The sequence below is a fragment of the Ruminococcus flavefaciens ND2009 genome (assembly GCF_000621785.1).
Lineage (GTDB): Bacteria > Bacillota > Clostridia > Oscillospirales > Ruminococcaceae > Ruminococcus > Ruminococcus flavefaciens_C.
In genome coordinates, this window is sequence record NZ_KK211346.1 from 115,344 (window position 1) to 173,014 (window position 57,671).

General features: G+C 49.3%; 52 protein-coding genes, 2 tRNA genes and 1 riboswitch (2 of these 55 cut by a window edge). Of the genes, 25 read left to right on the top strand and 29 right to left on the bottom strand.

Annotated elements, in window-relative coordinates; translation table 11 throughout:
- Positions 1 to 1,030: the 3' portion of a recombinase family protein gene (locus T488_RS0107355; RefSeq protein WP_037297567.1), read on the top strand. It extends 524 nt beyond the left edge of the window; only the last 1,030 of its 1,554 coding nucleotides appear in the window; its start codon lies beyond the left edge, outside the window; it ends in the stop codon at positions 1,028 to 1,030.
- 175 nt (positions 1,031 to 1,205) lie between these two features.
- Here T488_RS0107355 and T488_RS0107360 read toward each other — a convergent pair whose 3' ends face one another.
- From T488_RS0107360 to T488_RS0107400, 9 genes are all read right to left on the bottom strand, one after another.
- A complete protein-coding gene (locus tag T488_RS0107360) occupies positions 1,206 to 1,793 on the bottom strand; it encodes a GNAT family N-acetyltransferase (protein WP_196243286.1) in 588 nt (195 codons plus the stop codon).
- Positions 1,794 to 2,044: 251 nt separating this feature from the next.
- Entirely contained in the window at positions 2,045 to 2,506 is a 462-nt protein-coding gene (locus T488_RS0107365) for a hypothetical protein (protein ID WP_028520203.1), read from the bottom strand.
- A 245-nt stretch (positions 2,507 to 2,751) separates the two neighbouring features.
- Positions 2,752 to 4,110, bottom strand: a complete 1,359-nt coding sequence (gene rlmD / locus T488_RS0107370) for a 23S rRNA (uracil(1939)-C(5))-methyltransferase RlmD (protein ID WP_028520204.1) — start codon at positions 4,108 to 4,110, stop codon at positions 2,752 to 2,754.
- On the bottom strand, positions 4,074 to 5,540 hold the full coding sequence (gene hemZ / locus T488_RS0107375; protein WP_037297772.1) for a coproporphyrinogen dehydrogenase HemZ: 1,467 nt from the start codon (positions 5,538 to 5,540) through the stop codon (positions 4,074 to 4,076). The genes rlmD and hemZ overlap by 37 nt, the downstream gene beginning before the upstream one ends.
- Positions 5,541 to 5,556: 16 nt before the next feature.
- Complete coding sequence (locus T488_RS0107380; protein WP_028520206.1) at positions 5,557 to 6,195, bottom strand: MBL fold metallo-hydrolase; 639 nt, start codon at positions 6,193 to 6,195, stop codon at positions 5,557 to 5,559.
- A 10-nt stretch (positions 6,196 to 6,205) separates the two neighbouring features.
- Entirely contained in the window at positions 6,206 to 8,503 is a 2,298-nt protein-coding gene (locus tag T488_RS0107385; protein WP_196243287.1) for a RelA/SpoT family protein, read from the bottom strand.
- Positions 8,500 to 10,551, bottom strand: a complete 2,052-nt coding sequence (gene recJ, locus T488_RS0107390) for a single-stranded-DNA-specific exonuclease RecJ (protein WP_028520208.1) — start codon at positions 10,549 to 10,551, stop codon at positions 8,500 to 8,502. Before recJ ends, T488_RS0107385 begins: the two co-directional genes overlap by 4 nt.
- Positions 10,552 to 10,673: 122 nt before the next feature.
- Positions 10,674 to 11,372 (bottom strand): RNA polymerase sporulation sigma factor SigE, encoded by a 699-nt coding sequence (gene sigE, locus T488_RS0107395; protein WP_028520209.1) that lies wholly within the window; start codon positions 11,370 to 11,372, stop codon positions 10,674 to 10,676.
- Between the two features lie 17 nt (positions 11,373 to 11,389).
- Positions 11,390 to 12,202, bottom strand: a complete 813-nt coding sequence (locus tag T488_RS0107400) for a sigma-E processing peptidase SpoIIGA (RefSeq protein ID WP_028520210.1) — start codon at positions 12,200 to 12,202, stop codon at positions 11,390 to 11,392.
- Between the two features lie 141 nt (positions 12,203 to 12,343).
- Here T488_RS0107400 and T488_RS0107405 point away from each other — a divergent pair, with 141 nt between their 5' ends.
- Both T488_RS0107405 and T488_RS18735 read left to right on the top strand, forming a co-directional pair.
- Positions 12,344 to 13,516: an MFS transporter gene (locus tag T488_RS0107405; RefSeq protein ID WP_028520211.1), complete on the top strand. Its 1,173-nt coding sequence runs from the start codon at positions 12,344 to 12,346 to the stop codon at positions 13,514 to 13,516.
- A gap of 128 nt (positions 13,517 to 13,644) precedes the next feature.
- A complete protein-coding gene (locus T488_RS18735) occupies positions 13,645 to 14,253 on the top strand; it encodes a metallophosphoesterase family protein (protein ID WP_028520212.1) in 609 nt (202 codons plus the stop codon).
- Positions 14,254 to 14,322: 69 nt separating this feature from the next.
- Here the strand turns inward: T488_RS18735 and T488_RS19590 are convergent, their stop codons facing one another.
- The gene (locus T488_RS19590; protein WP_155267183.1) at positions 14,323 to 14,478 is read right to left on the bottom strand and encodes a hypothetical protein; all 156 of its coding nucleotides are present in this window, start codon (positions 14,476 to 14,478) and stop codon (positions 14,323 to 14,325) included.
- Between the two features lie 10 nt (positions 14,479 to 14,488).
- Positions 14,489 to 16,213 carry a DEAD/DEAH box helicase gene (locus tag T488_RS0107420; RefSeq protein ID WP_028520213.1) on the bottom strand — a complete coding sequence of 575 codons (1,725 nt, stop codon included), beginning with the start codon at positions 16,211 to 16,213 and terminating at the stop codon, positions 14,489 to 14,491.
- Positions 16,214 to 16,401: 188 nt separating this feature from the next.
- On the opposite strand from T488_RS0107420, the gene nudC reads away from it, so the two are divergent.
- Together nudC and T488_RS0107430 are read left to right on the top strand one after the other, a co-directional pair.
- The gene (nudC, locus tag T488_RS0107425) at positions 16,402 to 17,220 is read left to right on the top strand and encodes an NAD(+) diphosphatase (protein WP_028520214.1); all 819 of its coding nucleotides are present in this window, start codon (positions 16,402 to 16,404) and stop codon (positions 17,218 to 17,220) included.
- 238 nt (positions 17,221 to 17,458) lie between these two features.
- Complete coding sequence (locus tag T488_RS0107430; protein ID WP_028520215.1) at positions 17,459 to 18,742, top strand: O-acetylhomoserine aminocarboxypropyltransferase/cysteine synthase family protein; 1,284 nt, start codon at positions 17,459 to 17,461, stop codon at positions 18,740 to 18,742.
- A gap of 38 nt (positions 18,743 to 18,780) precedes the next feature.
- Here T488_RS0107430 and T488_RS0107435 read toward each other — a convergent pair whose 3' ends face one another.
- The 7 genes from T488_RS0107435 to T488_RS0107470 form a co-directional block, all read right to left on the bottom strand.
- Positions 18,781 to 19,530, bottom strand: a complete 750-nt coding sequence (locus T488_RS0107435; protein WP_028520216.1) for a tRNA threonylcarbamoyladenosine dehydratase — start codon at positions 19,528 to 19,530, stop codon at positions 18,781 to 18,783.
- Between the two features lie 3 nt (positions 19,531 to 19,533).
- Positions 19,534 to 20,118, bottom strand: coding sequence for a DUF6434 domain-containing protein (locus T488_RS0107440; RefSeq protein WP_028520217.1), 585 nt, complete (start codon positions 20,116 to 20,118; stop codon positions 19,534 to 19,536).
- A gap of 11 nt (positions 20,119 to 20,129) precedes the next feature.
- Positions 20,130 to 21,080 carry a GNAT family N-acetyltransferase gene (locus T488_RS20110; RefSeq protein ID WP_242838315.1) on the bottom strand — a complete coding sequence of 317 codons (951 nt, stop codon included), beginning with the start codon at positions 21,078 to 21,080 and terminating at the stop codon, positions 20,130 to 20,132.
- A gap of 12 nt (positions 21,081 to 21,092) precedes the next feature.
- Positions 21,093 to 21,812 (bottom strand): CPBP family glutamic-type intramembrane protease, encoded by a 720-nt coding sequence (locus tag T488_RS0107455; RefSeq protein ID WP_028520218.1) that lies wholly within the window; start codon positions 21,810 to 21,812, stop codon positions 21,093 to 21,095.
- 13 nt (positions 21,813 to 21,825) lie between these two features.
- Entirely contained in the window at positions 21,826 to 22,065 is a 240-nt protein-coding gene (locus T488_RS0107460) for a DUF3781 domain-containing protein (protein ID WP_028520219.1), read from the bottom strand.
- Positions 22,065 to 23,333 carry a DUF1015 domain-containing protein gene (locus T488_RS0107465; RefSeq protein WP_028520220.1) on the bottom strand — a complete coding sequence of 423 codons (1,269 nt, stop codon included), beginning with the start codon at positions 23,331 to 23,333 and terminating at the stop codon, positions 22,065 to 22,067. Before T488_RS0107465 ends, T488_RS0107460 begins: the two co-directional genes overlap by 1 nt.
- A 142-nt stretch (positions 23,334 to 23,475) precedes the next feature.
- The gene (locus T488_RS0107470) at positions 23,476 to 24,033 is read right to left on the bottom strand and encodes a Maf family protein (protein ID WP_028520221.1); all 558 of its coding nucleotides are present in this window, start codon (positions 24,031 to 24,033) and stop codon (positions 23,476 to 23,478) included.
- A gap of 343 nt (positions 24,034 to 24,376) precedes the next feature.
- Between T488_RS0107470 and T488_RS0107475 the strand changes: the two genes are divergently transcribed.
- The 5 genes from T488_RS0107475 to T488_RS0107495 all read left to right on the top strand — a co-directional run bounded on the left by T488_RS0107475 (position 24,377) and on the right by T488_RS0107495 (position 29,156).
- Positions 24,377 to 25,879 (top strand): MATE family efflux transporter, encoded by a 1,503-nt coding sequence (locus T488_RS0107475; protein WP_082320468.1) that lies wholly within the window; start codon positions 24,377 to 24,379, stop codon positions 25,877 to 25,879.
- Between the two features lie 87 nt (positions 25,880 to 25,966).
- Positions 25,967 to 26,038 (top strand) — tRNA-Gln (locus tag T488_RS0107480).
- Between the two features lie 531 nt (positions 26,039 to 26,569).
- Positions 26,570 to 27,688, top strand: a complete 1,119-nt coding sequence (locus T488_RS0107485; protein WP_082320469.1) for a substrate-binding domain-containing protein — start codon at positions 26,570 to 26,572, stop codon at positions 27,686 to 27,688.
- Between the two features lie 104 nt (positions 27,689 to 27,792).
- Positions 27,793 to 28,275 carry a deoxycytidylate deaminase gene (locus T488_RS0107490; RefSeq protein WP_028520224.1) on the top strand — a complete coding sequence of 161 codons (483 nt, stop codon included), beginning with the start codon at positions 27,793 to 27,795 and terminating at the stop codon, positions 28,273 to 28,275.
- A 131-nt stretch (positions 28,276 to 28,406) separates the two neighbouring features.
- Positions 28,407 to 29,156, top strand: a complete 750-nt coding sequence (locus tag T488_RS0107495) for a radical SAM protein (protein WP_028520225.1) — start codon at positions 28,407 to 28,409, stop codon at positions 29,154 to 29,156.
- Positions 29,157 to 29,196: 40 nt separating this feature from the next.
- On the opposite strand, the gene T488_RS0107500 is transcribed toward T488_RS0107495, so the two are convergent.
- Positions 29,197 to 31,131, bottom strand: a complete 1,935-nt coding sequence (locus T488_RS0107500; protein ID WP_028520226.1) for a substrate-binding and GGDEF domain-containing protein — start codon at positions 31,129 to 31,131, stop codon at positions 29,197 to 29,199.
- Positions 31,132 to 31,502: 371 nt separating this feature from the next.
- On the opposite strand from T488_RS0107500, the gene T488_RS0107505 reads away from it, so the two are divergent.
- The 3 genes from T488_RS0107505 (at position 31,503) to T488_RS0107515 (ending at position 36,467) form a co-directional block, all read left to right on the top strand.
- Positions 31,503 to 32,033, top strand: a complete 531-nt coding sequence (locus T488_RS0107505) for an inorganic diphosphatase (protein ID WP_028520227.1) — start codon at positions 31,503 to 31,505, stop codon at positions 32,031 to 32,033.
- 71 nt (positions 32,034 to 32,104) lie between these two features.
- Positions 32,105 to 33,250 (top strand): ribose-phosphate pyrophosphokinase, encoded by a 1,146-nt coding sequence (locus T488_RS0107510; RefSeq protein WP_028520228.1) that lies wholly within the window; start codon positions 32,105 to 32,107, stop codon positions 33,248 to 33,250.
- Positions 33,251 to 33,428: 178 nt separating this feature from the next.
- Positions 33,429 to 36,467 (top strand): ABC transporter ATP-binding protein/permease, encoded by a 3,039-nt coding sequence (locus T488_RS0107515; RefSeq protein ID WP_028520229.1) that lies wholly within the window; start codon positions 33,429 to 33,431, stop codon positions 36,465 to 36,467.
- A 41-nt stretch (positions 36,468 to 36,508) separates the two neighbouring features.
- On the opposite strand, the gene T488_RS0107520 is transcribed toward T488_RS0107515, so the two are convergent.
- Genes T488_RS0107520 through T488_RS0107565 form a run of 10 tightly spaced genes read right to left on the bottom strand, consistent with a single transcriptional unit; the run spans position 36,509 to position 44,528 of the window.
- Positions 36,509 to 38,152, bottom strand: a complete 1,644-nt coding sequence (locus T488_RS0107520; protein ID WP_028520230.1) for a hypothetical protein — start codon at positions 38,150 to 38,152, stop codon at positions 36,509 to 36,511.
- A gap of 16 nt (positions 38,153 to 38,168) precedes the next feature.
- Positions 38,169 to 38,825 (bottom strand): HAD family hydrolase, encoded by a 657-nt coding sequence (locus T488_RS0107525; RefSeq protein WP_051536393.1) that lies wholly within the window; start codon positions 38,823 to 38,825, stop codon positions 38,169 to 38,171.
- The gene (ribH, locus tag T488_RS0107530; protein ID WP_028520232.1) at positions 38,825 to 39,292 is read right to left on the bottom strand and encodes a 6,7-dimethyl-8-ribityllumazine synthase; all 468 of its coding nucleotides are present in this window, start codon (positions 39,290 to 39,292) and stop codon (positions 38,825 to 38,827) included. The genes T488_RS0107525 and ribH overlap by 1 nt, the downstream gene beginning before the upstream one ends.
- A 15-nt stretch (positions 39,293 to 39,307) precedes the next feature.
- Complete coding sequence (locus T488_RS0107535) at positions 39,308 to 39,826, bottom strand: hypothetical protein (RefSeq protein ID WP_028520233.1); 519 nt, start codon at positions 39,824 to 39,826, stop codon at positions 39,308 to 39,310.
- A gap of 12 nt (positions 39,827 to 39,838) precedes the next feature.
- The gene (locus T488_RS0107540; RefSeq protein WP_155267184.1) at positions 39,839 to 40,327 is read right to left on the bottom strand and encodes a hypothetical protein; all 489 of its coding nucleotides are present in this window, start codon (positions 40,325 to 40,327) and stop codon (positions 39,839 to 39,841) included.
- Between the two features lie 11 nt (positions 40,328 to 40,338).
- The gene (locus tag T488_RS0107545) at positions 40,339 to 41,538 is read right to left on the bottom strand and encodes a bifunctional 3,4-dihydroxy-2-butanone-4-phosphate synthase/GTP cyclohydrolase II (protein WP_028520235.1); all 1,200 of its coding nucleotides are present in this window, start codon (positions 41,536 to 41,538) and stop codon (positions 40,339 to 40,341) included.
- Positions 41,539 to 41,542: 4 nt separating this feature from the next.
- Complete coding sequence (locus T488_RS0107550; RefSeq protein WP_028520236.1) at positions 41,543 to 42,388, bottom strand: hypothetical protein; 846 nt, start codon at positions 42,386 to 42,388, stop codon at positions 41,543 to 41,545.
- A 12-nt stretch (positions 42,389 to 42,400) separates the two neighbouring features.
- On the bottom strand, positions 42,401 to 43,048 hold the full coding sequence (locus tag T488_RS0107555; RefSeq protein WP_028520237.1) for a riboflavin synthase: 648 nt from the start codon (positions 43,046 to 43,048) through the stop codon (positions 42,401 to 42,403).
- A complete protein-coding gene (gene ribD, locus T488_RS0107560; RefSeq protein WP_028520238.1) occupies positions 43,029 to 44,138 on the bottom strand; it encodes a bifunctional diaminohydroxyphosphoribosylaminopyrimidine deaminase/5-amino-6-(5-phosphoribosylamino)uracil reductase RibD in 1,110 nt (369 codons plus the stop codon). Before ribD ends, T488_RS0107555 begins: the two co-directional genes overlap by 20 nt.
- A gap of 12 nt (positions 44,139 to 44,150) precedes the next feature.
- Positions 44,151 to 44,528 carry a hypothetical protein gene (locus T488_RS0107565; protein WP_028520239.1) on the bottom strand — a complete coding sequence of 126 codons (378 nt, stop codon included), beginning with the start codon at positions 44,526 to 44,528 and terminating at the stop codon, positions 44,151 to 44,153.
- 74 nt (positions 44,529 to 44,602) lie between these two features.
- Positions 44,603 to 44,716: riboswitch (FMN riboswitch) on the bottom strand.
- Positions 44,717 to 45,015: 299 nt separating this feature from the next.
- Here T488_RS0107565 and T488_RS0107570 point away from each other — a divergent pair.
- The 12 genes from T488_RS0107570 to T488_RS0107625 all read left to right on the top strand — a co-directional run.
- Positions 45,016 to 45,840, top strand: coding sequence for an Mrp/NBP35 family ATP-binding protein (locus T488_RS0107570; RefSeq protein ID WP_028520240.1), 825 nt, complete (start codon positions 45,016 to 45,018; stop codon positions 45,838 to 45,840).
- A 125-nt stretch (positions 45,841 to 45,965) separates the two neighbouring features.
- Positions 45,966 to 46,040, top strand: a tRNA-Gly gene (locus tag T488_RS0107575).
- A gap of 376 nt (positions 46,041 to 46,416) precedes the next feature.
- Positions 46,417 to 47,916, top strand: coding sequence for a serpin family protein (locus tag T488_RS17405; RefSeq protein ID WP_051536394.1), 1,500 nt, complete (start codon positions 46,417 to 46,419; stop codon positions 47,914 to 47,916).
- Between the two features lie 285 nt (positions 47,917 to 48,201).
- Entirely contained in the window at positions 48,202 to 48,663 is a 462-nt protein-coding gene (locus T488_RS0107585) for an RNA polymerase sigma factor (RefSeq protein WP_028520241.1), read from the top strand.
- Positions 48,660 to 49,823, top strand: coding sequence for a hypothetical protein (locus T488_RS0107590; protein WP_028520242.1), 1,164 nt, complete (start codon positions 48,660 to 48,662; stop codon positions 49,821 to 49,823). Before T488_RS0107585 ends, T488_RS0107590 begins: the two co-directional genes overlap by 4 nt.
- 179 nt (positions 49,824 to 50,002) lie before the next feature.
- On the top strand, positions 50,003 to 51,439 hold the full coding sequence (locus T488_RS18740) for a dockerin type I domain-containing protein (protein WP_051536395.1): 1,437 nt from the start codon (positions 50,003 to 50,005) through the stop codon (positions 51,437 to 51,439).
- A gap of 18 nt (positions 51,440 to 51,457) precedes the next feature.
- Positions 51,458 to 52,273, top strand: a complete 816-nt coding sequence (locus T488_RS0107600) for a hypothetical protein (RefSeq protein ID WP_028520243.1) — start codon at positions 51,458 to 51,460, stop codon at positions 52,271 to 52,273.
- Positions 52,267 to 53,316: an acyltransferase gene (locus tag T488_RS0107605; RefSeq protein ID WP_028520244.1), complete on the top strand. Its 1,050-nt coding sequence runs from the start codon at positions 52,267 to 52,269 to the stop codon at positions 53,314 to 53,316. The genes T488_RS0107600 and T488_RS0107605 overlap by 7 nt, the downstream gene beginning before the upstream one ends.
- Before the next feature lie 56 nt (positions 53,317 to 53,372).
- Entirely contained in the window at positions 53,373 to 54,107 is a 735-nt protein-coding gene (locus T488_RS0107610) for a GNAT family N-acetyltransferase (RefSeq protein WP_028520245.1), read from the top strand.
- 47 nt (positions 54,108 to 54,154) lie between these two features.
- Positions 54,155 to 54,502: a hypothetical protein gene (locus tag T488_RS0107615; RefSeq protein WP_028520246.1), complete on the top strand. Its 348-nt coding sequence runs from the start codon at positions 54,155 to 54,157 to the stop codon at positions 54,500 to 54,502.
- 118 nt (positions 54,503 to 54,620) lie between these two features.
- Positions 54,621 to 56,858: an SF1B family DNA helicase RecD2 gene (gene recD2, locus T488_RS0107620; protein WP_028520247.1), complete on the top strand. Its 2,238-nt coding sequence runs from the start codon at positions 54,621 to 54,623 to the stop codon at positions 56,856 to 56,858.
- Between the two features lie 15 nt (positions 56,859 to 56,873).
- A protein-coding gene (locus tag T488_RS0107625) for a rod shape-determining protein (RefSeq protein ID WP_028520248.1) crosses the window boundary here: on the top strand, positions 56,874 to 57,671 show its 5' portion. 222 nt of this gene lie beyond the right edge of the window; the window shows 798 of its 1,020 coding nt (coding positions 1–798); its start codon is at positions 56,874 to 56,876; its stop codon lies off the right edge, out of view.

Consider the following 57,671-nt stretch of genomic DNA (forward strand, 5'->3'; position numbering starts at 1 on the left):
GATGGTCAATGCTCGCCGCTTTCTCGGATATGACAAGGACGATGAAGGACACCTGATCATCAATCCGGAACAGGCGGAAATCGTCAAGCGTATCTTCCGGGAGTACCTTGAGGGCGCAAGCTGCAAAAAGATCGCTCAGGGACTGCAGCGTGATGGTATTCCGAATGCTCGCGGTAGCACAAAATGGCATGATAACAGCATACGCCTGATTCTCGGAAATGAGAAGTACATGGGTGATGCGCTCCTGCAAAAGACCTACACCGTGGACTGCCTCAGTAAAAAGCGGATAAAGAACTCCGGCATCGTACCGCAATACTATGTCGAGGACGACCACGAGGCTATTATATCGAAAGAGATATTCCTGATGGTGCAGGAAGAAATGGCACGAAGAGCGAGAACGCAGCTCCCGTTCGGCGGAAAGAAGGGCTATAGCGCCAACCACGCATTTTCGCAGATAATCTTCTGCGCTGGCTGCGGAGAGCAGTTCCGCAGAATACACTGGAACAACCGTGGCAAGAAGTCGGTCGTCTGGCGCTGCGTCACACGATTGAAGGAGAAGGAAAAGTGCCGTGCAAGAACCGTCAGCGAGGAAACCTTAAAGGCGGCATTCCTTGAAGCCCTCAACGAAATGGTTGATGACAGCGAAACCTATCTGAACAGGCTCCGGGAGAACCTTGAAGCTGCGATCAATTCAGCTAATCCTATGTCGGCGGAAGCCCTCTCAGCAAAAATGGCTGAACTGCAGCGGGAGCTGATCAACCGGACGGAGCGCCGGGAGAACTACGATGACATCACAGAGGAAATCCTGCGCCTGCGTGAGCTGCAGGAGCAGAAAGGCATGGACGACGCTACGCAGAAGGAACACACGAAGCGCATAAAGGAGCTTCAGAAATTCATACAGTCTCAGCCGAGTGAGATCACAGAGTTTGATGAGTCTCTGGTGAAGAAGCTGCTGGAAAAAGTGACCGTCCACGACGACTACTTGGAGTTCCGGTTCAAGTCGGGCGTGACGATCAGCATTGAAATGTGAATAGATAGAGCGAACCCCGCATCACTGGTTTCAGTGGTGCGGGGATTTTGTTATTCGTCCTTTTCTGCCTGATAATAAACGACGGTATGAAGTCGATCCATTCATCAAAGCCTTTGTTGAAGTTCACGATAACGGATGTCTTTTCACTTCCCGTCCTGTGTATTTGTTTCGCTGTTTATTTCAGTTCCTTTGCAAAGCAAACCGCACCTTCCAGCTTGTCATACGGCGGATAATTCCCGATCTGCTGATAACCGAGACCGGTATACAGCTGTACCGCATCGGTCATGACCGCTCTGGTTTGCAAAATTGCCCGCTGACAGCCCTGCTGCAATGCCTGTTCTTCGAGCATCCGCATCATATTCACAGCAATATGTCTGCGGCGGTATGCAGGCTCTACCCAGACACGCTTGATCTCGGCATCTGCCTGCGAATAGCGTTTTAATCCCGCACACGCGACCGGTTTACCCTGATCTGATACGATCAGCACGGTTTCAACGGTTTCCGAAAGATTATACAGAATAAAGCCCTTCCGGTTCTGTTCTCCGCCGACCAGCGCACTGTAATAATCCTCCGTGATGCGGTAGAAATGCACAAAGGCGGGATCGTTTCCGTCTGTCCATGTATACTGCAATTCCATAAAGATCATCTCCTGAAAACAAAAAACGGCACTGATGTAACTCAGCGCCGTTGCTATGCTTAGATTATACCACAGGAAACGCTGTTTGTCAATCCCTGCGGCTGCTGAAAAGATTTGGCTTGACAATTCTGCGGTTTTGATCGGCGGGACACAGTGTGTGCTGCAATTCAGCGGTAAAGGCATTGAATGCGCACCCGGCGACCTGATTGTCAGAAGATGAGTGGTGGATTTCTTCCCTCCAACTACATAAAGCGTCAAGGTCTGCGAGTTCTTTCTGGAATTCCGGTTCAAGTCAGGCGTGACGATCAGTATTGAAATGTGAATAGATATGAGCAACCCCGCATCACCGGTGATTCAGTGGTGCGAGGGTTATTATTTTAATCCATAATTGTGAATCCGTATTTATCTTTGTAAAGAGCGCTGATTTTTGCGAGCCGTTCCATGCAGTTTTCTTCACTGCCGATCAGGAAAGCCTTTCTGTGCATTAGTTCCGCTGCGTTCCGACGAATTCCTTCTTTCAGAAGCGGGATCAGTCTTTCCCTGTCTATAGAAAAACTCGCTGTTTTGTTTTCTTCACAGATAATACAATCCTCAAAATACGCCGCACCAAGAAAAACATCATCAGCATTTCCCGAAAACAATGTCCGCAAAGCCTCCTGAAAAAAGAGTTTACAGCCTGCATTCCGATAAATATGGTCTCTCAAAACGGCATATGTTTCAGTTGGTACATTTAATTGCTGCGGTTCAAACTGCGATCTGTATTCTCTGGGAAGAGGATAAGTCCCTCTCATCAGCTTCAGAATCTCATTGATATCGAACAGGTTGATGCTTTCTGGCATAACAGTTACTCCTTTCCGCCTGCATTACTACGGATTTATTCCCACTTTGTACATTTTGACGAATGACAACCAATCTACGAAGTATCGAACCCTCTGTTATCCAATTTACGCATTAACCTCACTGAGCAGATTGGTTGTCAGGCGTTTTCAGTTCGTAGATGTTTTTCCAAATACAGTAAAAAGCCGGTTAGGGTTGACTTCGCAGATTGACTGTATAGCCGAAAACCGCCGTAAAATCGGCACTTTTACGCCTTATCCCTTGACATCAATACTACGCACTCAACGTGTCCCGTCCTTGGGAAAAGGTCAACTCCGCAGACCTTATCCACGCTGTAGCCTTTTTCTGAGAGCAGCTTTGCATCTCGGGCGGCAGTTGCAGGATTGCAGGAGATCATAACTATTCGTTTTGGAGACGCCTCTGCGATGAGGTCAACTGTCTCCTGAGAGCATCCCTTTCGCGGCGGGTCGACCACGATCATATCGGGAGCGCAGCCCTGTTTGCGAAGCTTTCCGAAGACCTCACCTGCGTCACCGCAGTGGAACTCCGCATTGGTTATATTATTGCTCTGAGCGTTGCGTTTGGCGTTTTCAACAGCCTGTGGGATTATCTCAACGCCCACTATCTTTGCAGCCTTTTCCGCCATAGAGAGACCGATGGTACCTGCGCCGCAGTAGAGGTCCGCAATGACCTCGCTGCCATCGGGAGCTGCATATTCCAGCGCTTTGGCATAGAGCCTTTCCGCCTGTAAGGTGTTCACCTGATAGAAGGAAAGGGGAGAGATCTCAACGGTATTGCCGCACATAGTATCGCTGATAGTATCGCTGCCCCAGAGGGTCACGCAGCTGTCGCCCAGGATAACATTGGTCTTTCTGGGGTTTATGTTCATGACAATGCTCTTTATATCCGCGAAGGACTCCGTGAGCAGTCTGCAAAGGGCGGAGAGCTGCCGTGAAACGTCCTTTCTCACTACAAGACAGACCATTATCTCACCTGAGTGAGCACCTCTGCGGAGGTAGATATGGCGCATTATGCCGCTGCCTGTAGTCTCGTCATAGACCGAAAGCTTCTTCTCGTTGATATAGCCGAGGACAGTGCGGAGTATCTCTCCGAAGACCTCAGGCTGGAGAGCGCAGTCGGTGACGGGCACAAGGCGGTGGCTCCTGGGAGCATAAAAACCGCAGACTGCCTTACCGTCTCGGATTGCAAGAGGATACTGCGCCTTGTTGCGGTAGTGCTCTGTTGCTTCAGCGCCGAGGAAGCTGTCGAATTCGGGAGTAAGTCCGCCGATACGGGTGAAAGCATCGCGGACTATGCTGTCCTTGGTGCGGCACTCAGCCTCATAGGAGATATGCCTCAGCAGACAGCCGCCGCACTGTTTATACACGGAGCAGGTGTTCTCCACGCGGTCGGGAGAGGGTGTGACTATGCGCTCTACAATACCGAAGGCATAGCTTTTCAGCACCTTTACTATCTTTATCTCTGCCATGTCTCCCACAGCAGTTCCGGGAACGAAAACTGCCATGCCGTCAACGCGGCAGACACCGCTTCCCTCAGCGGTCAGACCTGTTATCTCGGCTGTGCAGACCTGATTTTTTTCAGGCATTCCGTTACCTCCTCTTTTTTCTCCATGAGCTTGTCGAAGCTCCTGATGTATTCGTATGGGAATTTATAGTTATGTATTCGGCTTATCTTACCGTCGGGGTATACCAGCTTTGTGGACGCAGCGCAGCCTGCGCCGAGTATGGTCTGGGTCTCGTCCATGATGAAGATATTGTAATAGCTCTCATAGCCCTTCTTGGCGTAGCCCACATTCTCAAGGTTGTCCACGGTATTCTTCTGGCGGTACATATAGTAGGGGAGATAGCCATGGGACATGAGAGTTGGGATACTGTAGTCCACCATCTCAGCCGCAGGATTTGAGCTGTTTTCGCTGCCCTTTTCAAACAGGGAAGCAGAGCGTTTTATTGTAAGGGTGTGGACGGTTATGCTTTCGGGGTCAAGCTCTATCATGTGGTCGAGAGTATTTCTGAAGCTTTCTGCGGACTCGGTGGGGAGACCTGCTATAAGATCGGTATTGATATTATCGAAACCCACCTTTCTTGCCAGCTCAAAGGCTTTCACGGCGTCTTCGCCCGAGTGCTTCCTGCCGATGACCTTCAGCACCTCATCGTTGAGAGTCTGAGGGTTTACGGAGATACGTCCTGCGCCCAGAGCCTTTATCACTCTCAGCTTCTCCTCGGTGATAGTGTCGGGACGTCCAGCCTCAACGCTGTATTCCCTCACCTTGTCAAGGTCGAAGTTTCGCTCAACAGCCTCCATAATGGTGCGGAGTTCCTCTGCTGATACAGAAGTGGGAGTACCGCCGCCGAAGTAAATGGTGTCTATCTTTGTGTCGGTGTCCTTGACTATCCTGCCCACTACCTCAAGCTCGCGGCAGAGCGCGCTGATGTACTCGGGCATGAGCTTTATGGCGGAGTCCATAGAATGTGATACGAAAGAGCAGTAGCTGCACCTTGTGGGGCAGAATGGAATAGAAACGTACAGGCTCACAGCTGAGCTGTCTATCCTGTCAAGTATGGGGAGCTGGTTTACAGCGGTGTCATAGGCGAGCTTCAGCTTTTTGGGCGCAACAAGGTATTTTTCGCCCAGCTGTGAGTATATCTCCTCCTCGGACTTACCCTGACGGATAAGGTCAATGACCTTTTTCACGGGGCGAATGCCTGTCAGCAGTCCCCACGGCGGCGTAATGCCTGTTTTGCTGACAAGGAGCTCAAAGAGCAGCCTGCAAATGGTGTACTCAAAGTCTTTTTTCTCGGCGTCGGGGGAAAGCTTTGCTGTTTTTTCCGCCTGAACGCCGTTGAGGCAGACACGGACGGTAACGCTGCTATCCTCAGCAACTTCGGTATAGACATAGTCACAGCCCGAAGCCTCTGCAATATCTGAGGTAAAGCTGAATCTTGCAGTATTGAAGAACAGCTTCAGCGTAGCCTCAGTCTCGTATTTAAAAGAATGGCCGATCATTATAATCGGCATTTTTGAATTATTATTCTCAGTCATTTTTTCCTCTGAACTGTTTCATATAGGGATTTGCTTCACGCTCGTAATCCAGGGTAGTTGTCTCGTTGTGACCCGGGTAAACTCTGTAATCGCCCTCAAGGTGATAGAGCTTGTTGAGGGAATACATCATAGCGGAGCTGCTGCTGTGGGGGAAGTCTGTTCTGCCCACGGAGCAGCAGAAAAGGGTGTCTCCCGAGAAAATAGAATCCTCGCAGACATAGCACACACTTCCCTGAGTGTGACCGGGAGTGTGGAGCACCCGGAAAGAGCAGTCGCCGTCGTTGATGTAGCAGTCGCCGTAAACGCAGGTCCAGTCCGTAATGGGAGTGAACTTGGCAAATGACATACTGTTTGCCAGGGAGTGAGCCTCACTTTCAAGCATATAGGCGTCAAGCTCATGAATGTATATCTCGGCTCCCGTAGCCTGATGTACCTCCTCTGCACCTCCGATGTGGTCGAAGTGACCGTGGGTGAGGAGTATCTTTGACAGGCGGAGCTTCTTCATTTTCAGAAACTCCAGCAGCAGACGGCTGTCACCGCCTATATCGACGGCAACGCATCTGCCGGGAGCAGTTTCGACTATATAGCAGTTAGCACGGAGAGGTCCGAGCTGAAGGTGGTGTATTTTCATATATTTCTCCTTAAATGGCGGCTCTTTCCACGGAAATAACGCCCTTTATCTTTCTAAGCTTCTCGAAGAGGTTCTTGAGCTGCTCTGTGCTTGAGATGACGATAGTTCCCTCAAAGAGGGCATTGCCGTTTTTCAGCACTCTTGAAGCTGAGTGTACGATAGGCACACGGGCTTCCAGAAGGACCGCGGAAATATCGTAGACAAGACCCACTCTGTCGGTGGCTGTGACCTCGAAGCTGGTCTGGAGCTGAGTATCGCTGCTGTCGGTCCACTGGATATCCACCCAGCGGTCAAGCTCCTCGGGATTGTTCCTTGCAAGGGCAGCCTTGTAGTTGGTGCAGTTGGTGGTGTGTACGGAAACACCGTAGCCTCTGGTGATGAATCCGATAATATCGTCTCCCGGGAGGGGATTGCAGCACTGAGCGAACTTGATGAGCATATCGTCTATCTGATCCAGGACTATGCTGCTCCTGCCGTTGGGCTTGGGCTTGATGAGTGGGATAACGGAAGGCTCCTCCTCCTTCTCATAGAGCTTTTCGTACTTGTCCTTGAGACGGGGGATTATCTTTGAGAGCATGACGCCTCCGTAGCCGATAGAAGCATAGAAGTCGTCGAGAGTCTCGCAGTTATGGCGTTTGAAGTCGTCCTGGAGGAACTCTGTGTACTGCTCCTCCTTCAGATTTATCCTGTGGCGCTTGAACTCCCGCTCCAGCTGAGCCTTGCCCTCCACAATGTTCTCCTCGCGGCGCTCCTTCTTGAACCATGAGCGTATCTTGGAGCGGGCTTCATTGGTCTGGACGATATTGAGCCATGCTCTGTTGGGACCTTTGTCGGGGTCCTTGCTGGTGATTATCTCACATATCTGTCCTGTCTGGAGCTTGTAGTCCAGGGGAACTATCCTTCCGTCCACCTTGGCGCCCACGGTCTTGTGGCCTATCTGGGTGTGGATACGGTAGGCGAAGTCTATTACTGTTGAATTAACGGGCAGGCTGACAGACATACCCTTGGGTGTCATAACAACGATGTCCTCCGGGTCAAGGTCGGTCTTGATAATGCGGACTATCTCCTCAACGTCATCGGAGGTCTGCTGAGCCTCGATGACCTGACGTACCCAGGCAAGGCGCTGTTCCATTTTGTCCTTGCCCTGTATGCCCTCCTTGTACTTCCAGTGAGCGGCGATACCGTATTCGGCGGTCTCGTGCATATCCCAGGTCCGTATCTGCACCTCAAAGGGGATACCCTCCTTGCCGAGAACGGTGGTGTGGAGAGACTGGTACATATTGTTCTTGGGGGTGGAGATATAGTCCTTGAAGCGGTTGGGCAGAGGCTTGAACATATCGTGGATAAGTCCCAGCACGTTGTAGCACTCCGCAATGGTGGTGACGATGATACGGACGGCGTATTTGTCGTAGATCTCGTCGATGTTCTTGTGATTTATGAATATCTTCCTGTAAATGCTGTAGATGCTCTTTACTCTGCCGTCTATCTGGGGCGGCTGTGAGAACTCCTCCGACTTGAAACGCTGAGCGATACGGCTTTTGATTATCTCTATGAACGCCTCTCGCTCCTCCTTTTTGTTTTCCAGGATATTCTCTATCTCGGAGTAGGCATAGGGGTCGAGGTAGTGGAAAGCCAGATCCTGGAGCTCCTCCTTGATAGCCCTGATACCCAGCCTGTGGGCGATAGGCGCATATATGTTCATGGTCTCGAGAGCAGTGTTTCTCTGCTTCTCAAGGGGACGGTACTTCAGCGTGCGCATATTGTGGAGACGGTCGCTGAGCTTGATTATCATTACACGTATATCCTGGGACATGGCGAGGAGTATCTTACGGATATTCTCAGCCTGCTGTTCCTCTTTTGTAGAGGTGGGGATCTTGCTCAGTTTTGTGACTCCGTCCACCAGGAGAGCCACGTCCTGACCGAAGCGCTTTTTCAGGTCGTCCAGAGTTGCATCGGTGTCCTCCACAACATCATGGAGGAGGGCAGCGCAGATGGTGTCGGTGTCCATACCCAGCTCCAGCAGGGTATAGGCAACTGCCAGAGGGTGGGTGATATAGGGCTTTCCCGAGGAACGCATCTGTCCCTCATGAGCCTTTGCGGCGAATTCATAAGCCGAGATTATCTTGCTGAGGTCGTACTGCTTATCATCTGTAAGTATCTTCTGTATGATCTTCTCAATGGTGAAATCATCGTCAAAGTCGGGTATATCCTTCAGAAATTCCTCGGGGTTCTGAGGAATAGCCGAATCAGGTATGGGTACCTCCAGCTCGTGATGAATGAGATTTGATACATTCATATCCTCTGTCATATCTTTTCTCCTTGATCTTTGCGGTTTGCCGTTCTGCTTCTTAGCGATACAAGTACAGGAGCCGAGCTGAGGTCGGCTTTCTGTGTTACCCTGACCCGTTCTATCCTTGTATCGGAGCAGGAGACGGTGATAAGTCCAAGCTGTCTGAGCGCTTCAACGGAAACGCAGAACTTACAGTAATTGATATTTCTGTCATTGAGCTTTATGTAAAGCGTATCCGAGCAGATACCGCCCTCGGGGATAGACTTGTATATCTTCACAACGTCGTCCCGTGAGGGATTCATGCTGGGATAGTAATTCTGCGGCAGCTCCTCGCCGCGGAGGAAGGCTTCAAAAGCCGAATGAGCGGCAAAGTACTTGCTTTGCTCGAATATATGGGGACGGAGGTCGCTGACGATAATGCTTACCGTGCGGCTCCCGCGGAATTCGTTTATGCCAAGTGAAACGATCATATCACAGACATCGCCCTTTGAGACAATAAGCTCCGAGGGGGACTTCCTGAACACAAGAGCATCTGCCTGTGTGAAGCCTATCTTCACTCTCAGCTTGGAGTGGGTTCCGTCCGACAGTGGGAATATATCGGTGATCTGAGCGTTTTCTATATAGAACAGGGGCTTTTCGTTGTCTGTACCGAAGGGCTCCAGCACATTCAGTCCCTCCACGTTCTGCACTGTCAGCTCCTGAGGAGCTACGGGGCTGTCCGCTTTTAGCTCTGCGGCAGGCATTATCCTGTGATTTTCCAGTGCGTACTGCTCCAGCAGGCTGTGGAACTTCTCGGCACAGCCTTCCTTAATGGTGAAGCCCCCTGCGGCAGGGTGTCCGCCGAATTTGTCGAGGACGTCTGCGGCATAGCTGAGGGCTCCGAATACCGAGAACTCCCCGAAGGCTCTGGCTGAGCCTCTTATCTCGCCGTCAGTGTCTGAGGCTATGAAGCAGGGCTTTCCGAAGTGCTCCACTATCTTTGAAGCCACGATACCGATGACACCGTGGTGCCAGTCCTTTCCGCAGAGGAAGATGACCCTTCCCCTTATGAGCTCGGGGGACTTGTCTATCATTGAATATATTTCTTCCGTAATGGAGTTTTCGGCTTCCTTGCGCATATTATTGAGCCTGTCCAGCTCCTTTGCGGCGGCGAGGGCTTCGTCGTAGTCTTCGCACAGGAAAAGCTCCGCGGCAGCTCTCGGTGAGCCAAATCTGCCTGCGGCGTTTATCCTCGGACCGATACCAAAGCCGATAGACCGCGTATCTATGGGCTTGTCGTTAAGTCCGCAGACCTCCTTCAGAGCCATGAGGGAGGGGCGGTCGGAATTCTGTATGAGCTCCATACCGTAAGCCACAAGGAAGCGGTTTTCCCCTGTGAGACTGACTATATCGGCAACTGTTGCTATAGCGGCAAGGTCGCCGAACTGTTCAAGAGCCATGGTATAGTCGCCGCCGTCAAGGGCAGCTACCAGCTTCAGCGCAATGCCCGCACCGCACATATACTTGAACGGTGAGAAGCAGTCATGCCTGTGAGGGTCGACTACAGCCTCCGCACGGGGAAGCTGCTCCACCTGCTGGTGGTGGTCGGTGACCACAAGCTTCATACCCAGGGCATAGATGTATTCTGCCTCAGCAATGGCAGAAATACCGTTATCAACAGTTATGATAAGTGAAACACCGTCATCGGAGATCTTGTCCACAGCCTTCATGTTGAGACCGTAGCCTTCCGAGCGCTCGGGGATATAGTAGGTGACATCGGCACCTGTTTCAAGCAGATAGGAATAGAGTATGACCGTTGACATTACGCCGTCGCAGTCGTAGTCGCCGTAAATACATATACGCTCGCCGCTGTCTATGGCGTTGTTTATAGTATCCGCTGCCTCCTGCATATCCTTTATGAGGAAGGGATTGGAAAGCTCGTCCACATTGAGGCTCTCCATGACGGATTCGGGCGAAGAATAGCCCTTTGCAGCAAGAGCAGCCGCTGCAAGTGAGCTTACTCCGCAGCCAAGCATAAGTGAAGAGACCGCATTTCTGTCGGGTCTGCCGACGGTCCATTTTTTCATACCAAAACTCCCGATAACAATATATTTAGTTTATTATACCACAAAAACCACTTTTTTTCAATAGAACGTGACAAAAAAACCAAATTGTAACCGAAAAGCCCCTGCACTTGCAGGGGCGGTATTCATGTGACGCTTTCTATCTTTATTCTCAGCTTTCTGATTATCTTCTTTTCAAGCCTTGATATATAGGACTGAGAAATGCCGATACAGTCTGCTACTTCCTTTTGTGTCTTCTCCTTGCCGTCGATAAGTCCGAAGCGCATTTCCATGATCTCCCTTTCCCGGTCGCAGAGCTCCGCAACGGCGCCGCGGAGTATCTCACGCTCAGCCTCGGTCTCGATGCCCTTGTTTACGATGTCATCATCGGTGCCCAGTATATCCGAGAGCAGCAGCTCATTGCCGTCATAGTCAATGTTCAGGGGCTCGTCTATGGAGAGATCGTTGCGGTACTGTGAGGACTTCCGCAGGAACATGAGTATCTCGTTCTCGATACAGCGAGAGGCATAGGTAGCCAGCTTGATGTTTTTGGTGGGACAGAAGGTATTGACCGCCTTGATGAGACCGATAGTGCCGATGGATACCAGATCCTCTATGCCGATGCCCGTGGACTCGAACTTCTTCGCTATGTATACCACAAGCCTGAGATTATGCTCGATAAGGCAGTTCCGCGCATGAGGATCATGGGTCAGGAGTTTTTCAAATACCTCGGTCTCCTCCTCTCGCGTCAGCGGAGGGGGCAGGGTGTCGGAGCCGTTTACGTAGAATACCTCGCCTGTGAAGTGTTTTTTCAGTAATGCTTTAACTTTTTCGATGATGTTCATATTTTTACTCCTTATGCCTATATTTTCAGCAGCTTCGGGTTGAAAACGGCTTTTCCGCCGCACTCTCCGAAGCCTACGACAGCGTCTACGGTCTTTCGTCCGCTGTTTTCACAGCTTATGACCACCTCGTCGGGACGGAAAACGGGTATGAGGCTGCTTCCCGTAACGGCTGAGCAGGGCAGCAGTCTGAATCCGCGGGGGAGCCTGTCTGTATCTATCGCCGCACCTGTGAGCTCCGCAAATGACTCCTCGGGGCATATCATAACGGGAGTTCCCGTAAAATAGTCCACAAGACAGTTCCCTGTGTCGGCAAGCCCGTCAAGCCGTACTATTCGTTTTCCACTGCGTATTGTCACGGTCCAGTCTCCTGCGGGAGCCCTGTCCACAGCGTTGCGTATCAGCCTTACAGCGGCATATAGCACAGCCGTTGTAACTATAAGTATCAGCAGGGAGAAGTCTATGTAGAAGCAGCCGTTGTTGAAGTGCATGAACTGCGGCTCCAGCAGTGAATAAACGCCGTAGACCGTTCCTGCAAGTACGAAGTTTGCGCCGAAGAAGGCAGCCGTGTTTATCATGAGCCGCTTTCTGCTGCGGACTCCGAAGGCAAGGGCGACTATGCTGACTGCGGCGGCAAGCTTTACTGCAAGGGTGACCATAGTTCCCAGGTGAGGGAGCAGTATGGTCAGGGAGAACAGACTTCCGTATGCAGAGGCTGCGGCGCACCTGCCGTTTTTCAGCGGAGAATGGGTGACTCCTGCGGTGATACGCAGCAGAAAGAAGTTCACATAGATGTTGAGGACGATAAGTACGTCGATGTATATGGTCTCCACTAAGCACCTCCCGTCATGCTGTCTGTAATACATTATAATGCAGCAGGTCCGCGGAATATGTCACAATCTGTCCTCAACGTCAGATTTGACAGAGGGAGAGATAATATGCTAATATGAGAAAAAAGACTTCGGAGCGTTCATATGAACTATAACAAAACAATTTTCTCCTGTTTTACAGGCTATATCGTTCAGGCGATAATAAATAACTTTATACCGCTGCTGTTCATTACCCTGCAGGGCAGCTACGGTATACCACTGAGCAGGATAACCCTGCTCATAACAGTTAATTTCGGTATACAGCTTGCAGTGGATCTGCTGTCGGCGTTTTTCGTGGACAGGATAGGCTACAGAGCTTCTGTTGTTTCTGCTCATGCCTGTGCAGCAGGGGGGCTGATACTGCTGCCGGTACTGCCGGAGATAATGCCACCCTTTGCAGGCATTCTTGCTGCAGTAGCGCTTTACGCTGTGGGCGGCGGACTTATAGAGGTGCTCATCAGTCCCATCATGGAGAGCTGTCCCACAGACAATAAGGAAAAGGCGATGAGTATGCTCCACTCTTTCTACTGCTGGGGACAGGTGGGAGTAGTGCTGCTGTCAACACTGTTCTTCACCATTGCAGGGTTGGAAAACTGGAAGCTGCTGTCAGTAATATGGGCAGTTATTCCCGTAGTCAATGGTATACTCTTCCTGAGAGCTCCCATAGCTCACCTTATATCCGAAGGAGAGAGTGGCATGAAGTTCGGGGAGCTCCTCAGGAGCGGCACCTTTCTTCTGCTTCTGCTCATGATGATGTGCGCAGGAGCAAGTGAGCTTGCGGTCAGCCAGTGGGCTTCATTCTTTGCAGAGAGCGGTCTCCGTATCAGCAAGACCGCAGGTGACCTGGCAGGTCCTATGGCTTTTGCGGCACTTATGGGTGCCTCGCGCTGGTTCTACGGAAAATACGGTGAGCATATCTCGCTTGACAGGTTTATGATAATCAGCGGACTTCTCTGTGCAGCTTCCTATCTGATGATAAGCGTTGTTCCCGTGCCTTCCGTAAATCTGGCCGGCTGCGGGCTATGCGGACTTTCCGTGGGCATAATGTGGCCCGGCACCTTCAGCAAGGCGGCGGCTTCACTGAAAAGAGGGGGCACCATGATGTTTTCACTGCTTGCGCTTGCAGGTGACGTAGGCTGCTCATGCGGACCTTCACTGGTGGGGGCTGTCAGCGGCGGCACTGGCAGCATGAAAAAGGGTATACTTGCAGCAGGAGTATTTCCTGTACTTATGGTAGTCGGAGTGATACTGCTGAAAAAGAAAAATACTGAAAAATAGTTCTGCTATTGACAAGGCGGTATTAATGTGCTATAATATCTTTTTCCCGAACAGCACGGCGTCTTGCAGGACTGCTCCGGAAAAATGATAAATCACGGCATATCCATGCAGAAAGGAAAGGGTGAGTTATGAAAATCGCAGTATTCTCGGATATTCACGGAAATCTCAAAGCACTGAAGACAGTGCTCAGACAGATAGGGGAAAGGAACGCTGACCTGACTGTATTTCTGGGAGATATTTTCCAGCGTGGCAACGAGGAATTTGAGTGCCTTGAGCTGTTAAAGGAAAGCGGTATCATCTGCCTTAAAGGCAACTGTGAGCTGTATGCGGAGCACGGAGTGGATGTAGACCCCGATGTTGAGCATCTCAGGGAGTATTATGACGGTATCAGGAGCAGACTGACAGCTGAGCAGACGGAGTTTATCAGTAATATGCCGCTGTTCTATGAGACGGAGTGCTGCGGACATAAAATGCGCTTTTCTCATTTTCTGTTCCTTGATGTTGATGCGCCATATCCCTTTTTGCCGCTGTCAAGCCTGAAAAACGGAGACTTTGACAAGGCTTGCCTGAGCGCCGAGGTAAAGAAGTATGACCTTGCAGCGGTGGGGCATTCTCATCAGAATTTCGTGAATGAGAATGTCGTATCAGTCTCGGCAGCCGGTCTGGAGGGCGCTTCATGGCTGCTGATCGAAGCTGATGAAAAGTCTCTGAGCTATGAGCGTATAAGTATAGAGTGACAAAAAATGCCCCGAAGCGGTATTCGCCTCGGGGCATGGTTTTTTATACACTATAAGAACTCATGATCATTATAAAAGCGGAAGGAGTATAGCTCCCAGTATCATAATGCACGCGAGAACAAGGACCAGTATTCTCATCCAGAGTTTTTTGTCTTTGCCGCTGACACTTTTCTTCGCATTCTTAGCCATGGGAAGGGGCTTGATGTTCTGCTTTTTACTGCTCATTCATATCACCTCAATGTCTTTTTTTAGTACGTTTTTTGCGGTTCGGTATGTAATCCGAATATATATCGGATTTCTTCCTGTTTCCGTAAGCCGACTTTTTTCTGTCGAAACGGGGCTTTGAGTCGCCGCGGCGGCTGCTGTTCCTGTCGGAGAAGGGGCTGCCCTTGTAGAGCTTTACCTCCACCTTATTGCCGTTTATCTTCATGGAGTCGGAGCTTTCGATGATGTAGTCGCACTCAGCTTCGGGCACCTCAACGGTGGTGTGTTCGTCGTAGATGTCGATCTTTCCGAAGTCCTTGCCTGTCATTCCCGTAGCGTCCACCAGGGCGCCGAGGATAAAGTTGGGAGCGATACGGCGGTTCCTGCCGATATTGATGACTATCCTTGTGGTCTTGGCACCGCTGTTCCTGCCCTTTCTGATGGGACGTGTGCCCTCTATCTCGGGGAGAGCGTCTGTCTCTGCCTGAAGCTGCTTTGCAAGGACTCTTGCGGCAGCCTCGCGGTAGTCGATACCCATGCCTGCCAGCCTGTCAAGAATATCATAGGCGTTGTGACCTGCCTGTGCCTCGGAGATCTCCTTTATCATAGCCTCTTTTTTCATGGCGATGATGTCGGACTTCTCGGGGAGAGGCATCTCCCTTATCTCGGCGTGGGTGTACTTCTCAATGGCGCGGAGATCGTAAAGCTGACGTCTTCCGCTGATGAGAGTATAGGCGGAGCCTGTTCTGCCGGCTCTGCCCGTTCTGCCGATACGGTGGATATAGTACTCGTTGTCCTGGGGGAGGTCATAGTTGAATACGGCGTCAACGCCGCTTACGTCGATACCTCTTGCGGCAACGTCCGTAGCAACGAGTATCTCGGCAGCCTTGTTCTTGAAGCTGTTCATGACCTGAGTGCGCTGTATCTGCTTCATATCGCCGTGGAGACCTGCTGCGCGGAAGCCGCTTTTCACAAGCTCCTCTGTGAGCTGATCTACCATAGCCTTGGTATTGCAGAAAACCATAGCCGACGAGGGCTTGTATGCAGCAAGAAGGAGCTTTAAGGCATCGGTCTTCCTTCCCATAGCCACTTCAAAATAGAACTGCTCTATGAGCTCAACGGTCTTCTGTGCGGACTTTATCTTTATATGTACGGGATCACGCTGATACTTTTCCGTGATCGCCATGATCTCTTTGGGCATGGTTGCGGAGAAGAGCACTGTCTGTCTGTCCTCGGGAACATCTGCCAGTATGGACTCGATGTCCTCACGGAAGCCCATGTTAAGCATCTCGTCAGCCTCGTCCAGTATAACTGTGCGGATATTTTCAAGCCTGAGCGTTCTCCTGCGGATATGGTCCATAACTCGTCCGGGAGTACCTATAACTATATTGGCGCCGCGCTTCAGCTCATGTATCTGCTTTTCCATGCTTGCGCCGCCGTAGACAGCTGAGGTCTTGACGCCTTCCTTGAACTTTGCGAATTTGCGTATCTCCTCATTTGCCTGCATTGCAAGCTCACGGGTGGGGCAGAGTATAAGAACTACCGCAGACTTTCTGTCGGCGTCGGTAATGCTCTCAACAGCGGGGATACCGAATGCAGCGGTCTTGCCCGTACCTGTGTTGGAGCGCCCCACAACGTCCCTTCCTTCGAGGAGCAGGGGGATACTCTGCTGCTGTATCTCCGTCATCTCCGTATATCCCAGCTCGTCAACGGCACGGAGAAGCGCCTGCGATAAATTAAGCTCGTTAAAATTCATTTCGTTACCTTTCTTCCTTCATTATTCCAATACAAACTATAATAGCACAAAAAGCGGAAAAGGTCAAGGGCATTTATTGCGTTATATTGTATTTTTTCCGGTTTTCACCATTATTGACAAATAATGGGATATGGTCTATAATATTCATCAAGCCCTGCAATGGGCAGAAAACAGAAGAGGTTGATGATATGATACAGGATATAGCCCCCAGCAGGCTTTATAACAGCTACATAAAAACGGATATATGTGAGGGAGACTTCCTTCTCTGCTTCGACAGTGAGGGGAAGCTCCTTACAGATACAAGTGGAGACCGCATAGTATTTCCAAGATATGAAAATGAGGAGCAGCTCTCTGCGGTCTATGCTTTTTCCGTAGATGATGAGCGCTATTTCATAGTGCTATCGGAGTGCAGGGACTCCGGAGCAGGCTTTGAGTATAAGGGACTCCGTACACTCAGGGACAGCTTCGGCGGAAAGGAGCTCTTTGCAGCATTTACTGCCTATCACCTGTGGAGGTGGTACAGCGATAACCATTTCTGCGGCAGGTGCGGCGGAAAGCTTTCGCTGCACGGTCGGGAGCGTGCCCTTGTCTGTGAGAAGTGCGGGAATGTGGTCTACCCCAGGATTAATCCTGCGGTGATAGTGGGCGTCATAAAGGGGGACTCCATACTCGTGACCCGCTACCGCAGCGGCTACGCTCATAATGCCCTTGTGGCAGGCTTCACCGAGATAGGCGAGACCCTTGAGGAGACCGTCGCCCGTGAGGTCATGGAGGAGACAGGAGTAAGGGTAAAGAATATCAGGTACTATAAGTCACAGCCCTGGGGTATGGCTCAGGATATGCTTGTGGGATTTTACTGCGAGGCTGACGGCAGCGGCGAGATTCACATGGACGAGAACGAGCTGAAATACGCGGAATGGGTAAAGCGTGAGGACGTAGTGCTCCAGCCAAGTGATATAAGCCTTACAAATGAGATGATGAAGCTGTTCAGAGACGGCAATATATGACAGCCGAAAGCTCCCGTAAAATATAACGGGAGCTTTCTGTTATAGATTGAACCTATAACCTGATATAATACATAGGTATTTGACAAACGCCTACCAAAGTGATATGATATGAGTAAAGAAAAACACAGGGGTGTTGATAATGAGTAAAAAAAGGTGTATCACCAATTCCGAGCGAATGTGTCGGAATTAAATCTACAGATGATAACAAACTATATTATTTTTGAAAGGAAGTTCAGTTATGAGCAATTATAAATTTGAAACTATACAGATACACGCAGGTCAGGAAAATCCCGACCCCGCTACAGACGCAAGGGCAGTTCCGATCTATGCCACCACTTCATATGTATTCAAGGATTCCGCTCAGGCGGCAGGCCGCTTCGGACTCACAGAGGGCGGAAACATCTACACCAGACTGATGAACCCCACCTCGGACGTTTTCGAGCAGAGGATAGCTGCTCTTGAGGGCGGCGTGGGAGCTCTTGCAACAGCTTCTGGCTCTGCGGCTATCAGCTACGCGATCCAGAATATCGCCACGGCAGGGGACCACATCGTTTCATCGGTGAACCTCTACGGCGGCTCCTATAATCTTCTTGCACACACTCTCAAGGATCAGGGACTTACCACAACTTTTGTTGATCCCTCAGACCCCGAGAACTTTGAGAAGGCTATCCGTCCCGAAACAAAGCTCCTCTACGCTGAGACTCTGGGCAACCCCAACTCCGATGTTATCGACATCGAAGCTATCTCTGCCATTGCTCACAAGCACGGTATACCGCTTATCGTGGACAATACCTTTGCAACTCCCTTCCTTCTTAGACCTATCGAGCACGGCGCTGACATAGTAGTTCATTCCGCAACGAAGTTCATCGGCGGACACGGTACGGTAATGGGCGGTGTAGTCATCGACTCCGGCAAGTTCGACTGGGCTCAGAATGACAAGTTCCCCGGACTTTCAAAGCCCAATCCCTCCTACCACGGAGTAGTTTTCACAGAGGCTTGCGGCAATCTTGCCTATATCCTCAAGCTCCGCACCACTCTCATGAGAGATCAGGGTGCAACTATTTCGCCCTTCAACTCCTTCCTGCTCTTACAGGGACTTGAGACCCTTTCCCTCCGTCTTGAGCGCCACACTGAGAACGCTCTCAAGGTTGTGGAATTCCTGAAGAACCACCCTCAGGTGGCACAGGTGAACCACCCCTCTCTCGCCACTGGCAGAGCTAAGGAGCTTTATGACAAATACTTCCCCAACGGAGCTGCTTCCATCTTCACATTCGATATAAAGGGCACTGCTGAGGACGCAAAGAAGTTCACCGAGAGCCTTGAGCTGTTCTCTCTCCTTGCAAACGTAGCCGATGTAAAGTCACTGGTAATACACCCTGCTTCCACCACTCATTCACAGATGAGCGAGGAGGAGCTTCTCTCCGCAGGCATCAGACCCACAACAGTGAGACTTTCCATAGGTACAGAGCATATCGATGATATTATCGCAGACCTCCAGCACGGATTTGATTCGGTAAAGTAAAAAGCGAATGGCATTTGCAGAGAAGCAAATGCCATTTTTTATTTTGTCTTTAGTTTTATCAGGTCTTTTATGACCTCTCCGCCGATGATAAGTCCTGCTACGGAGGGGACGAATGCGTTGGAACCCGGAGTGGAGCGCCTTGCGGTGCCTGTTCTCATGTCGGTATTGCCTGAGCCGTCCTCGGCAGCTATGCCTTTAGGGGCAATGGGCTGTTCCTTTGAGTAGACCACCTTCAGCTTCTTCACACCGCGGCGTTTCAGCTGATAGCGCATGACCCTTGCCAGAGGGCATACTGAGGTCTTGTATATATCCGCCACCTCAAATGCAGTGGGGTCCACCTTGTTTCCTGCGCCCATGGAGCTTATAACGGGAACTCCCGCTGCGTTTGCCTGCATGATTATCTCTATCTTGCCCGTGACGGTGTCGATGGCGTCCACAACGTAGTCATACTGCGAAAAGTCCAGCTTGTCGGCAGTTTCGGGCATATAGAACATTTTGTGGCAGGTGACCCTGCATTGGGGATTGATGTCGTGTATACGCTTTTCAGCCGCGTCCACCTTGTACATACCCACGGTAGAGCCGAGAGCGATTATCTGGCGGTTTATATTGGTAACGCAGACCTTGTCATCGTCGATGAGGTCGATAGCTCCCACTCCCGAGCGTGCCAGAGCTTCAACGGTGAAGCCGCCCACACCGCCCACACCGAAAACGGCAACGCGGGAATTTGCCAGAATATCCATGGCTTCCTCGCCGAAGATGAGTTGAGTTCTTGAAAAAATATCGGACATATCTTACTCCTTATCCAGTGCAGTCAGGTCAGAGGGCTCATAGCGGTTGTGCCCTTTGAGACTCTTTTTGTACTTCCAGCACTTTATAGCGTCGCCGAGGGAGCTTCCCTTGTTATCGGCGAAGAAATCGCGGATATAGGTGTTGTACTCAAACTGACTGTCAATGGTAGTTTTGCTGTGCTTTTTCTCCTCAATGATGAGGCGGTAGGCTTCGATAGCGTCGGCATAGGACTTGTCACCGTTGGTTTTGAGCCATTTCTGGAAAGCCACATTGAAGGAAAAGCTCTTGCCTAAATGCGCCTTGAAGAAGGCACGGTGGACCTCAGAGCATACGAAGTTTTCGCCAATTTTTCCGTCCATTGCTATGGGAGCGGAGTCGGCAGCGCTTCTAATTCTGCTCTTTGCAGCAGGCAGCAGCACCTTCCCCGTATCAAGAAAATGAGCTATCCTCTCGGTGAGCTGAGTTTTGCTGCCGGAAACGGGCAGACCGTTCTCGCGGCAGAACCCGAGCAGCTCCTCCTTGAGGTAGTAATAGCTTCGGAAGACTTTGCTGTCCAGTCCTTTTTTCAGTTCCGGTCTGTCTGACATAGCTTGCTCCTTTACAGTTTTATCTCCATGTAGCCGCAGGTAAAGGGGAAAAAGTCGAACTTTTTCGTGCCCACATGGACTGCTCCGTGTTTTTCGTACCATTTGCGGAGTACGGTGTTTTCCTCAACGATGCTGAATACCAGCTTTGTGCAGCCCATAGTTCTTGCCTCCTCACAGGCGTCCATGAGCAGCTTCTCGCCGATATTCCTGTGTCTGTATTCGGGGAGAACGCAGAGGTTGTTCAGCTCACACTCTCCGTTTTCGAGCCGGAGCAGTGAATAATAGCCCACCATTCTGCCGCCATCGGAGTAAAATGCGTACATGGGGCGCTGTTCCTTATCATACTGTGAAAGCAGCTTCTCTTCGGTAGTTGCAAAAGCCACGAACCGCGGCGCATTTTCCAAAGTGAAGCCGAACTCGTCCGCCACGGTCATGAAGCTTGTCTTTATGACCTTTACACATTGGGGAATACTGTTTCTGCCTATCTTACATATGCCTCTGAACTTTTCCAGACGGTAAACGTGTTCATCGTCCACCTCTGCTATACCGTTTTTGTAGTCATAGCCGAAATGCCTGTAAAACTGACAGCCTGTTATAGATGAGGGTATCTCTATACGCTTTGCACGGAGGAAGAATTCGTCCTTTTCGAGAGTTTCCATGATGAGCCTGCCCACGCCTTTGCCCTGATATTCGGGAAGCACGAAGATAGTGAACAGACTGCTCTCGTCCTCCTTGCCCCAGTAGGGACCGATAGCGCCGACGCCTATTATCATTCCCTCATCTTCGACTACATACATATGTGTCCAGCCTGCACGGTCAAGTATGTTTTCGGGCTGCTGGCTTTTGACTACCTCCTCCATGAGCTCGGCAGGGTAGTCCTTGACGTTGGATATTCTTATAGTCTTTATGACCAGAGCGGACACCGCTTCTGCGTCCTGCTGTTCAAATCTTCTTACGGTCATATTAAAGCTCCTTTACATATTTATCATTTTTTCGTACAGGCTATGGTCGGCAGACATTGCGACAATAGTCATTGCTGTGGCGAGATCAAGTATAGCGTGGCTTATCATCATCGGCAGCGGATCGCGCTTTTTGTAGTAATGAATGCAGAATATAACGGTCAGCGGAAGAAATGAGATAAATCTGTAGATCATGTACTTTGCATCAAACAGTGTAGGTATGAAGCAGTGCTGGAGTGTGTAGAAAAAGGCAGGGATAAGTATTGCTGCAAACTTGTTCTTTATCTGATTGACGCCTCCGCCGAGATACAGACCGTCCTCAGCCAATGCTGTAGTAACGGGAAGTACAGCGATGTTCAGTATGGCGGGAATGAGCGGTATCGGCTCTACTATCATGGGTGGTGAATACGGTAAAACTCCGTAGCAGATATAGCCTGCGGCATACAGCCCTGCCGTGCCGATGAAAATGAATACTATAGTAAGGAGTATTGTTTTCTTTACGGGAGTTTTGCCCTTTTCATAGGCGATAAGCTCCCGATAGCTGCTGCCTGCTTTTCTTGCGGATATAACAAGAAAAAGAATAGTCAGTATATTTACTGCGGAGGCGACTATGGTCCACCAGCAGCTTATTTCGCTGAATTCCCTGCCTGTGATGAAAGCTCCGGCAGCAAATATCAGCAGAAATAATATACATCGGGCAGGCAGAAAGTATTTCAGACAGCTTGTTTTATTCATGGCACTTCCCCTTTTACGGAACTGCTTTGTGAGCAGTGATGATAGTATAGCTGTATGCGTTTACAGTGATGACCGCACCGCCGACAGCTGCGTACCAGTTCTTGCCGCGTCGCTCGATCACGGCTTCGGGAGAGCATATCTGTTCCCTGCACCATTCCACCACATCGTCGCAGTCAAGACTTAGATTGCGTCTTATACGAACTGCGCCAAGCTCCGTGGTGTGGAGCTTGGCGATATTTTTGATCAGTTCCATTATTCGGTTATCTTTCTTGCCTCGATGTAAAATCTCTTGTCCTCGGCGTGACCCATGGAGAATGTCTTTCTGGGGAGAGCTCCGTCCTTGATAACGGTGGGGAAGAGCTGAGACTTGTCCATATCGGGGAGAATGAAAGCGAGACCGCTGTGCTTATCAGCCAGGGACTTGACTGTATCGGCGCCGTGGATATAGTCTATCTTTCCGCCGTTAGTCTTGATATAGCCGTCAAGGAAGTTCTGGAGAGAACCAACGGAGAGATTAGAGGACTTCCTATTGATGTAGAGCTTCTTCTCGGTGCCGCAGCATGAGCAGATAACGTACTGGTCGGACTCCTTTGTTTCGGAGAGCTCAAGAGCGGCAGTGAGCTCATTCATGAGCTTGTCGCAGTCAACATCGTAAACAAGGCGGTGGATAGCCTCAAATTTGAGGGCGTCACTGTGGAGGTTTACTATCTCAGCCAGAGCATATCGTGCAGGGTGGTTTGAGAAGTCCTTGCCGGGATCAGCCTTTTTCAGCTGCTCGTAGAACTCCTTTGCGGTAGCCAGTGAGTGATTTCCGTCGCCCATAGCATAGAGGAGAACGGGAGTGTCGCTGAGACCGTACTTCTTGCAGAAAGCATCGGGGTCAGCCAGAGCGCAGAGCGCCTTGTCAACAGCCTCCTGTGCGGACTTGTCCATGAGCCAGCCCTTTATGCTGCCGCCCTTCTGCATGAGCTCGAAATCGTAGAGCTTGCTGTCATCGGAAACGCTCTTTGCAAGGGGCTCGATAACGGTGTTGTCGGGGTCGTCAATGAGTATCATTATATGGGGAAGCTCAAGGGGAGCGCCCTGTCTTACCTTTATACGGGGAGGTATACGCTCGATGACAGTAGCCTCGGTAGCTCTTACCTCGGAGGTGCTGCCCTTGGAGAAGTCGTACTTTTCGAGGTCGATCGCGCCCACGATACCCTGACGGAGGATACCGTTGCTCTGGACTCTCTCAACGTATACCATAGCGTCCTTGTACTCGGTGAATATGCCGTCAGCAAGGTACTTGTCCATAGCGGAGTGGATATTGTCAATGCGCTGAGCAACGCCGTCCTGCTCGAGGTAGAGCTCGGGGAGGATAAGGTTCAGCGTTGAGGGAGCGCTTCCTACGGTAGCGCTTACCTCGTCCCAGTACTCAGGCTCGCTGGTGTACTGGTCGCAGGCAATAACGGACCACTTGTGCATATCGCAGTCCTTGGGGATAAGAATGTCAGCAGAATGAAAAGCAGTTGAGTTCATGGTAAATACTCCTTTATAGTTATTAGTTTTTAGTGCTCAGTGCTTAGTATGGGCGGACGCCCAAGAGTTTAGAATTGAGAGTTGATGTGCTCTCTTCGCACACATTATTTCAATAAGTCGTCGTCGGACGACACAACAGCTCTCAACTCTGAAATTTTTTCATTTCATTGAAGAGCCTGCCCACGGGGAGTCCAACCACATTGAAGAAATCCCCGTCGATGCGGGAGATGAGCGCGGAGCCCAGCCCTTGGATACCGTATCCGCCTGCCTTGTCATAGGGCTCGTCGGTGTCGGCGTAGGACTCTATCTCCGCAGAAGTAAGCTCACGGAAAGTAACATCGGTCACCTCCGAGAAGGAGCTGACTTTGCCGCCGCTGATAATGCAGCAGCCCGTGACCACCTGATGAGTGCGTCCTGAAAGCTTGGATATATCGGCAATGCACTGTGCCCTGTCCTTTGGCTTGCCCAGTATCTCGCTGCCGCAGATGACGGTGGTATCGCAGCCGATAACGACGCAGTCGGGGTACTTCTCCGCCGCAGCCTTTGCCTTCAGCACCGCCAGGTACCCGGAAGCCTCCATGGGCGGTATATCCTCGGGGAGAGTCTCGTCGCAGTCCAACGATACCGCCTCGAAGTCCTCGGTGATGTATCTCATAAGCTCACGCCGTCTCGGCGAAGCAGATGCAAGTATTATTTTCATGATTCACGACCTTTGTTCGGGTTGAAAAATTTTTTCGGAAAATGTGACATTTTGTTCGACAGCAGCGATAGTAAGAGAGCGGAGTCTGCGGCTCTTGTCTCACCTTGGCTGTAACTGCCCATATTTTTCGCTCATCAACGGAAAAATATATCATTAATAATTCTATCACATAGCCTATGGTATGTCAAGGCAAAAGCTCCGCTCATTGTAAATTTTGTATCAGTATTGGGCGAAACTTTTGAAAAATTTTTACTATGTCATTTTTGTGTCACTATTGTTTTTTGACAATAAATGATGTATAATTAAAAGGTATTTGTTAAAAAGAAAAGAAGGTTAGGATAATATGAATGAAAATCAGATCGGCGGACCTCGCGGCTTTAACGGTCCTCCCAGTGGAATAGGCGGACCGCCACCGGGTGCAGGCGGACCGCCTCCCGGAGCAGGCGGATCTCCCCACGGTGGATTCGGGGGACCTCCTCAGGGCGGAAATCCGCTGGGGAACGCGCCTGTACGCTCACTTATGATGAAGTTCGCCATACCGAGTATCGTAGGTATGCTGGTCAGTGCCCTGTACAACATGGTGGATCAGCTGTTTATCGGAAAAGCTGTTGGTACTCTGGGAAATACGGCGACCTCGATCGCTTTCCCGTTCACCACGGGCTGTATGGCACTGGCGCTGCTCCTCGGAATAGGCGGAGCGTCCTGCTTCAACCTTACTATGGGTATGGGCGACAAGAAGCGAGCTCCGTATTTTGCGGGAAATTCTCTTTCTCTGCTGTTTACCAGCGGTGTGATACTGTCGGTGATCACACTTGTGTTCCTGACGCCGCTGCTAAAACGCTTCGGAGCTACCGACGCGGTCATGCCGTACGCCAAGGAATACGTAAAATATACGGCTTTCGGCTTTCCGTTCCTGATACTTACAACAGGCGGCGGACATATAATCCGAGCGGACGGAAGTCCCAAGATCACCATGATATGCAACATCACTGGTGCGGTGGTCAATACCATACTCGACGCGGTGCTTGTTCTCGGTCTGGACTGGGGAATGAAGGGCGCAGCTATCGCAACGGTCATCGGACAGCTCATATCTGCTATTATAGTAGTGGTATACTGCTTCAACTTCAAGACCGTTTACCTCTTCGGCAGGCATCTGCTGCCCAAGGCGAACATAGTCAGCAGGATATGCTCTATCGGAATGGCTTCCTGTTTCAATCAGCTTGCTATTGCCATAGTTCAGATAGTTCTCAACAATTCGCTCAGACACTACGGTGCGCTTTCAGAGTACGGAGCAAACGACCCCATCGCAGTTGCGGGAATAGTCATGAAGGTAAACATGATCGTGTTCTCAATAGTTATCGGACTTGCACAGGGAACCCAGCCTATCGAGAGCTTCAACTACGGTGCACAGAAGTACGACCGCGTAAGAAGTGCTTTCTGGATGGCTGTTAAGGCAGGCGTCATAATATCTGTCATAGCTTTTGTGGCGTTCCAGCTGTTCCCGAAGCAGATACTCGGAGTATTTGCAAATGATCAGGCAAGTGAAGGTTATTATAAGTTCGGCGCGAAGTTCTTCCGGATATCCTTCTTCTTTACATGGATAAACGGTCTTCAGCCCATAACTTCCACATTCTTCACATCTATAGGAAAACCTGTAAAGGGCGTATTCCTTTCACTTACAAGGCAGATACTGTTCTTCATACCACTTATGCTGGTGATGCCGCTCTTTTTCCAGATCAACGGCATACTTTATGCAGCTCCCGTTGCTGATGCACTTTCGGCGTTAGTGGCTATCATTATGGCAAGGCATGAATTCAAGGTCATGAGGGACATGGAATGGTACTGATGATCCGTACTATTGATTAAAATAAAAATAAAAATCCCGCAGTATTGATTTATTGTGGGATTTTTGTTATAATATTTGGGTGAGTGCTGGGGCATAGCCAAGCGGTAAGGCAACAGACTTTGACTCTGTCACCCGTGGGTTCAAATCCCGCTGCCCCAATTCAGTAAAGCTCCGTCAGGTAATGGCGGGGCTTTTTTATTTGAATCCATAGCTCAGAGACAGGTAAATACTGCCGCTGATATATACCTGTGGAAGTACTAAAATCATGATATTTTTTTCACAGAAAAGGTGCTGTAATGCGCTGTTGGTTATTTGCGCGAAAAAAGAGACTATTTTACATAATATAAAAACTATATTACACATTGATAAAATGTAATAGTCTTCTACAAAAATACATATGGTAAATTTGACTTGTTTCAAAGCAGGCAGGCAATAGTGAAAATAGTAAAATGGTATATGTTTTTTATATAATAAGAAATGGCTTGAATACGCGGAAAACTGTGATTTGTGAATTCTGTTTTAAAACGACTTTGGTATTTTGCATATATTTACGCCTCGTATATTATACAAATCCCCAAATAATTGGAAAGTGTATTGACATGACGAAAAATAGGGTGTAAAATAATATTATAAATATAATTAACATCATCTTCCGAGAGGAAGCGTCCACTATCAGGGGGTAGTATTATTATGAAGAAGTTTTTTGCGGCAGCTGCGGCAGCTGTCATGATAGCAAGCTTTGTATCCTGTGGAAAGGATCAGGCAAACAATGGCTCGGCAAAGAAAAAGATAGGTATCGCAATGCCTACACAGGACCTCGAGCGCTGGAACAACGACGGACTCTATCTTCAGAAGCAGTTTGAAGATGCCGGCTATGAGGTTGAGCTTACTTTTTCAAAGAATGACGCTACTAAGCAGAACAATGATGTCCTCGGTCTTATCTCACATGACGTTGACCTTCTCCTCATTGCGCCGGTAGACGGAACTCAGATGTCAAAGACTCTTGAGGAAGCAAAGGCGAAGAATATCCCTATCGTTTCTTATGACCGTCTTATCATGAATACAGACGCCATAACATATTATATCTCATTCGATAACTATAATGTAGGAAAAATGCAGGCAGACTATGTTATAGATCAGCTCGGACTGAATATGACCAGCGGTCCTTATAATGTAGAGTTTGTTGCCGGTGATTCAGGCGATAACAATGCCCGCTATTTCTTCAACGGTGCTTATGAGACTCTCAAGCCCTATATCGAGTCCGGCAAGGTAGTAGTACCCTCGGGAAAAACCACCTTCGAGCGTGTTGCTACTTATGAATGGGCATCTGATAATGCAGAAAAAGATATGAAGGGCACTCTTGCTGCAAACTATAAGGATAAGAACCTCGATGTAGCTCTCTGCTCCAATGATTCCACAGCTCTCGGTGTTACAAGGGCAATTGCTTCCGATTATAAGGGAAGCGGTCAGCCTATCATCACAGGTCAGGACGGAGACATCAACAACCTCAGAAATATCGTTGACGGCAAGCAGGCAATGACAGTTTATAAGAATTTAAACGATGAGGCAGGAGTTGCTCTTGAAGTCTGCAAGAAGCTCCTTGACGGAGAGATACCTGCTGCAAAGCTTACCGAGTCGCTCAACTGCGAATGTGAATTCGATACCGAGTCATACAATAATGGTGTAAAGTATGTACAGTCCTATCTGCTGGTTCCTTATGTTATCACAAAGGATAACCTCCAGCTTCTGGTCAATACAGGACTTTACCAGTGGGACAGCAATAATAAGTATCTCGAGCTTGTAAAGTAAAATTTAAGGGACTGACCCCGGCGGTCGGTCCCTTTTTTCTTGACACTGTCAACTGCTTATGTTATAATTCTATTAAATCAGAACGTGCGACGAGGTGAAATAGAATGAAAAGGAAAGATTACATAAGCTGGGACGAGTATTTCATGGGCATCGCTATGCTCTCAGCACAGCGCAGCAAAGACAATTCCACACAGGTGGGAGCCTGTATCGTAAATGACAAGCACAAGATAGTTTCCGTTGGCTATAACGGAATGCCCACAGGCTGTGATGATGACGATATGCCCTGGGAACGCGAGGGTGACACCGCTCTCGACACTAAATATCCCTTTGTATGCCATGCTGAGCTGAACGCTATCCTCAACAGCAGCTTCGGAAGCCTCAGCGGCTGTACACTCTATGTTACACTTTTTCCCTGCAATGAGTGCGCAAAGGCTATAATCCAGTCGGGGATAAAGCGTGTGGTCTACAAGTGCAACAAGTACGCCGATACCGACAGCGTAAAGGCTTCATGTATACTTTTTGGAAAGTGCGGAGTTTCCGTTGAGGAGTATGCTCCCAGCGGCAAGGATATAGTTCTCTCCGTCTGATGAGGTGAAAGCTATGATGATGAAACGAATTAACTGCTCGGTGCAGTAACAAGAGGGAACGTCCCACCGAGTAAGAATAGTTCCCGTACTGCACCGTTATAATAAAAATATTATTATAAGGAGCAGTTTTTATGAACGTATATCTTGAAAATCTTGAACGTATTGAATTCAGCGTGACGATGTGCTGCACAGGCAGGTGCAGGCATTGCAGCCAGGGCGACCATTACGGTTACAGCGGACATATCGACGGTACAAGAGCTGCGGAAGCGGTCGAAAGGGTGTGCCGTTACTATGAAATAAAGTCGCTGATGACCTTCGGGGGAGAGCCGCTGCTGTTTCCCGAGACTGTCTGCGCTATACAGAGCGCAGCTGAAAGAGCTGGCATTCCGCGGCGCGAGATCATCACCAACGGCTTTTTCAGCAGGGACAGCCGCCGTATCGCAGAAGTTGCACATATGCTTGCGGAAAGCGGCGTGAACCGCGTAATGCTGTCGGTCGATGCCTTCCATCAGGAGACTGTACCATTGGCTCCTGTGGAGCTTTTTGCGGAGCGCGTAAGAACTGAAGGCATACCTGTTGAGATACATCCGGCATGGCTGAAGGCTCCCGAAGCTGACAATGAGTTTGACGGAAAAACCCGTGAACTGATGAAAAGCTTCCGTGAAAATGGCTATTCTGTCTCTGAGGGAAATATCATTTTCCTCAAGGGCAAGGCTGTGGAGCTGCTTGGCGGCGCTGCTGATGAAGCTCCTGCGGACCCCTATGAGGAGGATCCCGGGAATATCCGCTCACTGTGCTTTGATGCGGACGGCGGTGTGCTGGGAGGAAGCATATACAAAAACGATATTATTGACATAATAAAGGCGTATTCGCCTGTATAAAAAACAATCCCCGTGGGTTACCCACGGGGATTTTCTGTGATCAGAGCTTTTTCAGGTGCCTGGACTGCTTTTTCTTGCGCTTTTCGGCGTACATCATGTTATCGGCATCTGTAACGAAATTGAAGATGTCTTCGCCCTTCTTTGGCTTGGCGATGGTGTAGCCTGAGCTTGCACTTAGTATGAACGGGTTTTCTCCGCTTGCGTTTATCCCGGCAATATTTGCTTCGATACGCTGTGTGAGCTGCTGAGCCTGTTCCTCGGTGTAATCGGCACCGAAAACTATGAACTCATCTCCGCCGAAACGACAGAATATCTCGCCGTCTGTGCAGGAATCGCGGAGCACGTCTGCGATATTACAGATGGCACGGTCTCCGACATCGTGACCGTAGGTATCGTTGATTATCTTTAGCCCGTCCAGATCGATGAACATGAGCATTATGTCACGTCCGTTTTCCATGCAGTCATGGTATATGTCATTTGTTGCCTGAACAAATCCGTTTCGGTTGTATATTCCCGAGAAGGTGTCCTTGGTGTATAGGTTTGCGAGACGGTCTACCGCGTATTCAAGGCACATGAGCTTTCTCAGGTTTTCAAGGGAATTGCATATATTAATGCATAAGGTCTCGAACATTATATTCTGGAGGGGGATCCTTGAGCTCCTGATAGCCATATATCCGAGACAGCGCTCGCCGAAGTGCAGGGGAGTTACATAGTAGAATTTTCCCTTTTCTCCTGTTTTGGCTTCGGGAGGGAATATCTCACGGGACTTTATCCTTCCGCAGTCGATGAATTCGCCGTTTACATAGGCGATGGGGACTATGACCTCTTCGGTATAGGTCATGGGGACGGAAAGGTCGGCGCCGTCCATAGTTGCAGAACTGTCCACAGCCAGCTCTGAGTCCCAGTTGTCGCAGAGACAGAAGTAGAACTCATCGGGGTGTATCTCCACTGCGTTGCGCTTCAGAGTGGCGATATAGTCATTATAGTTGTTGCAGGCTTCAAGCTGTGTGGACATCCTGTTGAGGACCGACATATATGACTGGACGCTCTCAAAGTTGGAGTAATTGCGGAAGTTGAGCTCCTTGAGCTTGCTGACGTCGGAAAGTGCATTATGGTGACAGCCGCAGCTCTCGGTGAACCGCGGAGACATATTGAGGATAACGTTCCTCTGCTGCTGCAATCCGCTGAAATGCTCATGGAGCATCTTGCAGGCAAGCCTTCCGGACATGGCAAGGGGACGTTCAACAGATGTGAGCTCCACCTGATAGTTGTGGCTGTTATAGGTATTATCGAAGCCTGTTACGGCTACGTCATCTGGCACTCTGAGACCATGGGCCCGGAGAGCGGTAATGGCAGAGGCTGCCATAACGTCATTTGCGCAGATGATAGCTCTGGGCATATGGGGGAGATACTCGATGAAGTGCTCCACCGCTGCCTTTCCCGTGGGAGTACGGAAGTCTCCGTAATATATGGCGTCATCGGAAATGCCAAGACCGTTTTCGCTGAGAACGCTGCAAAATGCAGCCAGTCTGTCGGAGCTCTCCGAATTGTCGGCGGGACCCGAGATATAGGCGAAATCCTTATATCCGTGGACGTTTATCATGTGTTCGGTTATACCGCGCATGGCGGTTTTGTTGTCTATGCCGATGTGATAGAAGCAGGGGATATCCTTGTCTATGCTGACTGCGGGTATGCCTGCGCGCTTTATCTTGTCGATTATATCGTTAACCACAGGCTGATAGGAGAGAGTATTGGTAAGGAGGATAGCTCCGTCGAAGTCGGTGAAATCGGTGAGGCTGAATATGGTGAACTCGCCTATCTCATGCCGCGGATTGTTCATCTCGCCGCTGAAGGACACGAATGCAGCGATATTGAGCCCGAATTCGGCAGCACCTGCGGATATTCCGCTGAGTATAGTGCTCTGGTAGCTCTGTCCGATCTCCTCGATTATAACTGCGATACGTTTTATGTCCATTTCACTTCCCCCTTTCTCCCTTTTTGTATTCATTTGAGACAACTCTACATATATTTTACTATATTTTTTGAAGAAAATCAATAGATTTTTATTATAATATTCATTGGATATATTTACTTTTTGTTAATATTATTATCCTTAGAGTAATATGTACAGGATTATTAACAAAATTGTCCTGACGACGAAAAGACGAAAAACTTCTCGGATTTTTGGATAATTTATAATAAATGCCGAAAATCAAGCTGTATATTGACAAATCCCTAAAAAACTGTATAATAATTAGTAGGGGATAACGTCATTCTTAATGGCTTTATCAAAATAATTCCGAAACTGTGCCCGATGCACAGGCGGAAATGCTGCGGAGGGAATTTATGAATATCTGGCACAAGATCAGCCCAAAGAGAATAAATCCCGAAGATTTTATCGCGGTGATCGAGATCGGCAAGGGTAGCAAGATCAAATATGAGCTTGACAAGGAAACAGGTCTTATAATCATGGACCGTATCCTCTACACCTCAACTCACTATCCCGCGAACTACGGATTTATACCCAGGACTTATTCAGACGATAACGACCCCCTCGACGTTCTGGTGCTCTGCTCGGAGCAGCTCATGCCGCTTACACTGGTAAGATGCTACCCCATCGGAGTGATAAGAATGCTTGACAACGGACACCGCGACGATAAGATCATCGCGATACCCTTTGACGATCCGAACTACAATATGTACAAGGATATCGAGGAGCTTCCGAAGCACGTTTTCGATGAGATGACACATTTCTTCAAAGTCTACAAGGAACTTGAAAACAAAACAACAGCCGTTAACGAGGTCGATCATGCAGACATTGCAAAGGAGATAATAAGCGGAGATATCGAACGCTATATCGACAGCTTCTGCAAGTAAGCACTGCTCGTACCGAAAATGACTAAAAAGCGAAAGGAGTATCGCGCGTAAAAACGTGCGAAAACAGTTTTATGACAGCTTCAAGTGAAATTTTATTCGGCAGCGATTCAAATGTCGCACCTATCGGTATCATCGCTATGAACAGCGTTACCGAGCTTGGCAAGAAGATCGACGATTACCTCGTTGACTGGGCAGGAAAGGGCGGCATAAATGTCGATACCTTCCTGGTAGAGAGCGAATGCCCCCGTTTTTCCTCGGGCGACGGCAAGGGACTCATCAAGTCCACTATCCGCGGCAAGGATCTCTTTATCATCGTTGATGTAGGAAACTACAGCATCAAGTACGACTATTTCGGAATGAAGAATGCAATGTCTCCCGACGATCATTTCCAGGATCTCAAGAGGATCATCCAGGCTGCAAGCGGTAAGGCTCACCGCATAACTGTTATAATGCCTACTCTTTACGGCGGACGCCAGCACAGAAGAAGCTACCGCGAGTCACTTGACTGTGCCTGCGCTCTTCAGGAGCTTGAGGCTATGGGCGTATCAAATATCGTATGCTTTGACGCTCACGACCCCAGAGTCCAGAACGCTATCCCGCTCATGGGCTTTGACAATGTAATGCCTACATATCAGGTACTCAAGGCTATGCTCAAGGACATAAAGGATCTTGACTTCAATAAGGACAAGTTCATGGTAGTAAGCCCTGACGAAGGCGCTCTCAACAGAAATATGTATTATGCTTCTGTTCTCGGCGTTGAGATGGGTATGTTCTACAAGAGAAGAGATTACTCCACTATCGTTAACGGACGCAACCCCATCGTTGCTCACGAATATCTCGGTAACCCTGTTGAGGGCAAGGATATTTTCGTTTCTGATGACATCATCTCATCAGGTGAATCCATGCTGGATCTTGCTTATGCACTCAAGGAGAAGAAGGCTGGCAGGATCTTCGCCTACGCTACATATACCATCTTCACAAACGGTCTTGAAAAGTTTGACAAGGCTTACGAGGAAGGCACTCTTGACGGCGTATTCGGTACAAACCTCACATACAGGACTCCTGAGCTCCTCAGCAGACCCTGGTTCCACGAGGTCGATGTTTCCAAGTACATCGCATACTTCATTGAAGCTATCAATCACGACGTTTCTATCAGCAAGATCATCGATCCTCATACCAAGATCGAGAACCTGCTCAAGAAGTACGGCATGAAGTAATAAATGTTAAGGCACTGTTAACAAACGGTGCCTTTTTCTTTTGTGAAAATTGCGTGAAACCTTTGTTTAAAGCCAACAAGAATATTGACAAATATTAGTCAAAGTGCTATAATAATATTTGCAAATTTTAATTTGCGGCAGTTATTTACTGTCACATGATTTATGAAGGGGAGATTAAATGCTTCAGCTGAAAGACATCGTCAAAAAATACGGCGTCGGGGATAACGTCGTAACAGCTCTGAACGGGGTAAGCATTACGTTCCGTGAGAACGAATTTGTCGCTATTCTCGGACATTCAGGCTGTGGAAAGACCACACTGCTAAACATAATCGGAGGTCTCGATCACTATACCTCGGGAGACCTCATCATCAACGGCACATCTACAAAGCAGTATAAGGACAGAGACTGGGACGCTTACAGAAACCACTCCATAGGCTTCATTTTCCAGAGCTATAACCTTATACCTCATCAGACCGTACTCTCAAATGTAGAGCTGGCGCTGACTATCTCGGGCGTTTCAAAGTCAGAGAGACGCAAGCGCGCCAAGGAAGCCCTTGAAAAGGTGGGACTGGGAGATCAGCTCCACAAAAAGCCCAACCAGATGTCGGGCGGACAGATGCAGCGTGTGGCTATTGCCCGTGCGCTCATCAATGATCCCGATATACTTCTTGCTGACGAGCCCACAGGTGCTCTTGACTCGGAGACCTCCATCCAGGTAATGGAGCTCCTCAAAGAGATCGCCAGTGATAAGCTGGTCATCATGGTAACTCATAACCCTGAGCTGGCTGAGGAGTACGCTACACGTATCGTAAGGATAAAGGACGGCGAGCTCACAGACGACAGCGATCCCTTTGATCCTTCAAAGGCTGAGAGCAAGGACAAGAGCAAAAAGTCAAAGACAAAGAAAGCCAAGGCTGACAAGTCGGAAAAGAATGCGAAGACAGAGAAGAGCGCTCCTGATAAGAAAAAGAAGGTCTCAATGTCCTTCGGTACTGCAGTTTCACTCTCTCTCAACAACCTTATGACCAAGAAGGGAAGGACGCTCCTTACCGCCTTTGCAGGCTCTATCGGTATCATCGGTATCGCTCTTATCCTTTCGCTGGCTACGGGTATCAACGAGTACATCGACAATATCCAGGAGGAGACACTCTCATCTTATCCTCTTGAGATATTGAGAGAGAATACCGATACCCAGGGGATGGTCGAGGCTCTTATGAAGAGTCAGAACGAATACAATTCACGTACTTTCGAGGACGATAAGGTCTACGCAAACACTCAGGTCTATGATATGTTCAATTCCTTCAATTCTGCTGCCAAGCAGATAAACAACATGAAGGACTTCCGCATATTCCTTGAGAATGACAGTGTTATCGCCGAAAAGGCAAGCGCTATCGGCTATTCCTACGATGTTAAAATGCCTGTGTTCACCGAGTCGCCATCAGGAGAGATCATCAAGGTAGATTTCATGGATATGTACAGCAAGGCTATGGGCATGGGCGAGTCCGATGTGATGAACGCTTCCATGAACAACCCTATGGCAGGTATGGAGATGTCTGCTTTCGGTCTCAACGTTATGGAGGAGCTCCTCCCCGGCGAGAACGGCGAGTACGTCAGCGATCTTGTCAAGGAGCAGTATGAGCTGGTAAAGGGCGAATGGCCTCAGAACTACGATGAGGTAGTTGTGGTGCTCAGACAGAACAATGAGCTTCCCGATATAATCACCTATGCTATGGGTCTCAAGGATCAGGAGGGGTTCAACGAAAAGCTCAAGGCTGCCATGAGCAACGAGGAGATCAAGGACTACGGACAGATGGAATGGAACATGGACGACATCATGAACAAGAAGTTCAAGATGATCCTTCCCTGTGAGTACTACCAGAAGAATGAAGCAGGCAAGGGCTGCGTTGATCTGACTGCAAACACAACAGGTATTGATTACCTCTATAATTCCTCTGACGTGGGAACCGACATCAAGATAGTCGGTCTTATCCACCCCAAGGAGGACGTAAGAGCTCCCATGCTTCAGGGGTATATGTGCTATACCTCAAAGCTCACTGAATACGTCATTGACAAGACAAGCTCCAGCGACCTTGTAAAGGATCAGATCGCTGACAAGGAAAATGACCTTATCACAGGCACAAAGTTCATGTCCGATGACTATGTTGAGCCTACTCCCGAGGAGAAGGCTGAGACCGCAAAGGCATTCATCGAAAAGGCTGACACAGATACAAAGGCTGAGATCTACCGCCTTATCGTTTCACAGCCCGATCCCAAGCAGCTCAGCGCTCAGGTAGAGGCTGCAATGAAGGACTTCGACCGCGATCAGTTCGTGGAGCAGATAACAGCTATGTACTCAGAGGAGCTTGGTGTTGACAGCTCACAGATAACATCTTTCGTCGGTCAGATGAGCGACGAGGATATAAAGAGCTACGCTGAGGAGGCTATCCGTCAGCAGGTAACTGAGCAGTACGCTCAGATGGCTCAGGAGCAGCTTGGCTCACTTACCAACGGTGAGCTTGCAAAGATGCTGGACTCAACCCCCATAAGCACTGAGAACTACGGCGTTGTATTCGAGAAGTATACACCCGAGGAGATCTCAAAGTCTACTTATGATGACAACCTCAAGCTTCTTGGTGTTGCCGATGAGTCAGATCCTTCACGTATCCGTCTCTATGCAAAGAGCTTCGAGGACAAGGACGACATCGCAGACGCTATCAAACGCTACAACAAGGGCGTTAAGGAAGCTGATGTTATCCATTATACCGATATGGTGGCACTTCTCATGTCATCTATCACAGGCATCATAAGCGGTATTTCCTACCTGCTTATCGCCTTCGTTGGTATCTCTCTGGTGGTTTCGTCAATAATGATCGGTATCATCACATATATATCGGTTCTTGAGCGTACACGAGAGATCGGTATCCTCAGAGCTATCGGTGCTTCCAAGCACAATGTAAGGACTGTATTCAATGCCGAGACCCTTCTCGTTGGACTGGCAGCAGGACTTATCGGAATAGGTGTATCGGTACTTCTTACCATACCTATCAACGCTGTTATACACAGTGTTACCAGCCTTGATACCCTCCATGCACACGTTCCTGTTGTGGGAGCTGTGGTGCTGGTGCTCATAAGCATGATACTCACGCTCATAGCGGGACTTATCCCGTCAGGAGTTGCCGCAAGGAAGGATCCTGTTGAGGCTCTCAGAACAGAATAAAGATAAAAGGACTGCAATTGCAGTCCTTTTTGTTATGCTAATTATTTGTATTTATCGGCAAATCTGCTTATCTCATCTGCGAGCTGTGAGATATAATCACGGCTGAGTACGTCCCTGAAGCCGCATTCGCTGAGAGCCTGACGGAAGCTGTACTCACCTGAGTTGCAGGAGATCCTTGAGAACTTCTCATAACGCTCAAGTGCCTTGTCGGGAGCATTGAAGGCGTCATCGAAAAGGTCAAAGGCTGCAAGGGCGGAGGTGGAATAGCTTATATAATACCCCGGGCTCTCGAAAAGATGTGAGATCATATAGAGCCGGGCTGCTCCGTCGTAGTAGTCCATATTATCGTTGAAAAGCTCCACCAGTTCCTCGGGAGTTATATCGTCTATCCGTTCCGTTATCTTGTATTCAAATTCGCCGACAAGGTAGCCGCTTATGACCGAATCAAGCAGGTCGATAATCTGCATGATCTTCTGAGAGTCGCTGCTGCTGCCGTATATCTCGTCATAGAAACGGGTGAATATGAGCTCAAGTCCCTGGGACTGTACCTCTGCGATGTCAAGATTGTTCTGCGAGAGGAACGTGGGAGTATTATCGTAGAATGTGGCGTGGAAGTGTCCGAATTCATGAATGGCAGTGTTAAGAACTTCGTCACTGTCCATGGAGCCTATGAAGATCATAGCCTTGTCTTCAAGCGGGAGCTCGTCGGTGAACGCACCTTCAAATGCCTCGTCATCGTTATAGCAGAGTCTGTACAGATGCTCATCGCATATCAGGTCTGCACTTTTTGCCAGATCCTCGGAGAGCTGCGGAGCATATTCCCTGATGACTTCAAAGGGAGCGTCTTCAAAGCCGTATTCGGCATAAAGATCAGAAAGATCGGTGTTGTCTACATAAACATCTATGAGCCTGTCCATGACGGGAATGAGCTCATCTCTTACGGAGTCGCCCAGAGCAAGGATCTCTTCGCCTGTGTAGTCCCTGTCGTACTGCGAATAGAGCAGTCCTGTGTCATAGTCCTGAAGAATGTCTATGAGGATCTTTGCACATTTTATGTCCTTTTCGTCCTCGTCGAGATCGTCGTCGGCGATTATTTTGTAATACTCGCCGAGGTTTTCGGTCATATCGTCAAAGCTTGACTCGGATTCTGTACGGATAATATCAAGGTCATCGGTGTCTGTGATGTCCTTATAGAACTCTATATCCTCATCGGTAACGTATTTCTCAAAATAGGAGCGGTGATCGCTGTAGTAGCCGCGGACGAAAGCCGCACGCATCATATCGCCTGCAACATAGAGGATACGGTAAACCTCGTTGAATTCATTCTCCATTTCCTCGTTGGAGTAATGGGCGTAGAATTCCAGCTCCTTTACGCTGCGGGCTTCATAGATCTCGTCATAGAGCTCCAGGAGGTTATTGATATCGCTGTCAAGGGCACTTGTGTTTCCTTTGTCAATATCATCAATGAGCTTGCTGACAGCTTCCTCAACAGTATCAAGATCGGGACAGTAGTCACTTATCTCGGGGATGATCTCCTGTTCGGAGCCCCCAGACTGACCGATGGCGTATTCGCGGGAGGTGTCCCTGACTCTTGACTGTCTGGGAGGATCGTTGTCTGTGCATGATAAAAGTGACAGGGTGAGCGCTCCTGCTGTCAGGAGGGCTGCTATGCGGGAGGATCTCATACATACTCCTTTCGCGTCAGCGGCGCAGCTTTTCAACAGCCGATGGTATCTGACGTATATTGTCAACGATTATGTCAGCCTTTGAGAGCTCCTCTCTGCTGCCGAAGCCGTAGCCGCAGCCTATGGAGGGGAGTCCGTTCACAGCGGCGGTCTCTATATCGTGGAAGCGGTCGCCGATGACGATAAAGTCTCCCTCATGGAGGGGAGCTATCCTGCGGAATATCTCATATTTGGGTATAAAGTCAAAAGCCTCACAGCAGTAGAAATAGTGGAAGAAACGGTCCAGACCGAAGACACGCTTGTGGCGTTCAAGGTAGTGGAAGCGGCAGTTGCTGAGAAAGATAAGGGTGAAGCCTTTTTCTCTAAGGTCTGCAAGCATCTCCTCAGCACCGTCGTAGAGGGCTCCCTCGCCCGCGTCCACACGTCTTGCCATGTCCTCGCCCAGCATTATGCGGGCTTTTTCGCGTATCTCAGGGTCAAGCTCGGGGTGGAACTGTCCCCACATATCCGTGGAATTGAAGCCCAGCCAGTAGCTTATCTCCTTGTCGGTATATTCTCTGTCTGCGATATAGCCCCTGTCGGACAGCCATTTCATAGTGCCGCGGAAGGCAGGGGCATAGGTGAGCATAGAGTTATGGATAGTGCCGTCGTAATCGAAAATGAGGTTGGTCATTATGCCTCGATCTCTCTGATGAGGTTTATCATCTCGATAGCGCCCTCAGCACACTCGCTGCCCTTATTGCCTGCCTTGGAGCCTGCACGCTCGATAGCCTGCTCGATGTTCTCGGTAGTGATAACACCGAACATTACGGGAATATCGCTCTGGAGAGATACCTGCGCAATACCCTTTGCAGCCTCGTTGCATACAAGGTCATAGTGAGAGGTGCTTCCTCTTATGATAGCGCCCAGGCAGATAATAGCGTCATACTTGCCTGACTTTGCCATTTTTGAAGCGATGAGGGGGATCTCAAATGCACCGGGTACCCATGCTACGTCGATGGCTCCGTCGCTTACGTCATGACGCTTGAGAGTGTCGATAGCTCCGCCCAGCAGCTTTGATGTGATGAACTCGTTGAAACGAGCCACAACAATACCTACTCTGATGTCCTTTGATACAAGTTTTCCTTCATATGTCTTCATGATAAATACTCCTTTTTATTTATTTCTGTTGAGCAAGTAATTGTCCTTGAGGAGCTTTACGAGCTCGTCCTTTTTTTCTATGACAGTGAATTTTTTCGGCATTATGCCGTTGTTGAACCACAGGCTCAGTGTATCACCCGAAAGCTGGTAGCTGACCTTTTTCTTCTGCCTTGCAAGTCCGAAGTTATCGGGGAAGTACACTCTCTGCGTGGTGATATAGGCGTACTTTCCGATAAAGAAGTCCAGCAGGATAAGGATGGTCAGTATTATGCCCGAGAGAAAGAGAAGTCCGTAGCAGTTCATGTGATAGGTGTCGTCCATCTGCCTTGCGCCGTTCCACTCCAGGAATCCTATGACCAGCCAGGCTGCCCAGCAGCAGGACCACCAGAGGGCGTCCTTTTTACGATCCCTTTTTAGCTTTATGGCAGTCTTCTTTGTTGATACCCTTGAACGGAACACGAAGTAGCCGATGATCGCAGCAATGAACAGTGCTGACATGAAACAGAGGACGCATATTGAGAATATTTTCAGCATTTCAGCTCCTCCTTACTTTGTCAGCGGATTTTCGTATCCGTGCTTGCCGTACCAGTCTGCAAGCATCTTTACGGTCTTCATGTTCTTTATGCCAAGATGGAATACCGCAGGCTTTTCCACGCCCTTGCGGTAGAGCTTCATACATTCGCCCATTTTGTCCTTGCCGAATTCATAGCTGTACTCCTCACGGGGAAGGAGCTTGCAGCCGAAGGGGCCTTCGTTGACAACTCCCTGCGGCGTAATAGGTACGCAGAGACTGAATATGGAAAGGAGAAGTATGACTTCCATAAGTATCCAGGGAACACGGAAGCCCTTGTTGAATATGACAAGTGCTATACCTACTGCAATAGCGATTATATAGAGCAGCAGTGCGGGAAGGTTCATGACTATGACCTTGTCCTTGAATTTAAACATACCGCGGAGCAGGTTTACAGTGTTGAGCACCATTAAAAGAACGCCTATTGAAAGTATTATGGTCGCAAAATACCACCAGATACTCATAATAAATCACCTCAATAATCAAGAATGTGACCCATTTTGTCCCTTTTTGTCCTGAGATAGAACAGGTCGTAGGCGGTAGCGTCCACCTGAATGGGCACACGCTCCTTTATTTCCAGTCCGAAGCCGCTGAGACCGTATACCTTGTCGGGGTTGTTGGTCAGCAGGCGAAGGGTCTTGCAGCCCAGGTCGCGGAGTATCTGTGCGCCGATGTAGTATTCGCGCATATCTCCCGGAAAGCCCAGCGCAAGGTTAGCCTCAAGGGTGTCCATGCCCTTGTCCTGAAGCTCGTAGGCGCGGAGCTTGTTGATGAGACCGATACCGCGTCCCTCCTGTCTCATGTAGAGGAGTATGCCTCTGCCTTCCTTTTCGATCTGGGACATTGCCGCGGCGAACTGCTGTCCGCAGTCGCATTTGAGAGAGCCGAAGGCGTCGCCTGTGAGACACTCGGAATGTACGCGGCAGAGTATATCCTGTCCGTCGCCGATGTCTCCCTTGACGAGTGCCACATGGTGCTCGCCGTTGAGCTTGTTGACGTAGCCGAGAGCTCTGAACTCGCCGTATTTGGTTGGGAGCTTTGTATTTGCAACGCACTCCACCAGCTTGTCATGTACCTTTCTGTATTCCTTCAGCGCCTGGATAGTGATGAACTTCATGCCCCATTCCTGCGCTTTTTCCTGCAATTCCGCAGACCTCATCATTGTGCCGTCGTCACGCATTATCTCGCAGCAGAGGCCGCACTCCTCAAGACCTGCGATACGCATGAGGTCAACGGTCGCTTCTGTGTGTCCCTCGCGCTCAAGGACGCCGTTCTTCTTAGCCATAAGAGGGAACATATGCCCCGGCTTGCGGAAGTCATCGGGCTTTGCATCGGGAGAAACAGCCATTCTGGCGGTGTAGCCGCGCTCTGCGGCGGATATGCCCGTGGTGGTGTCAACGTGGTCGATGGAGACCGTGAACGCCGTTGAGTGGTTATCGGTGTTGAAGTCCACCATCTGATGAAGGTGGAGCTTCTGGCACAGCTCAATACTCATGGGCATACATATGAGACCCTTTGCGTGAGCCGCCATGAAGTTGACATTCTCCGTGGTGGCAAACTGAGCGGCGCATATCATATCGCCCTCATTTTCGCGGTCTTCATCGTCGGTGACGAGAATTATCTCGCCGTTTCGGAGAGCCTCTGCGGCTTCCTCTACTGTGTTGTAACGGAACATTTGATTACTCCTTATCTATACTGATATTGCCTGTTTTTACCGAAGCGGACACTTTGGTATCCTTGTACTCCAGTGTGACTTCTCCGTCTTTTGCGGAGCCGTCTGTTATCTCATAGGACTGTGCGTCCCATAATTCCATAGAGCCTGTATCAACAGACAGGTCGATGTCTGCTGCTGAGCCGTTTGTGGGGAGCCCGAACAGCAATTGTCCTGTGTCAACTGAAATGGTCATATCCTCCGAATAAGTGCAGTTCCTCATGGTGATATTGCCCGTGTCGCAGTTCATGGAAGAACTGTCTGTGAACTCGGTGTTGATGCAGGTGATGCTGCCTGTGTCGACTTCACCGATGAAGCAGCCTTTCATGTCTCTGAAGTTGACGCTTCCGGTGTCAGATTCAGCCGAGACAGTATCTATGCTTTTCGGCAGCCTGACTTCTGCGCTTAAATCGACCTGACATTTGTATCCCTTGTCGTGCACCCATTTTTGAATGTCATCGCCTGTGTCCTTTTCTGCGATGTTAATGATGAGCCTGCCGTCTTTCTCCTCGCTGAGAGCGTCGATGTGGTCAGCGACCTTCTTGCAGAGTTCCTCGTCATTGCTGCGTACAGTATAGTCAAGGTACACCGAGGGATTTGACTCATCGGTGGTAACTACGGTGATACCGCCTGTGCCAAGGCTTATATCCGCTTCGGATATATCTCCTGAAAGGTCTATGCTGACAGTCCTGTTATCGCTGTGGTAGTTCCTGTACTGATCGTTTTCTACTTTTACGATCAGCTCTTTGCTGCAGCCTGTGAGAAGGGCAGCTGCAAAAAATGCTGAAGTGAGTTTTATAATTGCTGCTTTCATGGTATCTCCTTGTTAAAATCCGTTTTTCATCAAAAAATCCATTGTAATATTACTTTGCTTTGGAGTATTATCAGCTGGCTTCATGAGCTTTTCCACATACTTGCCGATAATGTCATTTTCAAGATTTACAACGTCCCCGACCTTCTTTGTGCCGAGAATGGTCTGTGCGGCGGTGTGGGGGATAATGGAGACGCTGAATGAGGTCTCCGTGACCTTTGCCACCGTAAGGCTTATGCCGTCAATGGCGATAGAGCCTTTTTCCACGATATACCGCAGCAACTCACTCGGAGCGGCTATGGTGTACCAGACGGCGATACCGTCATTGCTGATGTCTGAGACTGTGCCTGTGCCGTCGATGTGTCCCGAGACTATGTGTCCGCCGAAGCGTCCGCCTGCCGCCATTGCGCGCTCCAGATTGACGGGGCTTCCCGTGGTGAGAGAGCCAAGTGATGAACGGCTGAGAGTCTCGTTCATGACGTCGGCTCTGAATATCCCGCCGTCGAAGTAAGTTACCGTAAGACACACGCCGTTGACAGCGATACTGTCGCCCAAATGAACGTCCTCAAGCACTTTTTTTGCCTGTATCTCAATGAATGAGGAGCTGCCCGACCGCCGGACGCGGCTGACTGTGCCTATCTCCTCAATTATTCCCGTGAACATTTTTCACCCTGCTTTCTATGAGAATATCGTCGCCAATGGCGGAAACGCTGCACTTTTCAAGCATGAAAGCCTCCGAGGGGAGGGGGACACCTGTTCCGCTTACGGGAGTTTTTCCGCTTCCGCCGAAAAGCTTTGGAGCAATATATGCCTGCACCTTGCTGACTATGCCCTCACTGAGTGCCGACCAGTTCAGCTCGCCGCCGCCCTCAAGGAGTATGCTGTCTATTTTTTCGCTGCCGAGAAGCTTCATAAGCGCTGTCAGGTCAACATGACCGTCCTTTGGAGCAGTCTTTACTATGCGGCAGCCTGCTGCTTCGTACTCCGCCGCTCTTGCGCTGTCCTCGGATATGGTAGCTATTATGGTAGGCACCTGCTTGGCTGTCCTGACGATATTGCTGTCAAGGGGAGTCCGCAGGGAGCTGTCACAAATTATGCGTATGGGGTCTCTGCCGTTTTCCAGTCGGCAGGTAAGCAGCGGGTCGTCCGCAAGGACAGTTCCCACGCCTGCCATTATGGCGCTGTGACGCAGCCTTTCCTGCTGGACATGAGCACGGGCAGCTTCACCCGTTATCCATTTTGACTCACCTGTATAGCAGGCTATCTTGCCGTCAAGAGTCATGGCATATTTCATGGTAACAAAGGGGAGACCCGTTGTGATGAAGTGGAAGAATATCTCGTTGAGAGCATCACACTCCTCCTTCAGCACTCCTTCCGTCACTTCTATGCCGTGGCTGCGGAGTATCTGTGTGCCCTTTCCCGCCACAAGGGGATTGGGATCCGATGAGCCGACGAAAACACGCTTGATACCGTGAGCGATAACAGCTTCCGTGCAGGGAGGCTGCTTGCCGTGATGGCAGCAGGGCTCCAGGGTAACGTACATATCCGCGCCCTTGCAGTCTATGCCGTTCTCGTCGCAGTATGCAAAGGCAGAGCGCTCCGCGTGGAGGTCGCCGTACTTTTTGTGATAACCTCTGCCTATTATCTCACCGCCGCGGACGATGACTGCTCCCACCATAGGGTTGGGAGAGGTGAAGCCCATGCCCTTTTTTGCCAGTGAAAGAGCTTCACGCATATAATCTTCGTGAGTCATATTTCCTCCTGTTTATTCATCTGACTTTTTGAGTAACTCAATATTGCCGAAGTACCTCATGTAGAGGAGCAGCACTGCATATATAACGATAAATAAAGGCAGAGTCACCATAAATAGCTTTTTCAGGTGTACCTCGCCGTTCATCAGGTAGTTGTAGCCCAGTCTTACTGCGAAAGTAATGGCAAAGCAGGCTGCAAAGTGGAGCGGTATGCGGAAAATGGTCTTCAGCTCAAGTATTATGAAAGACAGACCATAGAGCACCGACGCTCCCAGCCATATGAGCACGGACTTCATGGAGTCATTGAGACCGTTGTCGATAATGAGCATGGGTACGAATATAAGTGTTCCAAGACCTACTGTGAGGAAAACGTGGTGTAATCTGTTCTTCATGTCAGCCTCCCGTGTAAAAATAGAAAAAGCCCCGCAGATCGGGGCGTAGCTTTTTATACTGCACTTTGTGTGCGGTTTATCTTCTTTCATCCGGACTTTACCGTCGGCTTCGGAATCACACCGAATCAACCAAAAGGCTCGCAGGCTATACTGCCGGTAGGGAATTACACCCTGCCCCGAAGATAATTGTAGATGTTAAGTTATTCTTCGGTAACCCATGAAGGGAGCGGAGGCTCTCCGCCTGCCGGTAGGGAATCACACCCTGCCCCGAAGATATTTCTAATTCATAATTATAAATTCATAATGCATAATTTAGGGGTGCGCTGTTGCGGAGCAATCAAAAATCAGTCAAGAATAATTATGAATTATGCATTCTGAATTATGCATTAATATTATATCACTGTGTTATACATTTGTCAATATGCTATTGACTAAATCTTAAAAAAGGGGTATAATAGTATCATTACATCATAAGGAGTGTTTTTCAATGAGCGAATGTACACATGACTGCTCAAGCTGCGGAAGCGATTGCGGCAGCAGAACTGAGCCCCAGAGCCTTCTCGAAAAGCCCAATGCCATGAGCAATATCGGCAAGGTCATCGGCGTAGTGAGCGGTAAGGGCGGCGTCGGCAAAACACTGGTATCCTCACTTCTGGCAGTTTCCCTCCAGAGACTTGGCAAGAATGTGGGTATCATGGACGCTGACATCACAGGTCCCTCTATCCCAAAGGCTTTCGGTATACATCAGAAGGCAGATGCCTGCGAATTCGGTATTATCCCTGCAAAGAGCAAGATGGGTCTCGATATAATGTCGATAAATCTTCTTCTTGAGAACGAGTCCGACCCCGTTGTCTGGAGAGGCCCCGTTATCGCAGGAGTTGTAAAGCAGTTCTGGACAGACGTTATCTGGAAGGATATTGACTGTCTGGTAGTTGATATGCCTCCGGGAACAGGCGATGTTCCGCTGACTGTATTCCAGTCCCTGCCCGTTGACGGAATAGTTATAGTTACTTCTCCACAGGAGCTTGTCTCCATGATAGTTGAGAAGGCAGTAAAGATGGCTAAGCTCATGAATATACCTATTCTCGGTATTATCGAGAATATGAGCTATTACGAATGTCCCGACTGCGGCAAGCGCCACAGCATCTACGGCGAGAGCCATATCGAGGAGATCGCTGCTCAGTACGAAATCCCCGTGCTGGCAAAGCTTCCCATTGATCCTCAGCTTGCAAAGCTCTGCGACCAGGGCACGATAGAGCTGTTCGAGGGCGAGTGGCTCACAGAGGCTGCCGAGAAGATAGCTTCATTATAATAGTACGGAAGGACTGCTTCGGCAGTCCTTTTTTGTGGATTTTCATCAGGAAAAACATTAATATCTCACGATTTCTGATTTTTAACACTTGCATTTTCGGTAAAGATATGTTAAAATAAGTTCATGCAGATATAGTATAGCGGTTATTACTTCAGTTTCCCAAACTGAGGAGGCGGGTTCGACCCCCGTTATCTGCTCCAGCGGGGAGCCCCCGCAGCCAAGTTCGCGTCTCAGTAAAACTGTGGCGCGAATTTATTTTCCGCGCATGAAGCCGTATTTAAATTGTAACATATACACAGCGCCGAGCGGGCGCGCGCAGTTTCGCGGTTCAGTTTTTCTGAGCCGCGATTTTTATTCAGCGCATTAAGCCGTATCTAAATTGTAACACATACGCAGGTGGGGAGCTCCCGCAGGCATTTTCGCGTTTCACTTCTTGTGGAGCGCGATTTTTGTTCACGGAATGTTTACAAATTTAGCCGCACATTTCAGCGCGCTTATCCGTTAATGTATATGAAAACGCACAGAAGTGCATTCGCTCAGCTTAAATATATCTTAATTTAAAAGGAGGAATCATTTATGAAAATCAGAAAAATGCTGGCAGCTTTAGCTGCATTATGTATCGCAGTACCTGTAACTATAGCAGGTCAGGCAGGCGCTCTCACACTTGCTCCCGTTGCAGGAGATGTGAATTCCGATTCTATTTTCAATCTTGCCGACATGGTAATGTATCAGCGCTGGCTCAAGGGTGCGGGAAAGCTTATCGCCGAGACTAACGGGGACGTCAATGGCGACGGTACCTGTGATGTTATGGATCTCAGTGCTATGAGAAGGCTCCTTATCGACTGCATAGTGAAGGCTCCCGAACCAAACTTTGCGCCGAAGGCTAAAAATCTCTGCGCAGGGATAGCTCCTTCAAAGACTAATGAGTCGCAGGCAGATGAGAAGTTCATAAACAGCCAGACCGCTTTCACAGTTGACCTGTTCAAAAAGTCCTATGCGGAGAACACGGAACACGAAAACGCACTTGTTTCCCCTTATTCCGTTATGCAGGCTCTTGCCATGACAGCAAACGGAGCAGGCGGTGATACCCGCGCAGAAATGGAGAAGGTCCTGGGCGGCGGAATGTCCATGGAGGACCTCAACGGTTATCTCCTTGCTCAGCGCAAGCGTTCTGTCAACCCGAAGTATACTGATTACAACAAGTGGCAGATGAGCACCGCCAACTCTATATGGGCGATAGACAACAAGGAGCGTATCAATGTACGTCCCGAGTTTATCCAGAACTGCGTTGACTACTACGACAGCGAGTTCTACATCGCGCCATTTGATGATACCACGCTTGACGACGTAAACGGCTGGGTAAACGACAAGACCCACGAGATGATACCGAGTATCCTTGACCATATAGGCGAAGACGATGTTATGTATCTGGTAAATGCCGTTGCTTTCGAGGCTGAGTGGGAGGAGCCCTTTACGGAGTACCAGATAAATAAGGGCGAGTTCACAAACGCCAACGGCGATGTTCAGCAGGCTGATATGCTCTGCGGCTGGGAGCGTTACATCGGCGATGAGAACACCAACGGCATGGTGAAGTCCTACAGCGGCGGAAGATACGCATTTGCAGCGCTTCTTCCCGATGAGAGCATGACAGTTGATCAGTATATCGGGGAGCTGACTCCCGAGAAGCTGAACGATCTCCTCACGCAGAAAAACTATGATATAAAAGCCGATATAAAGCTTCCCAAGTTCAGCTACGAATACGAGAACGAGCTCTCCGATGAGCTTAAGTCAATGGGAATGCCCACAGCCTTTACAGGCGAGGCTGACTTTACCAATATGTCATCCATTGCCGACAGACACCCGATACACATTGACCGTGTTGTTCACAAGACCTTCATTGACCTTGACGAGAACGGCACAAAGGCTGCTGCCGCAACAATGGTTGCAATGGCAGACGGAGCAGCCATGATAGATGAAATAAAGGAAGTAAACTTTGACCGTCCCTTCGTATACTGTATTTTTGATACACAGACCTATGTTCCCGTATTTATCGGAGCAGTAAATTCACTTTCCTGAACCGCACCTGTCTGCACATAATATTCAATAAAACATATCCTGTAAGGGGGATATTCCGGGGGACCTGCACTGTGTCCCCCTCTTTTTTGCAGCTGCGGATCGTATTGAAACGCAGTTTCCTCCGCGTATCTTGCTATTTTATAAATAATATGTTATAAGCGCAGAGCCTGCGCCCCCTTTTTCGCGTTATAATACGTCGCACGGAAACTTTTTCGCCGCGTCCCTTGCTATTATAGTGCTTTTATGTTATAATAATTGCTATAAGACTTCGGAGGAGGTGGCTCTGTGTCCCTTGATATAAATGAGCAGTACGACAAGATATATCGTTATTGCTTTCTGCGCGTCCGTCACAAGGAGACCGCAGAGGATCTGACACAGGAGACCTTTCTCCGTTACCTCGAACACCCGCAGTACCACAGCGAAGACAAAACGCTCCAGCTTCTCTACACTATCGCAGGCAATCTGTGCACTGATGAATTCCGCAGGATAAAACCCTCGGAGCTGTCTGAGACCGCCTCCGACGGCAAGGACATGGAGGATAATATCCTGTCTGATGTGCAGCTGAAACAGGTCCTTGACAGCCTCAGCGACGAGGACAGGGAGATAGTTCTCCTGAGATTTGTCAATGAGGTACCCGTGAACGTCATTGCGAAGCTGTACAACATTTCACGTTTTGCACTTAACCGCAGGCTGAATCGTATCCTCGGCTCGCTGAGGGAACATCTGGGAAAGGAGGAGCTTATATGACCGACAAGGAAAAAAGAAAGATAACGGAAGCCCTGGGTATCCCCGAGCCGGACAGAAAGAAAGAGTTCGCAGAAGAATTCAGAAGGCGTTCCGAAGAAAAACAGAAAAAGCCGATAATGCCCATTGTAATGCGTATAACCGCAGCTGCGGCAATGCTTGCGGTCTGCATAGGTGCTATAACTTTGTTCCCAAGGCACAAGACCGATTTCGGCGGCGATGATAATATCGAGATCACCGAGACCACGGCTTCCACATCGGAGCAGGTGGACGGAGTGATAGCAGCAGGGACTACTAAAGTCACCACTGAAGGTGAGAACAGCATTATAGTTACAACTGTCACGGCAAAGACCACTGACAAAAACGGGACTGCTGTCACCACCGTACGGGGCGGCACTGACGGGGAGCATTCGCTCCGTCCCACCACGGCTGCAAGGACTACTGCTGCGAGAACTACGGGTAACAGTAACGTGACAAGAACAACTGCCGCGGAGCTGCCTGAGCCCGTGACTACCACGTCGGAACGTGCTTCCGAGATCATTCCTACCACAGCACCGGGACGTGACCTGACAGTCTCTCCCGGGATAACATATACAGTCAGGGATAAGACCATATCCTCAGATGAGCTGGAATCGCACGTAAGTCCTGTCACCGGCGGTGGAGAAGGAGCGCCTCAGGACGGCGTCGGTTCGCCAATTGACCAAAAAATTCAACATATGTTTGATATTTCCTACGCGGTGGTACTTGCAAAAGTTGATAAAATAGTGTATACTTCTATTGATAGGGAAGCTGTGACCGCACATAATATCACTGTTGAGAAGGTCTTCAGCGGAGATCTGACTGAGAGAGACAGGCTCACACTGTTCCTCGACGGCGGCTATATGCCTGCCGAGGAGTATATAGAATCCCACATGACAGAGCCCATGGAAAATGCCGAAGAGTACTCGGTGTATGTCAGCGGCGGCTGTGATGAGCCTTTGAAGGAAGGGGACGTCTGTGTATTCTTCATCTCTGACAGCAGACGATATCTTCCCGAGGGAGCATTTGCTCCTGCCGAAAATAATTACGACTCGGTATTTATAAAGAGAAACGGCGAATACGTCTCGCTGGGAGAAAAAAGTCTCAGGTTCGGAGAGGAACAGCTCTCAGAGCTTGCAAGATGAGCACGGAGCCCTGTTTTCAGGCGTATTTTCTACGAAGGGATAACGATTGGGATCGCAGTATTTGTATCATATATTACTAAGTTTAAAAAAATTTTTCTGTTTTCGTGTCACATTTTCATCTGTCGCTTCGTTATGTTTATATAGACGACGTCAGATAAAACTGAAAGGAAGATAAATATATGAAGCATCCAAAAATACTTAGTCTTATGATGGCAAGCGTTATCGCAGTCACAGGAGTTATCCCTGCGGTGGGCGTATGCGCAGCTGCCAAGGGAGACATTGACAGCAGCGGAGTTATCACCGCAGATGATCTTGCTCTGCTTCAGGATCATATCCTTGGAAAAAAGACACTCACAGAGGCTCAGGCAAAGCTTGCTGATATAAACGGAGACGGAGCTGTTGATGCTCACGATATGGCTGAGCTCAGAAAGCTCATACTCGCTACAGACAGAGTCCTTGATTTCCAGAAGGATATAAACAGACTTGACGAGAACTCATTCAAGGACGAGCTGAAGCAGCTTGCAGCCGATAAGGGCGATGTGGTAGTCACATCTACAAAGGAGCTCAAGGCTGAGCTTTCAAAGTACTTTACAGCAGAGGTTATAAATAATCTGCTCACAAAGTATGACGATAAATTCTTTGAGGAGTCGGTACTCCTTCTGAAGCCCATGTACTACGATGCAGCAAAGTACGGCGGTTCACCCGCTATACAGAAGCTTTCCTGCGGCTGTGACTCCTCTTACGCTGGAGTTTATACTCCCGGTCCCACAGTTGACATCGGACTCAATATCCGCAAGGAGCATGACTATAACTCTGAGTCACTTGGTATTATCCCGGCAGGAGCCAAGTTCAATGTAACTCACGGAAGCACAGGCTGGGCTCACGTTACATATAACGGTATCTCAGGCTATGTAAATATGAACTTTGTCACCAAGGTGTCCTCAACAGCACCTGTTGCACAGACCCCAAAGGCAGGTCAGACACTTTCCATCGACTCTGTAAAGTATTCGGGAGGAAAGGTAACGGTTACTGCAAGAGAGGTAGTTTCCGCCACAGACAAGTTCGTTCCTGCTGAGGTAGCTCAGGTAATAGTTCCAAAGAAGGAATATTACGCTAAGGAAGCAAAGTGGAATGTGGCTACTTCAACAACTACTACCACCACTACTACCACAACGACTACGACAACTACAGCTTGTCCGTATCCCCTTGCTCAGGCAAGACTCAATGTTATCGGCAAGGACCTGAAGAAGGCATTCAATGATGCCGCAAGCATCACATATTACGGACATACAGCTGATATGCCTCAGGACGACAAGACCACTATGGAGTGGTATGCGGACTACGGCTTCAAGAACAGAAAGGGCAACTGCTACGTTATGGCAGCTATGTTCTGTGAGATGGCTAAGCTTCTGGGATATGATGCACATCAGATATCAGGAACAGTACCGCTTGCAAAGGGCGGCTATGGTCCTCATTCTTGGGTAGAGGTAACTATCAACGGAACACTTTATGTATGTGACCCCGACTTCCAGAATGAAACAAAGAAAAACGGTTATATGATACAGTACCGCCAGTCAGGTACATGGATGTATCAGAAAATATCAGTTATGAGCTAAAAAAAGGAGATAATAAAGATGAGAAAAGTATTTGCGACCATCACTTTTGCCTGTGCACTTGCACTGGTAAGCTGCGGAAATGTAACACCTGCTGCTGAGGTGTCAACGCCTGCTACTACAGAGGCAACAACTACCGCACAGGTTTCTACAGAGCCTACAACTTCAACAGATATGATGAAGCTCATCGGCGACAGAGCCGCAGGCGACTCAGTCTATGTTCTTACTCTTGACAACAAGACAGGCAAGGACATAAAGAGCTTCACTGTAAAGGCTGATACAGAAGAGGAGTATCCCTCCAATATGATCGACGAGAAGGATCCCTATGTCAAGGACGAGAGACGTCTTCTCTACTACGTTCCAAACAAGGTAAGCGATGTTACCTACGGTGACAGCGATGAGATCGCAACTGTAGGCTATACAGTAAAGATCGAATTTACAGACAACAAGTCCGCAGAGCTTCACAGCTTCCCCTTCGGAGATCTGGACGAGGGAGAGATAAAGCTCGAAAAGGACATTGCATATCTTGAATATACATCAAAGGAAACAGGCAACAAGGTAAGCACTAAGGAAGCTGAGAAGGCTGCCGCAGAGCTTGCCGCAGAAAGCGCTACAGAGGCAGTATCCGAGGTAAACCCCGATGCTAACAACAACATCGACGCACAGTATATCGACGAGCCTGTTTATACTCAGCCTGCATATGATGAGCCTGTTTATACTCAGGCACCTTATGTAGAGCCCACAACAGTTTATGTTGCACCAACTGATGCACCTACTCAGGCTCAGGCAGAAGATCCCAACGGCGGCTGTATCGGCGACGGAGCTCTGACATGGTAAAGGACCGCGTGCTCTATCTGAGCCGCATAAAAGCTCTTGCTTGTATCGCCGTTGTAATACTGCATACATTCTATACAGCAAACAATTACTCGCCCAACGTGGGAGCCCAGAGCGTTATGCTATCGGTGAGAAATGCCATGATGTGGGCGGTGCCCTGTTTTGTAATGGCATCGGGAGCACTGCTCCTTGACAGAAAAAGGACACTGACTCCAAAGAAGCTGTTCGGCAAATACATTTTCCGCATGGTCATTGCTCTGGTGGTATTTTCAGTGCTGTTCTCGGTATTCGATACCTTCACCACTGCAAAACGCTCGGCAGGAGAGACCATAAAGGATACTCTCAGCGATATATTCCTCGGTACGGGCTGGCCGCATATGTGGTACCTGTACCTGATGATCGCCATTTACCTTATGCTTCCCATATACAAGATCATAAGCGCAAATGCCGAGCCAAAGGATCTGAAGTACCTTCTCGCTGTCTACTGCGTGGGACTTGCGGTGCTTCCCTTTATAGAGACCGTTTCAGGTAAAAAACTTCCTTTTTACATTTGTGTGTTCACTATATATCCGCTTTACCTGTTCCTCGGTCATGCTCTGCATACGGGAGCCGTAAGGCTGCCGAAAAATGCTTCGGGACTTATGTTCCTCATAAGCCTCGGCATCATCGCAATGCTTACGGTCTACAGCTGCAATGCAGTTTCGGAGTCACCCGAGACCGCAGGAAAGATAAACTCGCTTCTTTCGGTTTATTCCTTCCCCGTGTATATCGCAGCGGCAGTGGGTGCATACGGTTACTTCCGCAAGACAAAGAACAAGGCTGTGCCTGTTCTTGACACTCTGGCGGCAGAGCTTGACAGCTGCTCCTTCGGTATCTACCTTATACACATGGCAGTGCTGAAGTACATCTACGCAGTCCTCAAGTTCAATCCCTTTGAGCACGGCGGTACTATCGCAGTCATCGGCGTATGTATAGTTACACTGGCAGTATCCTATGTGATAACAAGACTGCTCAAGCTGGTGCCCTGTGTAAAGAAGATAATATGAAACAGAAGCTCCCTTCGGGGAGCTTTTCCGTTACACACTTATAATGAGGTGATTACATGAAAGAGATACCCGAAGAAGAATACCGCTCAAACACGGCAGAAGCGCAGAGTATAGCTTTCTGTACAGTCTATCCTTCGGCTGTTGCAGAGGGGATACAAAGCGGGCACATTTATAAAGGAAGCAGCTGCACTGTGTTCCGCTGCCACAACGGTTTCACATTTGTGAGCGGAGCTCCCGACGGTGAGGATACGGCGGAGCTTCACAGGCTCATAACAAACGAGGGCGCAAAGCTCCTTACCGACGACAGCTCACTCTGTGAAGCTCTTTCCGCTATGGGCGGAGTTGGATCGTTCCTGCGGGATAACTATAGTTTTCCACATAATACTGCACCTTACTCTGAACTCCCGAAGGGTTATGCACTTAAAAAAATTGACGAGAAAGTTTTCAACTGCCTCAAGGGCAGAGTAGTTCCGGCTGACTTCTGGGCTGACTATGAGCAGTTCAGCGCAAACGGCAGGGGAATGTGCGTGATGTACGGCGGTGAGCCTGTTTCCTGGGCGTTTACCGCAGCAGTCAGCAGCTCCGAAGCTGACATCGGCATAGAAACAGCCGAGGCTCATCGCCGCCGCGGACTTGCTCTTGCAGCAGCTGCGGCAGTCATGGGGGAAGTCCTGCCGCAAAGACGTCCCGTCTGGGGCTGTCATCAGTCCAACAAGGGCTCGGCACATACTGCGGAGAAGCTTGGCTTCGTAAAGGCAGCTTCATGTGTAATGATAAAAAAAGCGCAATGAACACCTGACTGCTCTGCCGCATATAATAACGGGAAAGGAGTGGTTCTGTGGAAACTGCCGAGATAACCGCACTGACCGTTGTATTCTTTATCGCTGCCGTGGAGGTATGCTGCTTTTTTGTTATTTCAAAGCTCCGCGGAAGAAGCTATCCGCTGTGTGTAGTCATGCCTGTTTTTGCAGAAGACAGCGAGCTGCCTCAGCGCCTTGACTACATAGGCTCCCTTGTGGAGGAGGGAAGCGTTCTTGCGGAAAATATCCTCCTCATCGACTACGGAGGAACTGCCGAGCAGATAGAGCTGTGCAGGGATTTCTGCACCTCTCACCATGCCGCTGAGATGATACTGCCCGAGGAAATTGAAAAGTCTATGAAAAAATATCTGCATTTTATAGTATAATCGGGAGTACAGTCTCCTGTTTGACCGCAAAGCTTTGCGGAATGAAACTTTTTCTCCGTGCCACTTGCTTTATCATGAATTATATAGTATAATATAAGTTGAATGTTTGTGTGCAGAGGTGAAAACGTTGGAGCATGAGGTCCTTCACATAGAGGGCACCGTTGAGAATGTCCTTTACAAGAACGAAAATAACGGATATATAGTGCTGGACCTTGATGCAGGCGGTGAGCTCATTACAGTTGTGGGAGAGCTTGGCGACATCGAGGAGGGCGAGGGCCTTATCCTTGAGGGAAGCTATATAAGCCACCCACGCTTCGGTACTCAGTTCAGTGCGGTCTACTGCGAGAGAAAGCTGCCTGAAACTGTAGTCAATATCGAGAAATATCTGGCTTCGGGAGCTGTCAAGGGCATAGGTCCGGGACTGGCGAAGAAGATAGTTGACGTTTTCGGTGACCGTACCCTTGATATAATGGAGAATGCTCCCTTTCGTCTTGCGGAGATAAAGGGAATATCTCCGAAAAAGTGCGAGGAGATAGCCGCTGAGGCTCAGAAGCTTTTCTGCCTTCGGAACCTTATGGCATTTCTGTCCCAGTATGAGGTGAAGTCCCGCTTCGCCATGAATACCTACAGGAAATTCGGCTCCGACGCCATGACACTGCTCAAGCTCAATCCCTATCTGCTCTGCGGTGACGCCATCGAGCTTGATTTCAGCAAGGCTGACACCATTGCTCATGATATGCACATTGCCAGAAATGACAGCAAGCGCATAATCGCGGGAGTGCAGTACATTCTCCGCGCAAACGGCGGAATAGGTCATACCTGTCTGCCGCTGGAGGTGCTGGCAAAGAAGACCCAGGATACCCTTGGAGTCTCCGAGAGCGATTTCTACAGCGCTTACAATGCCGCACTTGACGACAATGAGCTTTTTGAGTACATAAAGGGGGAGATAGAATTCGTCTACCTGCCCGACTACTTCTATGCAGAGAGCTTCATTGCTGACAGGATACACATTCTGAAGGATTTTTCTTCCCCTGAGGACTTCAATTACGATCTCCTCATAAATATCGAAGAGGAAGAGCACAACATCAAATACGAAAAACTCCAGCGGCAGGCGATAACCACCGCTGTTTCAAGGGGACTCATGGTGCTGACGGGCGGTCCCGGTACCGGTAAGACCACCACCCTTAATGCTATTATCTCCATATTCGAGAAAAAGGGCATGAAGGTTCTTCTGGCAGCTCCTACGGGCCGCGCGGCGAAGCGTATGTCCGACCTTGCAGGCTGCGAAGCCAAGACTATACACCGGCTTCTTGAGGTGGTCTACGATTCGGGAGACAGGCTTACTTTCGCCCATAACGAGAACAATCCTCTGGACTGCGACGTCCTCATAATCGACGAGATGTCAATGGTGGACGTAGTGCTGTTCGAGAAGCTCCTCCGTGCAGTGCGGCTGGGGTGCAGGCTCATAATGGTGGGGGACAGCGACCAGCTCCCCTCTGTTGGTGCGGGAAATCTGCTTGGTGACATCATCGACAGCGGCATAGTACCCGTAACAGAGCTGAAGGAGATATTCCGTCAGGCTCAGCAGAGCTGCATAGTCACCAACGCCCACAGGATAGTGGCAGGAGAATATCCCGACCTTACCCGTAAGGACAGCGATTTTTTCTTTTTCAAGCGCACCGACTACCAGCAGGCGCTTAAGCTCATAGTGGACCTTGCAAAGACAAGACTGCCAAAGGCGTACAACTACTCCCCAACAGAGGATATACAGGTGCTTACTCCTTCTCGAAAAGGCGTTACGGGCACTGTTGAGCTTAACAAGCTGCTGCAGGCGGAGCTTAATCCTCCTGCTAAAAACAGGCAGGAGAAAAAGGGCTATGTCTATACCTACCGTGAGGGCGACAAGGTCATGCAGACCCGCAACAACTACGATATAACCTGGTCCAAGGACGGTGAGCAGGGCGCAGGCATCTTCAACGGCGACATCGGACGCATAATCAGCATCGACAACAGAAGCTCCCTTGCGGTCATAGACTTTGACGGACGGAAGGCTACATATACCTTTGACCTGCTGTCACAGGTGGACCTTGCCTATGCGGTGACAGTCCACAAGAGCCAGGGCTGCGAATTTGAAGCGGTAATACTTCCTATTATGGGCGGCTTCGACAAGCTGTGCTACAGAAATCTGCTGTACACGGCTGTAACAAGAGCAAAAAAGCTCCTCATACTCATCGGCAGTGAGGAGAATATAAATAAAATGGTAGACAACAACAAGCGCACAAGGCGGTATACCTGCCTGCGCCATATGCTTGCGGGAGCGGCTAAACAGAAGAGCTCCTCTCCCTTTGAGCAGTAAGAAAGGAACGTTAAAATGGCAAATACTGATATAGGAATAGACCTCGGTACATCAAATATCGTAATGACCATGGGTAACAAGGGCGTTGTGCTCAGCGAGCCCTCGGTCATCGCTTACAACACAAGAACAGAGCGCGTGCTTGCAGTCGGCAAGGAAGCCTATGAGATGATAGGCAGAAATCCCGATTATATCGCTGTTAAGCGCCCTATCAGCGAGGGAGTCATCTCCGACGATGACCTTACCCACAGCATGATAAGGGAGTTCATACTCAAGGTAACAGGCAGACAGCTCATGAAGCCCCGTATAGTCATCTGCATTCCTTCTTTCATCACCGACATCGAGAGCCGTGCAGTTGTTGATGCTGCAAAGAGCGCAGGTTCACGGCAGGTCTACCTCATACAGGAGCCCATTGCCGCTATGATAGGCGCAGGCGTCAACATCACCAAGGCAAAGGGACACATGATAGTTGACATCGGCGGCGGTACCACAGATGTGGCTATCGTTTCCATGAACGGTGTAGTTACCTCTCATACAGTCAAGGTGGCAGGAAACTCCATTGACCGCTCCATCATCAAGTATATGCAGAACAAGTACAAGCTCCTCATCGGTGAGAGAACAGCCGAAAAGGTAAAGATAGAGCTCTGCAACCTCTATGACCCCAGCGAGGAGATGACATATCTGGTAAAGGGAAGAAGCCTGCTGAAGGGACTGCCCGCGCAGGTGCTTCTCAGCGAGACCGAGCTTTTTGAGGCTATCGAGGACGATACCTTTGCTATCATGGAGGCTATCCGCAAGGTACTGGAGGACGCTCCC

What these genes read in the sequence shown, in the direction of transcription:
- sigE (WP_028520209.1), bottom strand. Translation starts at nt 11,372, where the DNA reads ATGAACATCATCGAAAAAGTTAAAGCATTACTGAAAAAACACTTCACA.
- rlmD (WP_028520204.1), bottom strand. Translation starts at nt 4,110, where the DNA reads ATGCCTGAAAAAAATCAGGTCTGCACAGCCGAGATAACAGGTCTGACC.
- T488_RS0107555 (WP_028520237.1), bottom strand. Translation starts at nt 43,048, where the DNA reads ATGTTCACGGGAATAATTGAGGAGATAGGCACAGTCAGCCGCGTCCGG.
- T488_RS18735 (WP_028520212.1), top strand. Translation starts at nt 13,645, where the DNA reads ATGAAAATCGCAGTATTCTCGGATATTCACGGAAATCTCAAAGCACTG.
- T488_RS0107590 (WP_028520242.1), top strand. Translation starts at nt 48,660, where the DNA reads ATGACCGACAAGGAAAAAAGAAAGATAACGGAAGCCCTGGGTATCCCC.
- T488_RS0107460 (WP_028520219.1), bottom strand. Translation starts at nt 22,065, where the DNA reads ATGGAACTGATCAAAAATATCGCCAAGCTCCACACCACGGAGCTTGGC.
- T488_RS0107385 (WP_196243287.1), bottom strand. Translation starts at nt 8,503, where the DNA reads ATGACAGAGGATATGAATGTATCAAATCTCATTCATCACGAGCTGGAG.
- T488_RS0107380 (WP_028520206.1), bottom strand. Translation starts at nt 6,195, where the DNA reads ATGAAAATACACCACCTTCAGCTCGGACCTCTCCGTGCTAACTGCTAT.
- T488_RS20110 (WP_242838315.1), bottom strand. Translation starts at nt 21,080, where the DNA reads ATGACCGTAAGAAGATTTGAACAGCAGGACGCAGAAGCGGTGTCCGCT.
- T488_RS0107610 (WP_028520245.1), top strand. Translation starts at nt 53,373, where the DNA reads ATGAAAGAGATACCCGAAGAAGAATACCGCTCAAACACGGCAGAAGCG.
- T488_RS0107510 (WP_028520228.1), top strand. Translation starts at nt 32,105, where the DNA reads ATGACAGCTTCAAGTGAAATTTTATTCGGCAGCGATTCAAATGTCGCA.
- T488_RS0107470 (WP_028520221.1), bottom strand. Translation starts at nt 24,033, where the DNA reads ATGAAAATAATACTTGCATCTGCTTCGCCGAGACGGCGTGAGCTTATG.
- T488_RS0107520 (WP_028520230.1), bottom strand. Translation starts at nt 38,152, where the DNA reads ATGAGATCCTCCCGCATAGCAGCCCTCCTGACAGCAGGAGCGCTCACC.
- T488_RS0107455 (WP_028520218.1), bottom strand. Translation starts at nt 21,812, where the DNA reads ATGAATAAAACAAGCTGTCTGAAATACTTTCTGCCTGCCCGATGTATA.
- T488_RS0107485 (WP_082320469.1), top strand. Translation starts at nt 26,570, where the DNA reads ATGAAGAAGTTTTTTGCGGCAGCTGCGGCAGCTGTCATGATAGCAAGC.
- ribH (WP_028520232.1), bottom strand. Translation starts at nt 39,292, where the DNA reads ATGAAGACATATGAAGGAAAACTTGTATCAAAGGACATCAGAGTAGGT.
- T488_RS0107365 (WP_028520203.1), bottom strand. Translation starts at nt 2,506, where the DNA reads ATGCCAGAAAGCATCAACCTGTTCGATATCAATGAGATTCTGAAGCTG.
- T488_RS0107545 (WP_028520235.1), bottom strand. Translation starts at nt 41,538, where the DNA reads ATGTTCCGTTACAACACAGTAGAGGAAGCCGCAGAGGCTCTCCGAAAC.
- T488_RS0107600 (WP_028520243.1), top strand. Translation starts at nt 51,458, where the DNA reads ATGAGAAAAGTATTTGCGACCATCACTTTTGCCTGTGCACTTGCACTG.
- T488_RS0107405 (WP_028520211.1), top strand. Translation starts at nt 12,344, where the DNA reads ATGAACTATAACAAAACAATTTTCTCCTGTTTTACAGGCTATATCGTT.
- T488_RS0107440 (WP_028520217.1), bottom strand. Translation starts at nt 20,118, where the DNA reads ATGTCAGACAGACCGGAACTGAAAAAAGGACTGGACAGCAAAGTCTTC.
- T488_RS0107515 (WP_028520229.1), top strand. Translation starts at nt 33,429, where the DNA reads ATGCTTCAGCTGAAAGACATCGTCAAAAAATACGGCGTCGGGGATAAC.
- ribD (WP_028520238.1), bottom strand. Translation starts at nt 44,138, where the DNA reads ATGACTCACGAAGATTATATGCGTGAAGCTCTTTCACTGGCAAAAAAG.
- T488_RS0107500 (WP_028520226.1), bottom strand. Translation starts at nt 31,131, where the DNA reads ATGGACATAAAACGTATCGCAGTTATAATCGAGGAGATCGGACAGAGC.
- T488_RS17405 (WP_051536394.1), top strand. Translation starts at nt 46,417, where the DNA reads ATGAAAATCAGAAAAATGCTGGCAGCTTTAGCTGCATTATGTATCGCA.
- T488_RS0107495 (WP_028520225.1), top strand. Translation starts at nt 28,407, where the DNA reads ATGAACGTATATCTTGAAAATCTTGAACGTATTGAATTCAGCGTGACG.
- T488_RS0107525 (WP_051536393.1), bottom strand. Translation starts at nt 38,825, where the DNA reads ATGACCAACCTCATTTTCGATTACGACGGCACTATCCATAACTCTATG.
- T488_RS0107565 (WP_028520239.1), bottom strand. Translation starts at nt 44,528, where the DNA reads ATGAAGAACAGATTACACCACGTTTTCCTCACAGTAGGTCTTGGAACA.
- T488_RS0107540 (WP_155267184.1), bottom strand. Translation starts at nt 40,327, where the DNA reads ATGAGTATCTGGTGGTATTTTGCGACCATAATACTTTCAATAGGCGTT.
- T488_RS0107605 (WP_028520244.1), top strand. Translation starts at nt 52,267, where the DNA reads ATGGTAAAGGACCGCGTGCTCTATCTGAGCCGCATAAAAGCTCTTGCT.
- T488_RS0107475 (WP_082320468.1), top strand. Translation starts at nt 24,377, where the DNA reads ATGAATGAAAATCAGATCGGCGGACCTCGCGGCTTTAACGGTCCTCCC.
- T488_RS0107535 (WP_028520233.1), bottom strand. Translation starts at nt 39,826, where the DNA reads ATGCTGAAAATATTCTCAATATGCGTCCTCTGTTTCATGTCAGCACTG.
- hemZ (WP_037297772.1), bottom strand. Translation starts at nt 5,540, where the DNA reads ATGCCGATTATAATGATCGGCCATTCTTTTAAATACGAGACTGAGGCT.
- T488_RS18740 (WP_051536395.1), top strand. Translation starts at nt 50,003, where the DNA reads ATGAAGCATCCAAAAATACTTAGTCTTATGATGGCAAGCGTTATCGCA.
- T488_RS0107430 (WP_028520215.1), top strand. Translation starts at nt 17,459, where the DNA reads ATGAGCAATTATAAATTTGAAACTATACAGATACACGCAGGTCAGGAA.
- recJ (WP_028520208.1), bottom strand. Translation starts at nt 10,551, where the DNA reads ATGAAAAAATGGACCGTCGGCAGACCCGACAGAAATGCGGTCTCTTCA.
- T488_RS0107420 (WP_028520213.1), bottom strand. Translation starts at nt 16,213, where the DNA reads ATGAATTTTAACGAGCTTAATTTATCGCAGGCGCTTCTCCGTGCCGTT.
- T488_RS0107570 (WP_028520240.1), top strand. Translation starts at nt 45,016, where the DNA reads ATGAGCGAATGTACACATGACTGCTCAAGCTGCGGAAGCGATTGCGGC.
- T488_RS0107550 (WP_028520236.1), bottom strand. Translation starts at nt 42,388, where the DNA reads ATGAAAGCAGCAATTATAAAACTCACTTCAGCATTTTTTGCAGCTGCC.
- T488_RS0107490 (WP_028520224.1), top strand. Translation starts at nt 27,793, where the DNA reads ATGAAAAGGAAAGATTACATAAGCTGGGACGAGTATTTCATGGGCATC.
- T488_RS19590 (WP_155267183.1), bottom strand. Translation starts at nt 14,478, where the DNA reads ATGAGCAGTAAAAAGCAGAACATCAAGCCCCTTCCCATGGCTAAGAAT.
- T488_RS0107505 (WP_028520227.1), top strand. Translation starts at nt 31,503, where the DNA reads ATGAATATCTGGCACAAGATCAGCCCAAAGAGAATAAATCCCGAAGAT.
- T488_RS0107465 (WP_028520220.1), bottom strand. Translation starts at nt 23,333, where the DNA reads ATGAACTCAACTGCTTTTCATTCTGCTGACATTCTTATCCCCAAGGAC.
- T488_RS0107435 (WP_028520216.1), bottom strand. Translation starts at nt 19,530, where the DNA reads ATGTCCGATATTTTTTCAAGAACTCAACTCATCTTCGGCGAGGAAGCC.
- nudC (WP_028520214.1), top strand. Translation starts at nt 16,402, where the DNA reads ATGATACAGGATATAGCCCCCAGCAGGCTTTATAACAGCTACATAAAA.